Annotated in this window: 54 protein-coding genes and 1 pseudogene (1 of these 55 only partly in view); 32 read left to right on the top strand and 23 right to left on the bottom strand. The window is 64.9% G+C overall.

Annotation, left to right across the window (positions count from 1 at the left end; genetic code table 11):
• Window positions 1–901: the 3' portion of a threonine ammonia-lyase gene (locus AiwAL_RS09510; RefSeq protein WP_235704219.1), read on the top strand. It extends 308 nt beyond the left edge of the window; the window shows 901 of its 1,209 coding nt (coding positions 309–1,209); its start codon lies off the left edge, out of view; it ends in the stop codon at window positions 899–901.
• 10 nt (window positions 902–911) lie between these two features.
• Here the strand turns inward: AiwAL_RS09510 and fdhF are convergent, their stop codons facing one another.
• Window positions 912–3,686: a formate dehydrogenase subunit alpha gene (fdhF, locus tag AiwAL_RS09505; protein ID WP_262312597.1), complete on the bottom strand. Its 2,775-nt coding sequence runs from the start codon at window positions 3,684–3,686 to the stop codon at window positions 912–914.
• Window positions 3,683–5,425, bottom strand: a complete 1,743-nt coding sequence (locus AiwAL_RS09500) for an NAD(P)H-dependent oxidoreductase subunit E (protein WP_262312596.1) — start codon at window positions 5,423–5,425, stop codon at window positions 3,683–3,685. Before AiwAL_RS09500 ends, fdhF begins: the two co-directional genes overlap by 4 nt.
• Window positions 5,426–5,599: 174 nt before the next feature.
• Here AiwAL_RS09500 and mobB point away from each other — a divergent pair, with 174 nt between their 5' ends.
• The 5 genes from mobB to AiwAL_RS09475 are packed head-to-tail and all read left to right on the top strand — an operon-like array spanning window position 5,600 to window position 10,331.
• Window positions 5,600–6,154 (top strand): molybdopterin-guanine dinucleotide biosynthesis protein B, encoded by a 555-nt coding sequence (mobB, locus tag AiwAL_RS09495; protein ID WP_235704222.1) that lies wholly within the window; start codon window positions 5,600–5,602, stop codon window positions 6,152–6,154.
• The gene (gene glp, locus AiwAL_RS09490) at window positions 6,135–7,385 is read left to right on the top strand and encodes a gephyrin-like molybdotransferase Glp (RefSeq protein WP_262312595.1); all 1,251 of its coding nucleotides are present in this window, start codon (window positions 6,135–6,137) and stop codon (window positions 7,383–7,385) included. Before mobB ends, glp begins: the two co-directional genes overlap by 20 nt.
• Window positions 7,386–7,415: 30 nt before the next feature.
• Window positions 7,416–8,378 (top strand): extracellular solute-binding protein, encoded by a 963-nt coding sequence (locus AiwAL_RS09485; RefSeq protein ID WP_262312594.1) that lies wholly within the window; start codon window positions 7,416–7,418, stop codon window positions 8,376–8,378.
• Window positions 8,379–8,388: 10 nt separating this feature from the next.
• Window positions 8,389–9,192, top strand: coding sequence for an ABC transporter permease (locus tag AiwAL_RS09480; protein WP_262312593.1), 804 nt, complete (start codon window positions 8,389–8,391; stop codon window positions 9,190–9,192).
• Complete coding sequence (locus AiwAL_RS09475) at window positions 9,189–10,331, top strand: ABC transporter ATP-binding protein (RefSeq protein ID WP_262312592.1); 1,143 nt, start codon at window positions 9,189–9,191, stop codon at window positions 10,329–10,331. Before AiwAL_RS09480 ends, AiwAL_RS09475 begins: the two co-directional genes overlap by 4 nt.
• A 188-nt stretch (window positions 10,332–10,519) precedes the next feature.
• Here AiwAL_RS09475 and AiwAL_RS09470 read toward each other — a convergent pair whose 3' ends face one another.
• Both AiwAL_RS09470 and AiwAL_RS09465 read right to left on the bottom strand, forming a co-directional pair.
• A complete protein-coding gene (locus AiwAL_RS09470; protein ID WP_262312590.1) occupies window positions 10,520–11,320 on the bottom strand; it encodes an inositol monophosphatase family protein in 801 nt (266 codons plus the stop codon).
• Window positions 11,317–12,303 carry a cytochrome c family protein gene (locus tag AiwAL_RS09465; protein WP_262312589.1) on the bottom strand — a complete coding sequence of 329 codons (987 nt, stop codon included), beginning with the start codon at window positions 12,301–12,303 and terminating at the stop codon, window positions 11,317–11,319. Before AiwAL_RS09465 ends, AiwAL_RS09470 begins: the two co-directional genes overlap by 4 nt.
• Window positions 12,304–12,395: 92 nt before the next feature.
• Here AiwAL_RS09465 and AiwAL_RS09460 point away from each other — a divergent pair, with 92 nt between their 5' ends.
• The 3 genes from AiwAL_RS09460 to AiwAL_RS09450 all read left to right on the top strand — a co-directional run bounded on the left by AiwAL_RS09460 (window position 12,396) and on the right by AiwAL_RS09450 (window position 15,993).
• The gene (locus AiwAL_RS09460; protein WP_235704266.1) at window positions 12,396–13,130 is read left to right on the top strand and encodes a 3-deoxy-manno-octulosonate cytidylyltransferase; all 735 of its coding nucleotides are present in this window, start codon (window positions 12,396–12,398) and stop codon (window positions 13,128–13,130) included.
• Complete coding sequence (locus tag AiwAL_RS09455) at window positions 13,127–14,002, top strand: prephenate dehydratase (RefSeq protein ID WP_235704229.1); 876 nt, start codon at window positions 13,127–13,129, stop codon at window positions 14,000–14,002. The genes AiwAL_RS09460 and AiwAL_RS09455 overlap by 4 nt, the downstream gene beginning before the upstream one ends.
• Before the next feature lie 167 nt (window positions 14,003–14,169).
• Window positions 14,170–15,993, top strand: a complete 1,824-nt coding sequence (locus AiwAL_RS09450) for a Hint domain-containing protein (RefSeq protein WP_235704230.1) — start codon at window positions 14,170–14,172, stop codon at window positions 15,991–15,993.
• On the opposite strand, the gene AiwAL_RS09445 is transcribed toward AiwAL_RS09450, so the two are convergent.
• Both AiwAL_RS09445 and hrcA read right to left on the bottom strand, forming a co-directional pair.
• Window positions 15,950–16,402, bottom strand: a complete 453-nt coding sequence (locus AiwAL_RS09445) for a MaoC family dehydratase (RefSeq protein WP_235704231.1) — start codon at window positions 16,400–16,402, stop codon at window positions 15,950–15,952. The two genes, AiwAL_RS09450 and AiwAL_RS09445, sit on opposite strands and share 44 nt — an antisense overlap.
• A complete protein-coding gene (hrcA, locus tag AiwAL_RS09440; protein WP_235704232.1) occupies window positions 16,399–17,463 on the bottom strand; it encodes a heat-inducible transcriptional repressor HrcA in 1,065 nt (354 codons plus the stop codon). The genes AiwAL_RS09445 and hrcA overlap by 4 nt, the downstream gene beginning before the upstream one ends.
• A 63-nt stretch (window positions 17,464–17,526) precedes the next feature.
• Between hrcA and rph the strand changes: the two genes are divergently transcribed.
• A complete protein-coding gene (rph, locus tag AiwAL_RS09435) occupies window positions 17,527–18,258 on the top strand; it encodes a ribonuclease PH (RefSeq protein WP_235704233.1) in 732 nt (243 codons plus the stop codon).
• Window positions 18,248–18,841 (top strand): RdgB/HAM1 family non-canonical purine NTP pyrophosphatase, encoded by a 594-nt coding sequence (gene rdgB, locus AiwAL_RS09430; protein ID WP_235704234.1) that lies wholly within the window; start codon window positions 18,248–18,250, stop codon window positions 18,839–18,841. Before rph ends, rdgB begins: the two co-directional genes overlap by 11 nt.
• Here the strand turns inward: rdgB and AiwAL_RS09425 are convergent.
• Window positions 18,838–19,434, bottom strand: coding sequence for a glutathione S-transferase N-terminal domain-containing protein (locus AiwAL_RS09425; protein ID WP_262312588.1), 597 nt, complete (start codon window positions 19,432–19,434; stop codon window positions 18,838–18,840). The genes rdgB and AiwAL_RS09425 overlap by 4 nt on opposite strands.
• Window positions 19,435–19,682: 248 nt before the next feature.
• Window positions 19,683–20,258: a hypothetical protein gene (locus tag AiwAL_RS09420; RefSeq protein ID WP_262312587.1), complete on the bottom strand. Its 576-nt coding sequence runs from the start codon at window positions 20,256–20,258 to the stop codon at window positions 19,683–19,685.
• A gap of 283 nt (window positions 20,259–20,541) precedes the next feature.
• On the opposite strand from AiwAL_RS09420, the gene ada reads away from it, so the two are divergent.
• Window positions 20,542–21,627 carry a bifunctional DNA-binding transcriptional regulator/O6-methylguanine-DNA methyltransferase Ada gene (gene ada, locus AiwAL_RS09415; protein ID WP_235704267.1) on the top strand — a complete coding sequence of 362 codons (1,086 nt, stop codon included), beginning with the start codon at window positions 20,542–20,544 and terminating at the stop codon, window positions 21,625–21,627.
• The gene (locus AiwAL_RS09410; RefSeq protein WP_262312586.1) at window positions 21,627–22,379 is read left to right on the top strand and encodes a 2OG-Fe(II) oxygenase; all 753 of its coding nucleotides are present in this window, start codon (window positions 21,627–21,629) and stop codon (window positions 22,377–22,379) included. Before ada ends, AiwAL_RS09410 begins: the two co-directional genes overlap by 1 nt.
• A 26-nt stretch (window positions 22,380–22,405) precedes the next feature.
• On the opposite strand, the gene AiwAL_RS09405 is transcribed toward AiwAL_RS09410, so the two are convergent.
• Entirely contained in the window at window positions 22,406–23,005 is a 600-nt protein-coding gene (locus tag AiwAL_RS09405) for a sterol desaturase family protein (protein WP_235704238.1), read from the bottom strand.
• Between the two features lie 66 nt (window positions 23,006–23,071).
• On the bottom strand, window positions 23,072–24,064 hold the full coding sequence (locus tag AiwAL_RS09400) for an NAD-dependent epimerase/dehydratase family protein (RefSeq protein WP_262312585.1): 993 nt from the start codon (window positions 24,062–24,064) through the stop codon (window positions 23,072–23,074).
• A 91-nt stretch (window positions 24,065–24,155) separates the two neighbouring features.
• Between AiwAL_RS09400 and AiwAL_RS09395 the strand changes: the two genes are divergently transcribed.
• The 3 genes from AiwAL_RS09395 to AiwAL_RS09385 all read left to right on the top strand — a co-directional run bounded on the left by AiwAL_RS09395 (window position 24,156) and on the right by AiwAL_RS09385 (window position 26,490).
• The gene (locus AiwAL_RS09395; RefSeq protein ID WP_235704240.1) at window positions 24,156–25,058 is read left to right on the top strand and encodes a LysR family transcriptional regulator; all 903 of its coding nucleotides are present in this window, start codon (window positions 24,156–24,158) and stop codon (window positions 25,056–25,058) included.
• Window positions 25,059–25,258: 200 nt separating this feature from the next.
• Window positions 25,259–25,531, top strand: a complete 273-nt coding sequence (locus AiwAL_RS09390) for a hypothetical protein (protein ID WP_262312584.1) — start codon at window positions 25,259–25,261, stop codon at window positions 25,529–25,531.
• Window positions 25,532–25,704: 173 nt separating this feature from the next.
• On the top strand, window positions 25,705–26,490 hold the full coding sequence (locus AiwAL_RS09385) for a class I SAM-dependent methyltransferase (RefSeq protein ID WP_262312583.1): 786 nt from the start codon (window positions 25,705–25,707) through the stop codon (window positions 26,488–26,490).
• A gap of 12 nt (window positions 26,491–26,502) precedes the next feature.
• Here the strand turns inward: AiwAL_RS09385 and purD are convergent, their stop codons facing one another.
• Window positions 26,503–27,774, bottom strand: a complete 1,272-nt coding sequence (purD, locus tag AiwAL_RS09380; protein ID WP_235704243.1) for a phosphoribosylamine--glycine ligase — start codon at window positions 27,772–27,774, stop codon at window positions 26,503–26,505.
• A 53-nt stretch (window positions 27,775–27,827) separates the two neighbouring features.
• Here purD and xseA point away from each other — a divergent pair, with 53 nt between their 5' ends.
• A complete protein-coding gene (xseA, locus tag AiwAL_RS09375; RefSeq protein ID WP_235704244.1) occupies window positions 27,828–29,216 on the top strand; it encodes an exodeoxyribonuclease VII large subunit in 1,389 nt (462 codons plus the stop codon).
• A 1-nt stretch (window position 29,217) separates the two neighbouring features.
• Here the strand turns inward: xseA and AiwAL_RS09370 are convergent, their stop codons facing one another.
• Window positions 29,218–29,946 (bottom strand): anti-sigma factor domain-containing protein, encoded by a 729-nt coding sequence (locus AiwAL_RS09370; RefSeq protein ID WP_235704245.1) that lies wholly within the window; start codon window positions 29,944–29,946, stop codon window positions 29,218–29,220.
• Window positions 29,943–30,644, bottom strand: a complete 702-nt coding sequence (locus AiwAL_RS09365; RefSeq protein WP_235704246.1) for an RNA polymerase sigma factor — start codon at window positions 30,642–30,644, stop codon at window positions 29,943–29,945. The genes AiwAL_RS09370 and AiwAL_RS09365 overlap by 4 nt, the downstream gene beginning before the upstream one ends.
• Here AiwAL_RS09365 and AiwAL_RS09360 point away from each other — a divergent pair.
• From AiwAL_RS09360 to mobA, 15 genes are all read left to right on the top strand, one after another.
• Window positions 30,631–31,089 (top strand): Fur family transcriptional regulator, encoded by a 459-nt coding sequence (locus AiwAL_RS09360; RefSeq protein WP_262312582.1) that lies wholly within the window; start codon window positions 30,631–30,633, stop codon window positions 31,087–31,089. The genes AiwAL_RS09365 and AiwAL_RS09360 overlap by 14 nt on opposite strands.
• A complete protein-coding gene (locus AiwAL_RS09355; RefSeq protein ID WP_235704248.1) occupies window positions 31,086–31,898 on the top strand; it encodes a GNAT family N-acetyltransferase in 813 nt (270 codons plus the stop codon). Before AiwAL_RS09360 ends, AiwAL_RS09355 begins: the two co-directional genes overlap by 4 nt.
• Window positions 31,899–31,988: 90 nt before the next feature.
• Entirely contained in the window at window positions 31,989–32,495 is a 507-nt protein-coding gene (locus AiwAL_RS09350) for an SspB family protein (protein ID WP_235704249.1), read from the top strand.
• A gap of 17 nt (window positions 32,496–32,512) precedes the next feature.
• Window positions 32,513–34,159 carry a fumarate hydratase gene (locus AiwAL_RS09345; protein WP_235704250.1) on the top strand — a complete coding sequence of 549 codons (1,647 nt, stop codon included), beginning with the start codon at window positions 32,513–32,515 and terminating at the stop codon, window positions 34,157–34,159.
• 98 nt (window positions 34,160–34,257) lie between these two features.
• Window positions 34,258–34,653 (top strand): VOC family protein, encoded by a 396-nt coding sequence (locus AiwAL_RS09340; protein ID WP_235704251.1) that lies wholly within the window; start codon window positions 34,258–34,260, stop codon window positions 34,651–34,653.
• A gap of 3 nt (window positions 34,654–34,656) precedes the next feature.
• The gene (locus tag AiwAL_RS09335; RefSeq protein WP_235704252.1) at window positions 34,657–35,205 is read left to right on the top strand and encodes a VUT family protein; all 549 of its coding nucleotides are present in this window, start codon (window positions 34,657–34,659) and stop codon (window positions 35,203–35,205) included.
• A complete protein-coding gene (gene queA, locus AiwAL_RS09330; protein WP_262312581.1) occupies window positions 35,202–36,239 on the top strand; it encodes a tRNA preQ1(34) S-adenosylmethionine ribosyltransferase-isomerase QueA in 1,038 nt (345 codons plus the stop codon). Before AiwAL_RS09335 ends, queA begins: the two co-directional genes overlap by 4 nt.
• Complete coding sequence (tgt, locus tag AiwAL_RS09325; RefSeq protein WP_262312580.1) at window positions 36,236–37,354, top strand: tRNA guanosine(34) transglycosylase Tgt; 1,119 nt, start codon at window positions 36,236–36,238, stop codon at window positions 37,352–37,354. Before queA ends, tgt begins: the two co-directional genes overlap by 4 nt.
• Window positions 37,347–37,811 (top strand): preQ(1) synthase, encoded by a 465-nt coding sequence (gene queF, locus AiwAL_RS09320; protein WP_262312579.1) that lies wholly within the window; start codon window positions 37,347–37,349, stop codon window positions 37,809–37,811. The genes tgt and queF overlap by 8 nt, the downstream gene beginning before the upstream one ends.
• On the top strand, window positions 37,795–38,847 hold the full coding sequence (queG, locus tag AiwAL_RS09315; RefSeq protein WP_408851485.1) for a tRNA epoxyqueuosine(34) reductase QueG: 1,053 nt from the start codon (window positions 37,795–37,797) through the stop codon (window positions 38,845–38,847). Before queF ends, queG begins: the two co-directional genes overlap by 17 nt.
• Before the next feature lie 59 nt (window positions 38,848–38,906).
• A complete protein-coding gene (mscL, locus tag AiwAL_RS09310; protein ID WP_262312577.1) occupies window positions 38,907–39,362 on the top strand; it encodes a large conductance mechanosensitive channel protein MscL in 456 nt (151 codons plus the stop codon).
• A 218-nt stretch (window positions 39,363–39,580) separates the two neighbouring features.
• Window positions 39,581–40,765, top strand: a complete 1,185-nt coding sequence (locus AiwAL_RS09305; protein WP_262312576.1) for a molybdopterin-binding protein — start codon at window positions 39,581–39,583, stop codon at window positions 40,763–40,765.
• A gap of 2 nt (window positions 40,766–40,767) precedes the next feature.
• Window positions 40,768–42,774, top strand: a complete 2,007-nt coding sequence (locus AiwAL_RS09300; protein WP_262312575.1) for a molybdopterin biosynthesis protein — start codon at window positions 40,768–40,770, stop codon at window positions 42,772–42,774.
• Window positions 42,761–43,666: a formate dehydrogenase accessory sulfurtransferase FdhD gene (locus tag AiwAL_RS09295; RefSeq protein ID WP_262312574.1), complete on the top strand. Its 906-nt coding sequence runs from the start codon at window positions 42,761–42,763 to the stop codon at window positions 43,664–43,666. Before AiwAL_RS09300 ends, AiwAL_RS09295 begins: the two co-directional genes overlap by 14 nt.
• On the top strand, window positions 43,656–44,288 hold the full coding sequence (mobA, locus tag AiwAL_RS09290) for a molybdenum cofactor guanylyltransferase MobA (protein WP_235704261.1): 633 nt from the start codon (window positions 43,656–43,658) through the stop codon (window positions 44,286–44,288). Before AiwAL_RS09295 ends, mobA begins: the two co-directional genes overlap by 11 nt.
• Window positions 44,289–44,388: 100 nt before the next feature.
• Here mobA and AiwAL_RS09285 read toward each other — a convergent pair whose 3' ends face one another.
• The 10 genes and pseudogenes from AiwAL_RS09285 to AiwAL_RS09240 all read right to left on the bottom strand — a co-directional run.
• On the bottom strand, window positions 44,389–47,472 hold the full coding sequence (locus AiwAL_RS09285) for an efflux RND transporter permease subunit (RefSeq protein ID WP_235704262.1): 3,084 nt from the start codon (window positions 47,470–47,472) through the stop codon (window positions 44,389–44,391).
• Window positions 47,469–48,515 carry an efflux RND transporter periplasmic adaptor subunit gene (locus AiwAL_RS09280; RefSeq protein ID WP_235704263.1) on the bottom strand — a complete coding sequence of 349 codons (1,047 nt, stop codon included), beginning with the start codon at window positions 48,513–48,515 and terminating at the stop codon, window positions 47,469–47,471. The genes AiwAL_RS09285 and AiwAL_RS09280 overlap by 4 nt, the downstream gene beginning before the upstream one ends.
• The gene (locus AiwAL_RS09275; protein ID WP_262312573.1) at window positions 48,512–49,885 is read right to left on the bottom strand and encodes a TolC family protein; all 1,374 of its coding nucleotides are present in this window, start codon (window positions 49,883–49,885) and stop codon (window positions 48,512–48,514) included. The genes AiwAL_RS09280 and AiwAL_RS09275 overlap by 4 nt, the downstream gene beginning before the upstream one ends.
• Window positions 49,886–50,158: 273 nt before the next feature.
• Window positions 50,159–51,166: a YncE family protein gene (locus tag AiwAL_RS09270; RefSeq protein WP_262312572.1), complete on the bottom strand. Its 1,008-nt coding sequence runs from the start codon at window positions 51,164–51,166 to the stop codon at window positions 50,159–50,161.
• Between the two features lie 129 nt (window positions 51,167–51,295).
• The gene (locus AiwAL_RS09265) at window positions 51,296–52,795 is read right to left on the bottom strand and encodes a porin (protein ID WP_262312571.1); all 1,500 of its coding nucleotides are present in this window, start codon (window positions 52,793–52,795) and stop codon (window positions 51,296–51,298) included.
• A gap of 219 nt (window positions 52,796–53,014) precedes the next feature.
• A complete protein-coding gene (locus AiwAL_RS09260; RefSeq protein WP_262312570.1) occupies window positions 53,015–53,395 on the bottom strand; it encodes a hypothetical protein in 381 nt (126 codons plus the stop codon).
• A 132-nt stretch (window positions 53,396–53,527) separates the two neighbouring features.
• A complete protein-coding gene (locus AiwAL_RS09255) occupies window positions 53,528–54,544 on the bottom strand; it encodes a 2-dehydropantoate 2-reductase (protein WP_262312569.1) in 1,017 nt (338 codons plus the stop codon).
• Between the two features lie 352 nt (window positions 54,545–54,896).
• Entirely contained in the window at window positions 54,897–55,202 is a 306-nt protein-coding gene (locus tag AiwAL_RS09250; RefSeq protein ID WP_235706216.1) for a hypothetical protein, read from the bottom strand.
• 244 nt (window positions 55,203–55,446) lie between these two features.
• Window positions 55,447–56,127, bottom strand: a complete 681-nt coding sequence (locus AiwAL_RS09245) for a GNAT family N-acetyltransferase (protein WP_262312568.1) — start codon at window positions 56,125–56,127, stop codon at window positions 55,447–55,449.
• Window positions 56,128–56,155: 28 nt separating this feature from the next.
• A pseudogene (locus AiwAL_RS09240) lies at window positions 56,156–56,343 on the bottom strand (hypothetical protein); the annotation flags it as partial.

Genomic DNA, 56,343 nt, shown 5'->3' with positions numbered 1-56,343 from the left:
GCGCTTCACCCCAACCACCAAGGTGACGCGCACCCGCGCCTGGGATGCTGAGGTGGTACTGCACGGCGAAACCCTTGCCGAAGCGGCCGAGCACGCCCATGCGCTGGCCGCCGAGAATGGCCTGGTGTTCATCCATCCCTATGACGACCCGGCGGTGATCGCGGGACAGGGCACGCTGGCGCTCGAAGTGATGGAGGACGCCCCCGGTCTCGACACGCTGATCGTGCCGACCGGCGGCGGCGGGTTCGTCTCCGGCTGCGCGGTGGCGGCACGGGCGAAGCGGCCCGAGCTTGAGGTTCTCGGCGTCGAGGTCGAGGCCTATTCCGGCTTCGCCCAGGCGCTTGCCGGACGATCGGTGAACGTGGGCGGGGCGACGATCGCCGAGGGTATCGCGGTGCGCGATATCGGCGCGCTGCCGCTGTCGATCCTGCGGGAACTCGGCACCGAAATCCTGGTGGTGCCGGAAGCGGCGGTGGAACAGGCGATCGCGCTGCTGATCGAGGGCGGCAAGGTGGTCGCCGAGGGGGCCGGTGCGGCGGGATTGGCGGCGGTTCTGGCGTTCCCCGAGCGGTTTGCCGGCAAACGGGTCGCCCTGCCGGTCTGCGGCGGCAATATCGATGCGCGGATTCTGGCCAATACGCTGCTGCGCAACCTGCTGCGCGACGGGCGGCTGCTGCGCGTGCTGATGGAAATCCCCGACCGGCCCGGCGTTCTCGCCGATATCGCGAGCCGCATCGGCAACCAGGGCGGCAACATCATCGAGGTGGTACATCAGCGGCTGTTCGCCTCGCCTACCGTGCAGGCGGCACATCTCGAGGTGATGGTCGAGGCGCGCGATGCCGAACACGGCAACGCGATCGCCAGCGCGCTCGAAGACGTTTACGTGGTGAAGCGGATTTAGCCCATACCGGCTATTCCGCTGCCGCCGGCAGGCGATCCGCTTTGGAGATTCGCGCCGCGCAGAACTTGAACTCCGGGATTTTGCCCCAGGGATCGAGCGCCGGATTGGTGAGCAGATTCGCCGCCGCCTCGGCGTAGCAGAACGGCATGAACACCATGCCCTCGGGCACGTCGCGATCGGCGCGCACCTTCGTTTGCACCACACCGCGGCGGGTTTCCAGCAGGATCGTATCGCCGGCATCCAACCCCTGGCGCCGCAACTCGCGCGGCGACAGGAACGCCATGGCTTCCGGCTCCAGCGCGTCCAGCACGCCGGCGCGGCGCGTCATCGCGCCGGTATGCCAGTGCTCCAGCACCCGCCCGGTCGATAGCACCATCGGATAGGCGTCGTCCGGCACCTCGTCCGGCGGCTGGACATGGGCCGGCACGATCTTGCCGCGTCCGGTCTTGGTCGGGAATCCGGCGGCGAAAATGATTTCGTTGCCCGGCTTGTCCGGCGCATCCACCGGATAGGTGACGGCGCCCTCCCGCTCCAGCCGCTCCCAGGTGATGTTGTTGAAGGACGGCATAGTCCCGGCCATTTCGTCGAAAATGTCGGCCGGGCCGGCATAGTTCCAGTCGAGGCCGATGCGGCGGGCGATTTCCTGGATGATCCACCAATCCTGCCGCGCCTCGCCGGGAGGGGCGATCACCGGGCGCGCGATCTGCACGCGCCGGTCGGTGTTGGTGAAGCTGCCGGTTTTTTCCGCGAAGGCCGATGCGGGCAGCACCACATCGGCGTGGAACGCCGTCTCGGTCAGGAACAGGTCCTGCACGACCAGATGCCCGAGCTTCGCCAGCCCTTCCCGCGCGTGGCGCAGATCGGGGTCGGACATCGCGGGATTTTCGCCCTCGATATACATGCCCTTGATCGTTCCGGTATGGATCGCGTTCATGATTTCCACGACGGTGAGGCCGGCATGGGGGTCGAGCTTCATGCCCCAGCGCGCCTCGAACGCCTGACGGATCGCCGGGTCGGCAACCGGCTGATAGTCAGGGTAGACCATCGGGATCAACCCGGAATCCGATGCGCCCTGCACGTTGTTCTGGCCGCGCAGCGGGTGCAGGCCGGTGCCGGGCCGGCCGATCTGGCCGGTGATCAGCGCCAGCGCGATCAGGCAGCGGGCATTGTCGGTGCCATGAACGTGCTGGCTGATCCCCATGCCCCAGAAGACGATCGACGCGCGCGAGCGGGCATAGAGCCGCGCCACCTCGCGCAGCGTGCTCGCGGGAATGCCGCAGATCCCGGCCATTTTCTCCGGCGGGAAATCCTTGATGCGCTGTTTCAGTTCGTCGAAATTCTCGGTCCAGGCGGCGATATACTGCTCGTCGGTCAGGCCCTCGTCGATGATCGTGTACAGAATCGCGTTCAGCAGGGCGACATCGGTGCCGGGCTTGAACGCCAGGTGGTGCAGTGCGAGACGGGACATCGACTGGCGGCGCGGATCGATGACGATCAGCTTGGCGCCCTTGTCCTTGACCGCGTTCTTGATGAAGGTCGCCGCCACCGGATGGTTGACGGTCGGGTTGGCGCCGATCACCAGAATGACCTCGGCATCGAGAGCGGCCGAAAACGGAGCGGTGACCGCGCCGGAATTGAGCCCCTCCATCAGCGCCGCCACCGACGAGGCGTGGCAGAGCCGGGTGCAGTGATCGACATTGTTGGAACCGAAGCCGGTGCGCACCAGCTTCTGAAACAGATAGGCTTCCTCGTTCGAGCCCTTGGCGGAGCCGAAACCCGCCAGCGCGGCCGGGCCGTGCTGGTCGCGCAGGCGCCGCAGCCCGTCCGCCGCGCGGTCCAGCGCTTCCCCCCATGTCGCTTCGCGGAAATGGCTGAAGGGATTGGCGGGGTCCACCTGGTCTTCGGCGTTTTTCGCCACACCGTCCTTGCGGATCAGCGGCCTGGTCAGCCGATGCGAATGGTGGATGTAGTCGAACCCGAAGCGGCCCTTGACGCATAGCCGCTGGTGATTGGCCGGGCCGTCACGGCCCTCGGCATAGACCAGCTTCTCGTCCTTGACGTGGTAGCGCACCTGGCAGCCAACGCCGCAATAGGGGCACAGGCTGTCCACCATGCGGTCCGGCCAGGCCACACGGATCTGGCGCGCGTCCAGATAGGCAGCGGGCATCAGCGCGCCGGTCGGGCAGGCCTGCACGCATTCGCCGCAGGCCACACAGGTGGATTCGCCCATCGGGTCGTCAAAATCGAAGACGATCTTCGCTTCTGCGCCGCGCCCGGCCATGCCAATCACGTCGTTCACCTGGACTTCCCGGCAGGCGCGCACGCACAGATTGCACTGGATGCAGGCGTCGAGGTTCACCCGCATCGCCGGATGGCTGGAATCCGGCGCCCAGCGATCGCTGTGCGGCAGGCGGCTCACGGTGATGTCCTGGCGGTCGGCCCAGGCCCAGAATGTCGAGGTCGGGTCGTGCGAGGTCTGCCGCGCCGGCTGGTCCGCGATCAGCAGTTCCATTACCATCCGGCGCGCTTTCCGCGCCCGTTCGGTCGCGCTGCGCACGCGCATGCCGGCGGCGGGCTTGCGGGTGCAGGACGGTGCCAGCACGCGCTCGCCCTCGATTTCCACCATGCAGGCGCGGCAATTGCCGTCGGCGCGGTAGCCGGGTTCCGGCGCGTAGCAGAGATGCGGAATCTCGCTGCCCAGCCGGTTGGCGACCTGCCAGATGGTCTCCGCCGGCCATGCCTCGACGTTTTGTCCGTCAAGCTCGAACAGGATCGGGTCGCTCATTTCAGACCTCCTTCCGTCTCGAATGCTTCTGGAAAATAGCGGATCACGCAATCGACCGGGTTGGGCGCGGCCTGACCCAGGCCGCAGATGGAAGCATCACGCATCACCGCGGACAAGTCGCCGAGCAATTCACGGTCCCAGACTGGCTGCTCCATCAACATGCGCGCCTTCTGCGTGCCGGAGCGGCAGGGCGTACATTGACCGCAGCTTTCGCTTTCGAAAAACCGCATCAGGTTGCGCGCCGCTTCGCGCACATCGTCGTGGTCCGACAGGATCACCACGGCAGCAGAGCCGATCAGGCAGCCGTATTTCTCCAAGGTGCCGAAATCGAGTGGAATATCCGCCATCGTGGCCGGCAGGATGCCACCCGACGCGCCGCCCGGAAGATAGGCCGTGAAGCGATGGTCCGGCTGCATTCCGCCGCAGAATTCGTCGATCAGCTCGCGCACCGTGATGCCGGCGGGCGCGATCTTCACGCCCGGCTCCCTGACCCGCCCCGACACCGAGAAGCTGCGCAGCCCCTTCGATCCGTTGCGCCCGTGGCCGGCCCACCAGGAAGCGCCTTTTTCGATGATATCGCGCACCCAGAACAGGGTTTCCACGTTGTTGATCAGCGTCGGGCGGCCGAACAATCCCACCTGGAACGGGTATGGCGGTTTCTGCCGCGGCAGGCCGCGCTTGCCCTCGATGCTTTCCAGCATCGACGATTCCTCGCCGCAGATATAGGCGCCGGCGCCGCGCCGCAGATGGATGCGCGGGCCGCCGGCAGGCAGCTTCTCCAGCTCCCGGCGCAGGATCTCGCGACCGATCGGGTATTCGTCGCGCAGGTAGACATAGATGTCGTTCACTTCGGCAACATGGGCACCGATCAGCATGCCTTCCAGCACGCGATGCGGATCGGCGTAGAGAAAATAGCGATCCTTGAAGGTGCCGGGTTCGCCTTCGTCGGCGTTCACCGCCATCAGGCGCGGGCCGGGCTCACCGAGCACCGAGCGCCACTTGCGCCCGGTGGGGAAACCGGCACCGCCGAGACCGCGCAATCCGCCCGCCTCCAGCGCGGTCAGCACCGCCTCGGCCGGCAGCACGCCCGAGCGCACGCGCTCCAGCAGCGCATAGCCGCCACCGCCCAGATAGGCCGCGTAATCGATATAGGCCGGAATTTCCGGATGCGTGTGCCCGCTCCGCACCGCCTGCTCAACGGCGGTCACATCGGCGCGATGGACGAAATGGTGCCCGATCTCGACGGCGGGCGCCTGATCGCACAAGCCGACGCAGGGCGCGCGCACCACCCGCACATCGGCGCCGAGGCTCTGCCGCAATTCCCCCAGCAGTTTCTCCGATCCGAGCAGGGCGCAGGCGATGCTGTCGCAGACGCGGACCGTCAGCGGCGGGATCGGTGCATCGGCTTCCTTGACGACATCGAAATGCGCGTAAAAGGTCGCGACCTCATAGACTTCCGCGAAGGCGAGACGCATGATGTCGGCCAGCGCGGCCAGATGCGCCGCCGAAATTTGTCCATAGGCGTCCTGGATCAGATGGAGATGTTCGATGAGCAGGTCCCGTCGGCGCGGCCGGTCGCCCAGGAGGGTTTCCACCTCGTCGCGCGCGTGGGGATCGACGATGCGCCCTTTTGGGGTCGCCTTGGCTTGCTTCTCTCCCGCTCCCGGATGGCGGAACGACCGCAATCGGGAGAGAGAGGTTTCGTTCACCTGCGCTTCATGACCATCCGAATGTTCCATATTCGCGCTTTCCGTTTCCCACCGATCGTTCCAGGGTGAAGCGGGCGAGCCGCTTCGTGCTCGAACGGTTTTTCGCAACCCGTTTTCAGGGCAGCTATATATGATGTATGTTGTATACGTTGCTTATGGCGCGTGCAAGACATGGATGGGATTTCGAATGAAGAAGATGACCACATGCGAGTGATCGGGCTGGCCGGATGGAGCGGGTCGGGCAAGACCACGCTGCTGTGCCGGCTTCTCCCTCTGTTGATCGGGCGCGGAGTGCGGGTTTCGACGCTGAAGCACGCGCATCACGATTTCGACGTGGATCAGCCGGGAAAGGATTCCTGGGTCCATCGCGCGGCGGGCGCGACTGAAGTGCTGGTCGCTTCAGCCCGGCGCTGGGCGCTGATGCATGAGCTGCGCGGAGATCGGGAGCCCAGCCTCGCGGAACTCCTGGATCGCATGAGTCCCGTGGATCTCGTGGTGGTCGAGGGTTTCAAGCGGGAGCCGCACCCGAAAATCGAAATCCACCGGCAGGGGACCGGGAAGCCGCCGCTGCATCCGCATGATCCGAGCATCGTCGCGATCGCCTCGGATACCGCTTTCCCCGCCGCCGGCGTGCCGGTGCTTGGGCTGGACGATGTGGCGGCAATCGCCGACATCGCGCTGAGCCAGGCGCGATCGGTTGGAGCGATCCCGTGGCGCATGACGGCGGAAGATGCGTGTCATGGCCCAGCTATCGGATGATTGCTTCGCCTTCGGCGGCGCGCTTCTGCCTATCGAGGAGGCGATGCGGATCATCGCCGCCAATATCGGCCCGGTCGCATCCACGGAAACCGTAACGCTGGCCGATGCCGACGGTCGTGTGCTGGCTGGGGACATCGTGGCGCCGATCGACCTGCCACCCTACGCCAATTCGGCGGTGGATGGCTATGCCGTTCGCTCCGCCGATCTGCGGGACCGGACGGTTTTGCCGGTCGAGGGACGGGCGGCCGCGGGCGATCCGGCAGGGGTTGCGCTGCGCGCCGGGACCGCAAGGCGGATCTTCACCGGCGCCATACTGCCGGAGGGTGCCGACACGGTGTTCATGCAGGAGGATGTGCGGCTGGACGAGGCCGGCCGGGTTCATCTGCCGCCGGGACTGCGGCGCGGCGCCAACACCCGCGCCCAGGGCGAGGATGTGCGGGCCGGCGCGACCGCCCTGCCGGACGGGCGGCGCCTGCGGCCGCAGGATGTCGCCCTGGCCGCTTCGCTCGGCCTGCGCGACCTGACGGCGCGGCGGCCGATCCGGCTGGCCCTGTTCTCGACCGGCGACGAAGTCGTCGACCCTGGCACGCCTCTGGCACCAGGCAAGCTTTACGATGCCAATCGGATTTTGCTCGCGGCACTGGCCCGTCGCGCGGGAGCCGAGGTGACGGATTTCGGCATCCTGCCCGACAGCGCCGGGGTGATCACCGGGGCTTTGCGCGATGCTACGCGGACGCACGATCTGGTTATGACGTCCGGCGGGGTTTCCGCCGGTGACGAAGATCACGTACGTCGCGCGATCGAGGCGACAGGCCATCTGGTGTTCTGGCGGCTGGCGATCAAGCCGGGACGACCGGTCGCGATGGGCGTCATCGACGGCACGCCACTGGTCGGCCTGCCCGGCAATCCGGTCGCGGCGTTCGTGACCTTTGCCGCCGTGGCGCGGCCGCTGATCGCGGCGCTTTCCGGCGCCGCGCCGCCTGAGCGGATCGCCCTGCCGGTCCGCGCCGGCTTCAGCCATCGGAAAAAAAGCGGACGGCGCGAATATCTCCGGGTGCGCCTGATCCGCGCCGCCGACGGAGAACTGGAGGCACGGAAACATCCGCGCGACGGCGCCGGAATCCTATCCTCCCTGACCGAAACCGACGGGCTTGCGGAGCTTGCGGAACCTGTCACGACTGTGGTTCCCGGCGATGTCGTCGGATATCTGCCTTATGCCGGCCTGTTTTAGAATCCAGGAAATCTAACGGGAGAACGCGTCATGAAATTTCGGGCCTTGCTAACAGGTGCTGTCGGCTTGCTGCTCGCGGGCGTCGCGCCGCCCGCGCTGGCGGGACAGACGGTCCTGACGGTTTACGCGGCCGGCACGCTTGCCCCGCCGTTCCGGCAACTGGACAAGGTTTTTGAAAAACGGCATCCGGGCGTCGTGGTTCAGCCGGAATTCGGCGGCAGCGTGATGCTGGCCAAACGGATCACCGAACTGCATCACCGCGCCGACGTGTTCGCGTCCGCCGATTATCACGTGATCCCGGATTATTTTTTTCCCGAATCCGGCCGGAAGGGTTTCGCGAGCTGGTATGTCGGCTTCGTCGGCAACGCGATCACCTTCGCGTATACGCCGAAAAGCCGGTTCGCCGGCCAGATCACGCCGAGCAACTGGTATAAGGTGCTGGCGCGGCCCGGCGTTCAGATCGGCCGGTCGAACCCGAATACCGATCCGTCCGGCTATCAGACCCTGCAGATGCTGAGCCTGGCCCAGAAATTCTACCATGCGCCGGGGCTCAAGGCCAAGGTGCTCGCCAATGCCCCGCCGACCAACATGCGGGATACCGAAACCGCGCTGCTGTCCGCGCTGCAGCTCGACCAGATCGATTATCTCGCGATCTACCGGTCCGACGCGGTCCAGCTCGGGCTGAAATATCTGCCGCTGCCGGCCAGGATCGATCTCAGCGACCCGAAGGACGCCGCGATTTATAAAACCGTGACGGCGCAGACCAAGAACGGCAAGCTTCCGGGTAGCCCCATCGTCTACGCGGTGACGATTCCGGCGAATGCACAACAGAAAACGCTGGCGGCGCAATATGTCGCACTTCTGCTCGGGCCGAAGGGGCGGGCGATCATGGCAAAAAACGGTTTCAACGTGATCGACCCCGCCTATGGCATGGATATCGCGAAAATGCCGGTAAAGCTCCGCCCGCTGGTGAAACCGTGGCCGGCCTGGTGAGCCGGAGCTGATGCTGCCCCGGCCGCGCGGCGTGCTGCTGACGTCGTGGCTGCTCGGCGGCGTCCTGCTCGTCTTCATCATCGTGCCGCTGGCGCGGCTGATTGGCAGCCAGTCGGCCGGCAGCCTGATGCGGGTCGCAGCGCGGCCGGATGTCAGGCAGGCGATCCTGCTCAGCCTCGAAGCGGCGCTGCTGGCCACCTGCGTCGCGGCGGTCATCGGCGTTCCGCTGGCCTACGCGCTCGCCCGCGCCGAATTCCCCGGCAAGGGCATCGTCGGCGCGATCGTCGATATTCCGCTCGCGGTGCCGCACACGGTGGCGGGCATCGCGCTTCTGTTCGTGTTCGGCCGGCGCGGCATTTTCGGCGGATTCGCCGATCGCTGGCTCGACCTGCGATTCTGGGGCACGATCGCCGGCATCGTGGTGGCGATGCTGTTCGTCTCCGCGCCCTATGCGGTGAACGCGGCGCGCATCGGGTTCGAGGCGGTCGATCCAAGGCTGGAAAAAGTGGCGCGCACCATCGGCATGGGACCGTGGAGGGTTCTCTGGACGATCACGCTGCCGCTCGCCTGGCGCGGCATCGCGACCGGGCTGACGCTGACCTATGCCCGCGCGATCAGCGAGTTCGCCGCCGTGGTGATCCTGGTCTATTATCCGATGACCGCCCCGGTGAAGATCTACGAGCTGTTTCTGCGCTTCGGCCTGAACCGGGCGGCGGGCATGGCCACGCTGCTGCTGGCGATCACCCTGGTTCTGCTGATCCTGTTCCGCTATGTCGCCTATGGCCAGAAGAAAGCGACCGGGTACGGCCGATGACTCAAGCGACCACCGCGGTCGAAGGCGTTTCCCTGCGGCTCGGTGGGTTCTCGCTCAGGGATATCGATCTGACCGTGGCGCCCGGCCAGATCCTGGTGATTCTCGGCCCGAACGGTGCCGGCAAATCGGTGACCTTGGAAACCATCGCCGGATTTCACCGCCCAAAAGCTGGGCGGATCGTCATCGGCGGTCGCGACGTGACCGATCTGCCGCCGGAACGGCGCCGGGTCGGCCTGCTGTTCCAGAATTTCGGGCTTTTCCCGCATCTGACGGTGGCCGCGAACATCGTCCTCGGGCTTCGCGCGGGCCGGAAACCGGCGATGCGGCCGCATGACCCGGCGCTTGCCCCCCTGCTCGCCCGGTTTCACATCGATCACCTCGCGGATCGGCTGCCGGAGGATTTGAGTCCCGGCGAAAAACAGCGCACTGCCCTGGCGCGCGCGCTGGCGATGCAGCCCGATCTTTTCATGTTCGACGAACCGTTCTCGGCGCTCGATGCACAAAGCCGCGAGACGCTGCGCGAGGAACTTCGTGCATTCCTGCGCGAAACGCGGATTCCGGCGATTTTCGTGACCCACGATCAGGCGGATGCGGCGACGCTGGCCGATCGGCTTGCCATCATGAACCACGGCGCGATCGTGCAGGAAGGGCCGGCGGCGGATCTGTTCAAGGCGCCGGCCAATGTTTTCGTCGCCGATTTCGTCGGCATCGACAATCGGCTTCCCGGCCGGGTGATCGGTAGGGCGGGCGATCGCTGGCGGATTGATGTGGGCGGCCGGCTTCTTCTTGCGCGGGACGATCGCTTCGCCGGGGAGACGGACGCGAATGTCTTCGTGTGCATTCGGGGCGAGGATGTCGTGCTGCGCGGCGCCGGGATCACCGAGTGCGGCAATGCCGCGACCAATCGCCTGACCATGCGCGTGGTTGGGGTGAGTGGTCTCGGCGCGTTCCGCAAGGTCGCGCTCGATGGCGATTTTCCTCTGGTCGCTTATCTCACCAGACGCGATACTGAAAAACTTGGCCTCGCGCCCGGCGACGATACGATCGTCGAGATCGACCCCGAGGCGATTCACCTGCTGACGGATTCCGGCGGCAACACAATCCAATGGTCAAGACCTGACGCTAGTACCCGTGCGTAATGCCTGCTTCCTCGGACGCGGCAGGTCGCCGGGGCGATCTGTTCCGCCCCAGGACCCCACTCCAGTCCCATCGCGCATCCTTCCATTCTTGCGACAAGAATGCACCATCGAAGTCCTGGACTAGGTGCGTACCCAATAGGGCCACACCGCTATTGGGTACACACCCTAAACAACTAAGCTGATTGCACTCAATGCGAATCGGTGCCGAAGAGCGCGGCGACGGCAGCTTCGTGAACGGAAGGATCGCCCACCGCGAGCATCGAACCGTCGCCGTCCAAGGTCAGGCGCCTGCCCTGCCAGTCGGTCGCAATTCCGCCGGCCGCCTCGATCACCGGCGCCAGGGCGGCCCAATCCCATAGTTTCAGGTCAGCCTCGGCGATCACATCGATCTGCCCGAGGGCGAGCAGCCCGTAAGCATAGGCATCACCGCCCCAGCTTGTCCGACGGCAGGCGGAAGCAAGCTTACGGAACCGCGCATACTGCGCCGCGTCGAGCATATCGGGCGAAGTACAGGACAGTTCCGCCTCCGCTAGCGAGGCCACGCGCCGGCAACCCGCCACGCCGCCATGGGCACCGGTGAAGCTCAGCCTGCCTCCTGCCGCGAGCCAACGTTCGCCGGTAATCGGCTGATCGATCAGGCCGAGCACCGGCACGCCATGATCGAGCAAGGAAATCAAGGTCGCGAAGGTCGGGCGTCCGGTGATGAAGGCGCGGGTGCCGTCGATCGGGTCGATCACCCAGGTAAACCTCCCGGCACGCTGATCGCCCCCCTCTTGGCCGCCAAGTTCCTCGCCGATCATGCCGTGATCGGGAAAGCGCGTCCGCAATATTTCCCGAATCGCCACTTCGGCGCCTTTGTCGGCAGCCGTCACCGGGCTCGCGTCGCTTTTTGTCTCTACCCCCACCTGGGCACGAAAATACCGGCGGATCACCGCGCCGGCTGCGTCCGCCGCCGCCTGGGCCGCGGCGACTTCGGCATCGAGACTCACGGCAGCTTGGCGGGGCTGGCCGATTGCGAATTCAGATAGGCGATGACGTCCGCGCGGACCTGATTGTTCTTGATTCCCGGATAGGCCATGTGGGTGCCGGGCGCATCCTTCATCGGGGCGAACAGCCATTCGTTGAGTTTGTGCGGCGTCCAGTTGCCCTTGGCGATTTTTTTCACATCGTCCGAGAAAGAATAGCCGGGTTTGGCAAACATCGGCGCGCTCGCCACGCCATACAAATTCGGGCCGACACCGTTCGCTCCGCCCTTGGTAACGGTATGGCAGGCCGAGCATTGCTGCTGAAAGAAGCTCTGCCCCTTGGCGATGACCGCCTTGGCGTAGAGCGCCTTGATCGATGGCGCGCCGCTGCCCGAAGCCGCCGCCGGGCTTGGCTTCGCTCCGCCAGGGCCGGGCTTGGGCAACGGGACCGGGCTGGGCGACAAAGTGCGCAGATAGGCGATGGCGTCGGCCCGCACCGCGTCGTTCTTGATGCCGGGGTAGCTCATGCGGGTGCCCGGCACGTCATCGTCAGGGTCGAACAGCCACTCGTTCAGCTTCTGATAAGTCCACTTACCCTTCGCCTTCTTTTTCGCCGCCGAAGAGAAGGCATAGCCGGCCTTGGCGAACATCGGCGCGCCCACCACGCCGTACAGATTCGGTCCGACGCCGTTCGTCCCGCCCTTGGTCAGGGTGTGGCACGCCGAGCACTGCTGCTGGACGAAGCTCATGCCCTTTTTCACGTCGGCCTTGGCAATCAGCCCGTCGATCGACGGCACGCCGCCCGCCGCCGTCTTCGCGGCACCCGCGCCGGCGATGGCGATCACCGGCTTTTTCGGTGCCTCGTGATTGGTGAAGAACATGGAGATATGGGTCGCGACCCAGAACACCAGACCGGCCGAGAGAATCCCCCCCGCGATCTTGTTCAGCAGCAGCGGATCGCGGCCTTTCCTGCCGTGACCCTGGGTCTGCTCGTTCCGGGTGCTCATGCCAGCGCGTCCTCCAAAGCTTTACGGGGCGATGTATAGCGATTTAGGAAAGTGCGACAAGCGATAACCCGACCCCGCGCAAGGAGGCTGCCATACCGTCCCCTATCGTCATGATCCCGGCACGGCTGGGCTCGACCCGCCTGCCCGGCAAGCCGCTGGCGGATATCGGCGGCGTGCCGATGATCGTCCATGTGCTGAAGCGCGCCGAACACGCCGCACTGGGGCCTGTGGCGGTCGCCTGCGCGGAATCCGCGATCGCCGAGGCGGTGACGGCGGCCGGTGGCCGCGCGGTGCTGACCGATCCCGATCTCCCGAGCGGGTCGGATCGGATTCATGCGGCCCTGGCGGCGATCGACCAAGGCGGACGGCACGATGTGGTGGTCAATCTGCAGGGCGACCTGCCCGGCATCGAGCCCGAAACGCTGCGCACCCTTCTCGCCGTGCTGGATGATCCGCGCTTCGACATCGCAACCCTGGTCGCCCCGATCGCCAGCGAGGCAGAGGCCGAGGCGCCGTCGGTGGTGAAAGCGGCCTGCGGCTTCGGCAATGGCGCACCTGTCGCCCCAGTTTTGTATTTCTCGCGAAACCGCATCCCGTCAGGCGTTGGGGCATTGTGGCACCATGTCGGCGTCTATGCCTATCGCCGCGCGGCGCTGGAGCGCTTCGTGAACGCGCCGCCCTCACCGCTGGAACAGCGCGAAAAACTCGAACAGCTCCGCGCGCTGGAAGCCGGAATGCGAATCGGCGCGGCGCGGATCGCCCGTGCCCCGTTCGGCGTCGATACGCCGGAAGATCTCGAACGCGCCCGAAAGGAATTCGCACCATGACCGCCCTCACAACGGACCGCATCGCATTCCAGGGCGTGCCTGGCGCCTATTCCGACCTTGCCTGCCGCACTGCCTTTCCCGCGATGGCGACCCTGCCGTGCCAGACCTTCGAGGCTGCGATCGATGCGGTACGCAACGGCGAGGCGTCGCTCGCCATGCTGCCCACCGAAAACTCGCTCGCCGGCCGGGTACCGGACATGCACACGCTGCTGCCCGATTCCGGCCTGTCGATCGTCGCCGAGCATTTCCAGCGGATCGAACACTGCCTGTTGGCGCCGAGCGGCGCAAAACTTGCGGGAATTAAACGGGTGCATTCGCACGCAGTGGCGCTCGGCCAGGTGCGGGCGCTCATCCGCGAACTGGGCGCCGAACCGGTGGTCGAGGCCGATACGGCGGGCTCCGCCGAACTGGTCGCGCGCTGGAACGATCCGGCGAGCGCCGCGATCGCGTCATCCCTCGCAGCCGAGATTTACGGGCTGGATATTCTGCGCCCCAATGTGGAAGACGCGGCGCATAACACCACGCGCTTCTACGTCATGGCGAAAACCCCGCGCCTGCCGCCGCCCGAAGCCGAAAACCTGATAACGAGTTTCGTATTCCGCGTCCGCAACGTGCCGGCGGCGCTCTACAAGGCGCTGGGCGGATTCGCGACCAACGGCATCAACATGACGCGGCTGGAGAGCTACATGGTGGGCGGCCTTTTCGCCGCGACCCAGTTTCTCGCCGAAATCGACGGCCACCCCGAGCAGCGTGGGGTACGGCTCGCGCTGGAGGAACTCGACTTTTTCTCACGCGAATTCCGCATTCTCGGTGTCTATCCCGCGGCACAGTTCCGCCTCGCCCAACGTGTGGCAATTCAGGGATCGGATTGAACGCTGAGGTTGAGTTTCGTTAGAAATCACTGAATCCATTTCATTTGTTATCCGATTCTGTTGCTTTTGCTTCATGATACCGCTAACCTGATGTTGGTCGAGGCGAAAAAACCGCCTCCTTGGCTCGTGCCGGCGCAGGATGCGCGCGGCGGCGGAGGAGGATTCCGATGGCGGGAACACTTCAGGTCGAGACTTTCCATCCCGTCACCACACCGGCGCCGGACTGGAGCGAAGCGGCGAACTGGTCCGGCAGCGCTGTGCCGGGCGCGGGCATCATCGCTGACATAATCGGAACCAAGGCGGCGATCGACCCCGGCATCACCATCGAGGCGGACGTCAGTTTGACGTCTTCGGATCTGATCGGCAATGGCGGCGCAATCGTGCTCGGCGCGGAAGCCAGTGTTTCGATTGCCGGCACGGCCTCATTCTATGCCTATGATTCCGTGGTCAACCAGGGTGCCCTGGCGCTCGGTGCCGGTTCGGCGCTGGATGTGGTGGTCGATCTCGGCGCGATCAGCGGATTGACCGGCGCGCCGCCGCCGAGCTTCGCCAATACCGGCACGGTCAGCGTCGCATCGGGCGGAATGCTCGATATCGGCGGCACCGAATTCGAGAATCAGGCCGTGGTCGCACTTGCGGGCGGCACGCTCGATGTTTCGGGCGGCGCGATCGGCGGGTCGGGAACTATAAGCCTCGCGAACAACGCCCTCGCCGCGTTCGGCGACGAGGTAGCGGCGCAGAGTTTCATCTTCGGCGCGGAAGGCGGCACGGTTTCGCTGGCCGATCCGCTGCTGGGAATCGGCGTGACGGTTTCCGGCTTCGGCGGCGGCGATGTCCTGCTGCTGCTCGATCTCGCCGATGCACGCATTGTCCAGAATGCCGGCCGGGTGACCATTCTAAACCGCTTCGGCACGGCCGAAGGCAGTTTCGCCGATCCATCCGGCACGCGTCTCACGGTGATCGCCGATGGCCCGGGCAGCGCGATCGTCGCCGCCAGCACCTCGGCCGTGGCGACAACTCCCGATCCGCCCTGTTTCGTGCGCGGCACCGCGATCCTCACGCCGACCGGCTACCGCGCCGTCGAATCATTGAGACCGGGCGACACCGTCATCACTGCGGCGGGCTCGGTCCAGCCGATCGTCTGGGTCGGGTCGTGCACGCTCGATCTGGCAACCCATCCGAAACCCGATTCGGTGCAACCCGTGGAGATCGCGCCCGGAGCATTCGGCCCCGGCGTGCCGCGCCGGGCGCTGCGCGTCTCGCCCGATCACGCATTGTCGTTCGACGGCGTACTGATTCCGGCGAAACTGCTGGTCAACGGCGCAACCATCCGGCGCGAGCGGGACTGCATGGCGGTCACCTATCATCATATCGAACTGACGCGGCATGACATCGTGCTGGCCGAGGGTGCGGCGTGCGAATCCTATCTCGACACCGGCAATCGCGCGGGGTTCGAACCGGCGGTATCCTGGCCGGTGCGGCGCAAACGCTGGGATTGTGACGCCTGCGCCCCGCTCTGCACCACCGGGCCGATCCTGCGCACGGTGCGCACCCGGCTTCACGCACGCGCAACCGAGTTAGGGTTTTCGCTCCGCCACGATTACGCCGTCACCCTCTGGATCGACGACGCGCCGATCCAGCGCCGTGCGGGTCCGGCCGGCGAAGCGCGATTCGTCGTGCCGGCGCGGCATGGCGGCCGCGTAACGATCCGTTCCGCTCGATTTATTCCCGCCGAGTTCGATCCGACCTCCGAAGACCGGCGTCATCTTGGTATCGCAATTACCAGGCTGCACATCGGACGCAGGCGGTTCGTCCCCGAGGCATTGGCCGATTCCGGATTCCTTCCGCGCGCTTCGGGCGATTCGGCACTCTGGACCGATGGCGCCGGTGTCATCCGGCTACCGCCCGAGGCGCGTCACCTCGCGATCGGCCTTGCCGCCCTGCCGCTCATGTGGACGCGACCCGGCGCGGAACGATCAGCCGTGCCGTGAGCACCTGAACCACTTCACCGTTCTGATTGCTTGTCTCGCTGCGCACCACGATCCGCCCCCGATCGGGCCGCGAGACGGATGGCGTCACTTCCATCACCTCGCTGACCACGGTGAGCACGTCGCCCGGCCTTGTCGGGCGCGGCCACGAAATTTCGTTGCCGGCACCCACAATACCGCCCGCGAGTGGCACGCTTTCGACCAGCAGCCGCATGGTCAGCGCGGCGGTCTGCCAGCCGGATGCCGCGAGGCCGCCGAACAGCGTGTCCCGCGCCGCTTCCTCATCGAGATGGAACGGCTGCGGGTCATAGGTTGCTGCAAAATCCTTGATCGCGGCGGCATCGAGCGTCGTGCTGCCACTCTGGAACCGCTGGCCGACCGACAGATCGTCGAAATAAAGCCGGTCGCTCATCCCAGCAGCCTGCCGATAACCCGCGCGGTATAGTCCACCACCGGAATGATTTTGCCATAATTGATCCGGGTCGGTCCGATCACCCCGATCGCACCGACGATCCGGTCGTTGCGGTTGCGCGCGGGGGCGACCACCATGGATACGCCGGCCGCGCCGAACAGCCCGCTTTCCGCACCGATGAAAATCCGTACACCATCGGAACGGTCTGCGAGTTCGAGCAGCTTGAGCATGGTTTCCTGCGCTTCCAGCCGCTCGAACAGATGCTGGATCGCTCCGAGCTTCTCGACTTGGTCGATATCCGCGAGTAGCCTGCCCTGGCCGCGCACGATCAGCGAACCGCCGCGTTCCTCGCCCGACCAGGTCGCGAGCCCGGCTGCCACCACGCCTGCGGTCAGCGTATCGAGCGCTGAGCGGTCCGCCTTCATGTCGGCGGCGACGCGCAGGCGAAGCTCGGCGAGCGACAGGCCGGAAAGCTGGGCGTTGAGATAATTGCTCGCCTCCTGCAACGCCGAAGGCGGCAGGCCGGGCGGCGTTTCGATCACCCGGTTCTCGACCTGACCGTCCGCCGAAACCAGCACGACCAAAGCCCGGCCGGAATTGAGCGGGACAAATTCGATATGCTTGACCGCACCGTCCGATTTCGGCGCGAGAACGATCCCCGCCGCCGCGGACAGGCCCGAAAGCATGGTCGAAGCCTCGGCCAGTGTGTCCTGCACCGAACGGCCCGACTGGGCCAGCGCCGCCTCGATCCGCTCGCGCTCCTCGTCGGATAATTCGCCGAATTGCAGCAATCCATCGACGAACAGGCGCAAGCCCCGGTCGGTCGGCAGGCGCCCGGCCGAGGTATGCGGCGAGAACAGCAGCCCGGCATCGGTCAGATCCGCCATTACGTTGCGAATGGTCGCCGGCGACAGCCCCATGGGCAGCAGGCGCGAGAGGGTCCGGCTGCCCATCGGTTCGCCGGTTTCGACATATTGCTCGACGATTTCGCGCAGCACCGCCGCCGAGCGGGCATCGAGCCCAGGCGGCAGTTTCGGCGAACGCTGTTGTGGCTGGTCCATGACGCGAGACTCGGCTATCCCGTGCTCAAAATCAAGCATACCTCACCTTTCAGGAGCATCCCGATGACCGAACCCGGACGACCGAGCGGCCGCGCCGCGGATGCGCTGCGCCGCGTCGACATCGTGACCGGTTTCGCCCGCCATGCCGAAGGCTCGGCGCTGATCCGCATGGGCGGCACCGAGGTGCTCTGCGCGGCGAGCGTGGAAGGCCGGGTGCCGGGCTTCCTGCGCAATTCGGGTCAGGGCTGGGTGACCGCCGAATATGGCATGTTGCCGCGCGCGACCCATACGCGCGGCGATCGCGAGGCCGCGCGCGGCAAGCAATCGGGCCGCACCCAGGAAATCCAGCGGCTGATCGGGCGGTCCCTGCGCGCGGTGGTGGACCGGGCGGCATTGGGCGAAATGACCATCACGCTCGATTGCGACGTGCTGAATGCCGATGGCGGAACCCGCTGCGCCGCGATCACCGGCGCCTATGTGGCTCTGGCCCTGGCGATCAAAAAACTGCGCGCGGCCAATGTGCTGAAGGGCGACCCGCTGATCGGGCAGGTCGCGGCGGTGTCCTGCGGCATCGCGGTGGGCGTGCCGGTGCTCGACCTCGATTACGCCGAGGATTCCGGCGCCGAGGCGGACGCCAATTTCGTGCTGACGGCGTCCGGCGGCATCGTCGAAATTCAGGCGACCGCCGAGCGTGCCACCTTCGACGAAGCAGCGTTCGGCGTCTTGCTTGGCCTGGCGCGGATCGGAACGGCGGCACTGTTCGCCGCACAGCAAGCGGCGATCGATGCGGCTTGAACGCGGTCAGCGACTCGTCATCGCCACCCATAACCCCGGCAAGGTGGTGGAATTCGCCGCCCTGCTCGCGCCCTACGGGCTCGACTGCGTGGCCTCCGGCGCGCTTGGTTTTCAGGAACCCGAGGAGAACGCCGCGGATTTCGCCGGCAATGCGCGGATCAAGGCGCTCGCGGCGGCGCGCGACAGCGGCTTGTTCGCCCTGGCCGACGATTCCGGGCTGATGGTCGCGGCCATGGGCGGCGCACCGGGAGTGCGATCCGCCCGGTTCGCCGCCGATTGCGGCGGTTTCGCCGCAGCGATGACGGCGATCATCGAGCGAACGCGCGAGGAACCCCGCGCCGCTTTCGCCTGCGCCCTGTGCCTCGCCGCACCGGACGGAACCACCGCGACCTATCTCGGCTTCTGCCACGGCAGGATCGCCGATGCGCCGCGCGGCGCCGGCGGCTTCGGCTACGACCCGATTTTCATCCCCCACGGCGATGACCGCAGCTTCGCGGAACTAAGCAAAACAGAGAAAAACGCGATCAGCCATCGCGGTCGCGCGCTGCGCCAGTTTGTCGCGGCGCATCTCGGCGACGTTTAACCCGGCGGTGCGGTTTCGATGAACGGGCGCTCCCCGGCGAACGGCTCGAACCACGCCGCAAGACGCGGGGCGGATACCCGCCAATCATAATCGGGAAGCCGGAAATCGAGATAACCAAGCGCGCACGCGATCGCGATGGTGCCGATATCGAGCAGTTTTCCCGGCGGATCGCGGTCGAGCACTATGACGGTACGTGCGATGACCTCCCGCTGACGGGCAATGAAAGCATCGCGTGCGGCATCGCGCGGCTTCTGGCCCTCCATCCGGCAGATGACCGCGGCATCGAGAACCCCATCGCCCATCGCCTGATGGCGGAGTGCTACCCAGCGGGCGGCGCCGGCGGCGGGAAACAGCGGCGGCGCCTCGCCCACCGTATCGAGATACTCGCAGATCACCGGGCTGTCATAGAGCGCGAACCCGTCCTCGGTGACGAGGCACGGCACCTTCGACAGCGGATTCTCCGCGATCAGCGCTACCGGGCTTTCATGCGGATTGGTCGGGATTTTCTCGATCTGCCGGTCGATCTCGCGAGCGATGGCACAGGTCATCACCTTGCGGACATAGGGGCTGGTCGGAGAATAGAAAAGCTTCATGGGCCGATCCCTTGGTTGCGGCGCAGATGTCTGGTTCGTTCGCGGGAATACAAGGGACGCGGTTCGGCGCCAATGGCACGGCGGCGATCAGGCGTTTTGTCCAGCCAAAGCCTATTTCGGTCTAGGTGACCCGAACAGATATTTGATCAGAGCTGCGATCGCGAGCACGATCAGCAACAGAACCAGCAGGCCGGCCAGAATCATTCCGCCCATCATGCCACCGTGCATCATTGCCGGTTCTCCTTGCATCAGTCTGGCCGTTGCATCATCCCGCGCATCATCGCCGGCATGCCGTCTTTGGCGAAAGCGTCGAGTTCCTTCGCGTGCGCATAAATCACCTTGACCATCTCCGGGTCGTCGGAGGTTTCGGTCACTTCGACGCCATCCGGCAGGATCTTGTATGTGCGGCGATATTTCGCGCTGTTCCGAAACATCGTGGTGACGCTCGGACTCATCGGATAGGGAAATGGACGGTTCGAATCGAGACGATCGTACATCTCGATCACATGGGCCTGGATGATGCCGGCGGTCTTCGCATTGCCCGACACCGTGGCGTCGATGATGCCGTTCGGCAGATATTGGGTGGCGCGCTGGATCTCGGCGTGGCGCTCGAACAACTCCATGCCGAGCTTCATCGGCCCCATCATGTTGTTATGCGACATCATGTCCCGCATGGTCCCGCCGGACATGCCGCCCATCATTCCGCCGCCACCCATCATCCCTCCAGGCTGATCGGCGAACGCCTGGCGCCGGCCAAACCCGAGAGTCGCCAGAAAACCCGACAGAATGCCGCCGAGCGCGGCAGCAATGGTTCGACGTTTCATATCAGGGTGTGTACCCAATGGCGGCGTTCGTCGCTCATGATCGGCAAGATCATTTCACTCCTCTCTTCTGGCCAGCGGCCAAAATCCCTCCGGTCGCGGCCATACCGCCATTGGGTACACACCCTATATTTCTCGCATAAAAAAGCGGCTCCTGGAACGTTGCCCGCAATCACAAGATTGCCAGAACAAAATCGAATTCGAAAGCAAGAGCCGGAGTGCTGGCAGCGTGCGCAACGCCCATCATCGCCCCATATTGGAGCCTTCGGAGCCAGACATGACCAGAATGACCCTCTCTCCCGACCGAAACACGCCGATCCCGCCAATCGCCGATCCCGACGATGCGCGGTGGATCGCCGTCAAACGGCGGGATGCCAGTGCGGACGGACATTTCTACTATGCGGTCCGCACCACCGGCGTCTATTGCCGCCCGTCCTGCGCCGCCCGGTTGCCCCGCCGCGAGAATGTCAGTTTTTATGCAACACGTGCCGAGGCGGAACAGGCCGGCTTCCGGCCGTGCAAACGATGCCGCCCCGGTGACGCCGCGCAGGCCAGCCGGCACGCCGCCGCCATCGCCCGCGCGTGCCGGCTGATCGAAACCGCCGAGGAACCGCCGGCCCTCGCCGAACTGGCCGATGCCGCCGGGCTGAGCCGGTACCATTTCCATCGCATCTTCAAGCAGATCGCCGGCGTCACCCCAAAGGCTTATGCGAGCGCGCATCGGGCAAAGCGGGTGCGCTCGGAACTCGGCCAGAGCGACACCGTCACCCGCGCGATCTTTGACGCCGGGTTCAATTCCAGCGGGCGTTTTTACGAAGGATCGACCAAAATTCTTGGAATGACTCCAGGCGCCTATCGTGATGGCGGTGCCGGGGCGGAAATCCGTTTTGCCGTCGCCGAATGCTCGCTCGGCGCCGTCCTGGTCGCCGCGACCGGCAAGGGAGTCGTCGCCATCGAGTTCGGCGCCGATCCCGAGCGGCTGGTCCATGGGTTGCAGGATCGTTTCCCGAAGGCGGGCCTGACGGGCGGCGACGCTGCTTTTGAACGAATGGTGGCCGAGGTGATCGGCGCCGTCGAAGCACCGCGCCAGGGGCTCGATCTGCCGATCGATGTGCGCGGCACCGCCTTTCAGCAGCGCGTCTGGCAGGCGCTGCGGCAGATCCCGCCGGGCAGCACCGCGAGTTATGCCGAGATCGCCCGGCGCATCGGCAATCCGGCGGCGGTGCGGGCGGTGGCGCAGGCTTGCGCGGTCAACCCGGCAGCGGTGGTCATTCCCTGCCATCGCGTGGTCCGGTCGAACGGCGATCTCGGCGGCTATCGCTGGGGGATCGAGCGCAAGCGCGAATTGCTGCGCCGGGAGGGCGCAGTGTGATGCAGAGTTCCGCGAAGGTCGCGCCATCGCGCCATCAGGCTGGATCAGATATCGCCGAGCGCGTTGCGCACCTCGACTGGCCGGCGCTGGAAGCCGATCTCGATGCGTTCGGCTGTGCGACCACGGGTCCATTGCTCACAACGGCCGAATGCGCCGATCTCGCCGGCCAATACAAGACCGATCGCCTGTTCCGAAGCCGGATCGTGATGGCGCGGCACGGCTTCGGCCGCGGCGAATACAAATACTACGCCTACCCGCTCCCCGACCTTGTGACCGGGCTGCGCACCGCACTCTATCCACGGCTTGCACCGATCGCCAATCGCTGGGACGTGGCTCTGGGACGCGGCGGAGACTATCCGGCCGAGCACCGTCGCTTCCTCGATTGCTGCCACGCGGCGGCACAGACGCGGCCCACGCCGCTGCTGCTGAACTACGGCGCGGGCGACTACAACTGCCTGCATCAGGATCTTTATGGCGATCTGTTCTTTCCGCTCCAGGTGGCGTTTCTGCTGAGCGCGCCGGACGAAGACTTCACCGGCGGTGCCTTCGTGCTGACCGAGCAGCGGCCGCGCATGCAATCGCGCGCCGAAGTCGTGCCTCTCGTTCAGGGCGAGGGCGTGATCTTCGCGGTCAATCAGCGGCCGGTAACCGGTACGAAAGGCGCCTATCGGGTGACGATGCGGCACGGCGTCAGCCGCCTCCGCACCGGCCATCGGCTGACGCTCGGCATCATTTTTCACGACGCGGCATAACGCGGAACCGCCTCGCGCGGCGGGGTTTATGTGCCGTGGATATTGCGGGTGGTCGCACTTCGCGCGACGTCGTCAGGTCGGGCATAGGTGCGCATCGCCAAATCAAAGCTCGGATTGGTCACGCCGAACCACAGGCGTTCGTTCTTGAAGTGGTGCCACAAATGATATTTCTTGATCCAGCGCCCCCAGCGCGTGCGCGGCCGATATGGGATGTGCGCCACGTAATGCACCCATTCGTAGTACAGGATGGCGAGCATCGCCCCCGCGATGATCGACGCGACGACCGACAGATTCGGCCAGATCAGGGCAACCAGACCGCCGGTCACCGCGAGATTGGGGATCAGGAACCAGAGCGGCAGGAACAGCAGATCGAGCCGGTCGGGCTCGACATGATGATCGTAGTGCAGCCGGTGCTGCAGCCGCAGGATGAACGGAACCGCACGCATCGGCTTCGCGTGGAAGGCGAAGCGGTGATATCCGTATTCACTGAGGAAAAACAGCACACCACCCAGCACGATAAAGCCGGGATGCACTGGCCAAACATCCGCCAATGCAAGGCCGCCCCACACCGCCAGGGCGGCGAGCAGAGCTGTATTGCTGCCGTGCTTCAGGAAATTCGCGATCATTGCCGTGCCGTTCGAATGCGTGGATGTTTCGGTGCATCGGCAGCATAGCACCGGACCCGGCGCGAATCATATAAAATTTACTAAATTGTTCATATAGCCGGGTTCAAGGCAGCCCAAGCCCTGAAGCGAGGCTCGCACCGCGTCGTCGAGCGGGGTATGCGGCTCGGCGCCCAGAAACGCGGTCAGCTTGGTATTGTCGAGCAGAACGGTCTCGCGCCAGAGATAGCGCATCTCCAGCATCTCGCGCAGCGTGGTCACGAAGGGCGCGGCGAGATAGGCAGCCGGCCAGGGAAATTTCCGCACCGGCAGATCGGGTCGCTCCACGACACGCCGGATCGCCTCGGCCATATCGAGGCCGCGTGGCAGTCCGTGGCCGGCGAAATGGAAGGTTTCGAAAGGAGCCAGTTCGTTCGCCCGTTCAGCCAGGCGGACCATCGTCTCCGCAAGATCGGGCAGATATGCCCAGGCATGTCCCGCATCCGGCCGGCCCGGATAGGTGACGGACCGCAGCGGCGCGCCCGCTTTGACCAATCCTCGGGAAAACCAGCTATTCCCTGCATGTGGGCCGAAGAAATCGCCGGCGCGCACAATCAGGCTTCTTACCCCGGCATCGGCGGCGCGCGTCAGTTCCCGTTCCATCGCGACCCGGATGCTTCCCTTGCGCGTGAGCGGATTTTGCGGCGATGCCTCGCCGAGCAGCGGGAATGCGTCCGGCCCGTAATTGTAGATGTTGCCCGGAAACAGAATGAGCGCACCCTGCGCGGACGCGGCGGCGATGGTATTGCGCAGCATCGGCAGGGCAAGACCGCGCCAGTTGCGATATCCAGGCGGATTCACCGCATGAACGATCAGGTCACATCCCCTGGCAGCCATATGAACGTCTTTCCCGTTCATCGCGTCACCCCGCACCCAGTCGATGTCGGACCGGCCGATCCGCGCTCGTGCCGGGTCGCGATGCAGCGCGGTCACGCGCCAGCCGCACGCGCAGAGAACCCGCGCCACCGCATCGCCAACCCCACCGGTCACCCCCAACACCAAAGCCCGCCGGTCATCGTTCATATCGCTCTCCATCAATTCCGATGACTCATTCTGCCGCCACGCCATCCAATTCAAAATTGCTTAAATCTGTCTGATCGCTATACATTTTCGTATGACTGGCCCCGGCTGGCATCTCTATCGCTCCTTTCTCGCGGTGATGCGTGTGGGCAGCCTGTCCGGTGCCGCCCGCACGCTCCGCATCGCACAGCCGACCCTTGGCCGGCATGTGAACCAATTGGAGCACACGCTGGGCTCACCATTATTCACCCGCTCACCGCAGGGCCTGACGCCGACGGATCTGGCGCTGGCGCTGTTGCCCGAGGCCGAGGCGATGGAATCAGCTTCCCATGCGTTAAGCCGGGTCGCCTCCGGGGCGATGGCATCGGATGCGGGGATCGTGCGGATCACCGCGAGCGAGATCGTCGGCGCGGAAATTCTGCCGGCAATCCTGGCCGGGCTGCGCATGACGCATCCGAGGCTTGCCTTCGAACTCGTTCTGTCGAACCGCACGGAGGATCTCCTGCGCCGGGATGCGGACATCGCGGTGCGGATGGTGCGGCCCGTGCAGGAAGCCCTGGTGGCGAAGAGTGTCGGGCGAATCAAGCTCGGACTCTATGCGAGGCGCGACTATCTCGACCGCAACGGCACCCCGGCGAATTTCGAGGAGTTGGAGCGGCACGCCTTGATCGGCTTCGACCGGCAGACGCTGTCCGCACGGTCGCTCGGCGACTTGCCGTCCTGGGCGGTGCGCGAAAACTTCGCCCTGCGCACCGACAGCGATCTCGCCCAGCTTGCCGCGATCCGCGCCGGCTATGGCATAGGCGTATGCCAGGTGCCGATCGCGAAGCGCGATCCGGCACTGATTCGCGTGCTGGCCGGCGCATTCGAGGTCTGGCTCGATACCTGGATCGTCATGCATGAGAATTTGCGCGCGAGCCGCCGCGTCCGTCTGGTGTTCGACCATCTCGGCCAGGAATTGCAACGGCTGATCGTCTCGGCCCACGGCAGGCGCTGATCGCCGCCGCAGGGAGAGCCGCGGCACATCCATGCGCGCGGCGGATGAGAATCATGTCAGTCCATGGGCATTCAAGCGCGCGGCATGCATCCCAGATTGCGGTCAAGCCCAGGCGCGGCCGGATCGGCCGTCGCCGACCGGGCTCCCCAACCGGACGGATCGGACGACCCGCCGGATGCGACAAAAAAGGAAAAGACTCAATGACTACGAAGAGAACCCTGATGGCGGCCCTGACGGCCGCAACCCTGATGACGACGGGAAGCGCGATGGCCGCCCAGCCCCAACCGACCCGTATCGCGCAGATCGCGCCGCAAATGGAGAACATGGCGAGTTCCAGCGGAATTGCCGTCGTGACCGCCGCGCGCAGCGGCACCGCCGTTTCATTCGGAACCCCGGCAACCTCGGGCTCCCCGCAATGGGTGCAGGCCGGCCATGATGCCTATCCAGCCTTCGCCCCCCTGGCCCACAAATAAAAATAACCGAAGAGCGCCTTTCATCCGCTTCGGCGCAGGCGCTTGACTCCGCGCCAAGTTGTCAACATCGTTGCCGGATGGCTCCGAACGGCACGCTGCTCCGACTTAGCTGACCGGCCCCTGCGCGGGGCCGGTCCGACGCGTCGCCGCCCTTCATTTCGGAGCTTTTCCCTATGACCATCAACGATATTACGGCGCATGATCGTGCGATCGTCGACCAGTTCACCCGGCAGGCGGCAGGCTTCGCCGCCGCCCCGGAACTTCACGGCGATGATGTCACTGCGCTTATCGTCGAGGCAGCCAACCCCGGTCCGCGCGACCGCGTGATCGATCTTGCCTGCGGCCCCGGTTCGGTTGCCTGCGCTCTCGCGCGCTGCGCCACGCATGTCGTCGGCCTGGACGCCACCGCCGCGATGCTCGATCAGGCCCGTACCCGCGCCGAAAAGCAGGGATTCGCCGACATCGAATGGCTGGAAGGCAGCATTTATGATGCTCCCTATCCCGACGGGTGGTTCGATATCTGCACCTGCCGCTTCGCGTTTCACCATCTTCAGGACCCAGTCCGCGCTTTCGGGGAAATGGTTCGCCTGACCGCGCCCGGCGGACGCATCGTGCTGTGCGACGGGCTGGCATCGGACGACCGGCAGAAGGCCGAGGCATTCAACCGCATGGAGCGCCTGCGCGATCCGTCCACGGTCGCGTTTCGGACGTTCGAGACCCTGCGCACCCTTTTCATCGAAGCCGGGCTCGGCGAACCCGAGATACGGATGTTTCAGATGTCCTATCTTGCCGCCGATCTGGCTGAAAAATCCTTCCCTGAAGGCGGGGATCGCTCGGGCCTCGTGGCCCTCATCGAGGCCAGCGTCGATGGCGATCGTCTTGGCGTGGGGGCACAGAAAACCGAGGCGGGCGTGAGGATCGCTTACCGATCCGCGGTGCTGAGCGCGATCAAATCCTGAGTCCGGCGGCGTTCATATCGGCAGCGCCTTGGCGCCGATATCGCGGCGGCAGAAACCGCCGGGGAAGCCAATCGCATCCACGGCGCGGTAGGCGCTGCCGATCGCGGCGGGGAGATCGGCGCCGGTAGCGGTGACGGCGAGGACACGGCCGCCGGTGCTGACCAGAGTTGCACCTTGCCGCGCCGTACCGGCGTGGAAAAGTTCGATTCCTGGCAGATTGCCGGCGTTGGCGAGGTCGATGGGACCGCCTTTTTCGTGGGCACCGGGATAGCCCTTGGCGGCGAGGATGATCGTCGCGGCGGCGCCGCCGCACCAGACGAGTTCGGCGGAGGGGTCGAGTTTACCGGCCGCCGCGGCGGCAAGAATGGGTAGGAGATCGGTGCCGAGCAGCGGCATCAGGGCTTCGCATTCGGGATCGCCGAAGCGGACGTTGAATTCGATCAGCTTTGGCCCGGTTGCGGTGAGCATCAGCCCAGCGAACAGGAAGCCGCGGAACGGAGTGCCGCGCCGCGCCATGGCGGCAAGCGCGGGGCGGATGATTTTTGCCATGGCGGCGTCGATGATCGGTTGGGTCGCGGCGGGCGGCGGTGCGACCGCGCCCATGCCGCCGGTATTGGGGCCGGTATCGCCCTCGCCGACCCGCTTGTGGTCGGCGGCGGCGCCGCAGAACAGGGCGGTTTCGCCATCGCAAAGAGCAAACAAGGAAATTTCTGCGCCGGTCAGGCATTCCTCGATGACGATTTCCGCGCCGGATGCGCCGTGGATGCCGGCTTCGAGCATGGCGGCGACCGCCACTTCGGCTTCGGCCTGGGTTTCGGCGACGACGACGCCCTTGCCGGCGGCGAGACCATCGGCCTTCACCACGATCGGCGCCGAATGGGCGGCAAGATAGGCGCGGGCGGCGGCGGCATCGGTGAAGCTCGCCCAGGCGGCGGTGGGAATGCCGGCCTGATCGCAGATTTCCTTCGTGAAACGCTTCGAAGATTCGAGTTTGGCGGCGGCGCGCGACGGGCCGAAACAGGCAATGCCGGTTTCCGCCAGGGCATCGGCGATGCCGAAGGCGAGCGGGGTTTCGGGGCCGGGAACCACGAGGTCGATCTTGTGCTCCTGGGCGAATGCAACCAGAGCCGGAATATTGTCGGCTTGGATAGCGACGTTTTCACCAAGCGATTCGGTGCCGGGATTGCCGGGGGCGATGAACAATTTGGTGAGTACCGGACTTTGCGCGATCTTCCATGCGAGCGCGTGTTCCCGCCCGCCGCCGCCCACCACCAGAACCCGCATTTTCGCTCCTGTCCGCTTGTGCAACCGGCGCGCGCTTAGCATAGTTGCGTGCGATGAGTGAAACCATTGAAGCGCCGGCCGGCAATCTGCCGGAATTGACCGTCTCGGAAATCGCCGGAGCGGTGAAGCGCACGCTGGAGACGGCGTTCGGCCGGGTGCGGGTGCGCGGCGAGATCACCGAGATGAAGATTTATGCCTCGGGCCACACCTATCTCGCCCTGAAAGATGAAGGCGCCAAAATTCGGGCGATCATCTGGAAGGGCAATGCGGCACGGGTGGGACTCAAGCCGGAGAACGGGCTGGACGTGATCGCGACCGGGCGGATCACCTCCTATCCCGAGCGCTCGGAATACCAACTCATCATCGAGCGGCTCGACTATGCCGGCGAAGGCGCGCTGCTCGCGCGGATCGAGCGGTTGCGCAAAAAACTTGCCGAGGAAGGGCTGTTCGACGCTTCGCGCAAGCGGGCTCTGCCGATGCTGCCGCGCGTAATCGGTGTGGTCAGTTCGCCGCAGGGCGCGGTGATCCAGGACATCAAAACCACGATCGCGCGGCGGTTTCCGAGCCGCATCGTGCTCTGGCCGGTCGCAGTGCAGGGCGAGGCGGCGGCGGCGCAGATTGCAGCGGCGATCGAAGGGTTTTCTGCGCTCGCGCCGGGAGAGCCGATTCCGCGCCCGGACGTGCTGATCGTTGCCCGCGGCGGAGGGTCGCTGGAAGACTTGATGGCGTTCAACGACGAGGCGGTCGTGCGCGCGGCGGCGGCCAGCACCATTCCGCTGATTTCGGCGGTGGGACACGAGACCGACACGACCTTGATCGACTTCGCATCCGACCGGCGCGCGCCGACGCCGACGGCGGCGGCGGAGTTGGCGGTGCCCGACCGGATCGCATTGGCCGCGAATCTGGCGCAATCGGGAGCGCGGATCGCCGGAGCGCTCACGCGGATCGCCCAGGCGGCGCGGCTGCGGCTCGATCGTGCCTCGGCGGCGCTGCCCGATCTGCCCTCGCTGCTCGGTTCGGCGCGGCAGCGGCTGGATGATCGGGGCGAGCGGCTGGCTTTGGCGCTACCCAATGTAGTGGCGGCACGACGCCGCGCGCTGGAGCGCATGACCGCTCGGCTGATGCACCCGCGCGAGCTGATCGCGGCGAAACGTCACGCTCTCGCTTTGCTGACCCATCGCATGGCCGTGCCCACGGGCGCGATGCTGCGGGAGGGGCGGTTGCGTCTCGACTCTCTCGCGGCACGGCTGGAAGGGCTGTCCTACAACGCGGTTCTGGCGCGCGGTTTCGCCCTGGCGATCGGGCCGAACGGCGAGCCGATCACCTCGGCGAAGGCCGCATCGGCGGCTACACGGTTCGAAATAAGGTTCGGCGATGGCGGCGTCGCGGTACGGACCGAGTCCCGTAAATCCCCGCCGGTTCAGCCCAGCCTGGACCTGTAGATCAGGACGCCGAACCGATCGGCAGCAATGGCCCGGAAAACACGATCGGCGTGTCCGGCTGGCCGGTCGGCGCGCCACCCGGCGGCTCCACCGTTACCGCGATCAGGATTTTCGGCTTGCGCAGGTCGGGCGGCATATCGTTCGCCGGCAGCACCGTGTGGCCCGGTTTCACGAATCCGATCGGCACGGGTTTCTCGCCGCCCGCAACGGCCCAGAGCTGCCAGACCTTGCCGGCAGGCGGCAGGATATGGCCGATCGGCGCGATGCTCATCGCACCGTCGCCGCGCAGCGCCACAGTGAAGACGGGGCCGCTTTTGCTGGCAAGCACGGCGACCATATGCGGAGCCGCCGGAAGTTGCGGCCGAAGGATGGCGAGCGCGATGGCCGCTGCGACGGCGACGGCGCCGATGCCGCGCCAGATCGCCACATTATCCCAGAAGCGCTCGCGCCAGGACGGCGCCAATCGCCGGGGTGCCTGCCGGGATATCGCGGCTCGCGGCTCGGGGGGTGAAATGATCCGCTCGATCTCGCTCCACGCGGTTGCCGGCGGTTCAACCTGGGGCACCGTGAGGGCGAGCGGCAGGAGTCTCTCCTCCCAGGCGGCCACTTCAGCCGCGAGAACCGGATCGCGCGCCAGATCGGCCTCGAAGGCGCGCCGTTCCTCGCCGCGCAGGACACCGAGGACGTATTCGCCGGCACGATCGGGGGGCGGAGGGGTGAGATCGCTCATCGTTCGAGGCACTTTTTCAGGGCGTCGAGCCCGCGCGCGATCCAGCTCTTGACCGTGCCCAACGGGGTGTTGGTGCGGACCGCGATCTCACTGTGAGAATATCCTTCGACGAAGGAGAGCAGGACCGAGCGGCGCCAGTTTTCCGGCAATTCGCCGAGGCAGTCCGACAAGGCCCGTCTGTCTTCGATGCCGACCGGTATGTCGGCGGCGATGTCGGGCAGTTCACCATCGCCGGTGTGGCGGTTCTCGGTCTCCAGCCGGTCGAGCGCGCGATAGCGCAAAATCCCGATCATCCAGGCGCGCGGCGAACCGCGAGCGGCGTCGAACCGATCGGCATTGCGCCAGATTTGCAGGAAAGCCTCCTGCAATGTCTCCTCCGCGTGGGGGCGATTGCGCAGAAGCCTTAATGCGATGCCGAAAAGAGTGGGCGCCATGGCATCGTAGAGACTGCGCAACGCCGAAGGATCACGCGCGGCACAACGGCCGAGAACCAGGGCAAGTTCCCCCTCGGCAGCCGTTTTGGCCGCTTGTTCCGTCACCCAATCGCTCTCCATGCCATCGAACATCTTGTATAATGTTACCCCAGGGCAGGCAATGTGGATGCGAGCAGTTACATTTCCGTAACCCGAAAGCACTGTCTCAAAGGGGTGGACCGAGGGGCCCAGATGGTTCACAAGGCGCTGGATGGAGACCCGCATCGAGCGTCTATGCATGGCCAACGGGCTCAAAATGACCGGCCCGCGCCGGGCCATCGCCCGCGTATTGTCCGAAGCGACCGGCCATCCCGACGTCGATGAGTTGCACCGGCTGGCCCACCGGCTCGATCCGCGGATTTCGCTCGCCACCGTCTACCGCACCGTGCGTCTGTTCGAGCAGCACGGAATTCTGGAGCGGCGCAACCTGGGCAGCCGTCGCGCTCGCTACGAAATGTCCGGCGAGCACGACCATTTTCATCTGGTCGATCAGGATAGCGGCAAAGTGATCGAGTTCGACGAACCGGAAACCGAGCAACTGATGCGCCGCGTCGCCGCGCGTCACGGGTTCGAACTGGTCTCACTGAAGATCGAGCTGTTCGGCCGGAAAGCCCGCTCCGAACCCGCACGCGCCGAGCCGGAGCGTGCGGGAAAGATCCCTGCCCGATGACTCCCGAAGCGGCGATCGGCGCGCCCGCTGGCTTCGGCGAATTGCGGGCCGGCAATCTTGGCGTGCGCCTCGCGGCCAGCGCCAACGAACTCGACGCCGTCCAGGCCCTGCGCTTTCGCGTCTTCTACCAGGAGATGGGGGCGACCGCCGACGCGGAGGCCACCGCGAGCCGCCGCGACCGGGACAGATTCGACGCAATCGCCGATCATCTTCTGGTCATCGATCACGACATCGCCGGCGATGCACGCGGCGTCGTCGGCACCTATCGGCTGATCCGCCAGGAAGCAGTCGCTCGGACGGGTCGGTTCTATTCGGCCGATGAATACGACCTCTCGGCACTCGAGCGGTTTCCCGGAAGGCTGCTCGAACTCGGGCGATCCTGCGTCGATGCGGCCTATCGCTCGCGCGCCGTGATGCAATTGCTATGGCGCGGCATCGCGGCTTATGTGTTCCAGCATGATATCGAGCTGATGTTCGGCTGCGCGAGCCTGCACGGCACCGATCTTAACGCTCTTGCGCCCGATCTCACCTATCTGTTCTGTCATCATCTGGCGCCGGAAAGCATCCGGCCGCGCGCTTTGCCGGAACGCTATGTCGATATGCGGCGGCTTGATGCGGCGACGATCGACCCGAAGCAGGTGCTGGCAAGGCTGCCGCCCCTGATCAAGGGATATCTCCGGCTCGGTGGCTTCGTCGGCGACGGCGCGGTGATCGACTGGCAGTTCAACACCACCGACATCGCCGTGGTGGTGCAGACCGATCTGGTCACCGAGAAATATTACCGGCATTACGAGCGCCAGGCACGATAGCCGCCCGCTGCGCGCCGGACGCGGTTGGCCTTCGCCGCGCGCCGCGCTATGCGTGCGCGCGACATCCCTGCTTGAGGCATAATATCCGACATGGCCGAAGACGATACGCCGATCCCCGACAGCCTGCTGCCCTACGATGAATGGACGGAGGAGGCGCTGCGCCTGGTTGCGTTACGTGCCTTGCAGCACGTGGAACGGGAGGGCCTGCCGGGCGGCCATCATTTCTACATCACCTTCAGCACCGCGCATCCGGGCGTGTCGATCCCGGACCGGCTGCGCGCCCAGTATCCCGACGAAATGACCATCGTGCTCCAGCACCAGTTCCGCGACCTCAGGGTCGATGAGGCCGGCAGGCGGTTCTCGGTGAAGCTGTCCTTCGGCGGCGTACCCTCGGCGCTCGACATTCCGCTCGCCGCCGTGACCGCCTTCGCCGATCCCGAAGTGCGGTTCGGGCTGCAATTCGCGCCGCGCGAAGACGAGGCGCCACCCGCACCCGAAGAGGTGCCGGAGGAAGCCGAACCGCGAACCGAGCCGGCCGGACCGGCGGATGTGGTCAGCCTCGATGCGTTCCGCCGCCGGCCGCCCGCCAAGGACTGATTGCAAGGAAATCCGTCATGAACGTCATCGCCAAAAAAACACCGGACTTCGTCTTCAGCACGATGTTTCCGCTCGGCCACGATGAGACTCCGTGGCGCAAGCTCGATCTTGGCGGCGTTTCGACGATCGGGGTGGACGGCAAAACGATCGTGAAGATCGCGCCCGAGACGCTTTCGGCACTCGCCTTCGAAGCGTTCCGCGATGTCTCGCATCTGCTGCGGCCGGGGCACCTCGCCCAATTACGGGCGATTCTCGACGACTCCGAGGCGTCGGAGAATGATCGCTACGTCGCGATGGAATTTTTGAAGAACGCGAATATCGCGGCCGGCGGCGTGCTGCCGATGTGCCAGGACACCGGCACCGCCATCGTGTTCGGCAAGAAGGGCCAGCGCGTCTGGGTCGAGGGCGACGAGGAGGAAGCCTTTTCGCGCGGGGTGTATCGCACCTATACCGAGACCAATCTGCGCTATTCGCAGATGGCGCCGCTGTCGATGTACGACGAGGTGAATACCGGCACCAACCTGCCGGTGCAGTGCGACATCCTGGCCGCGCCCGGCGAGGCGCATGCCGAGGAATTCGAGCTGATGTTCGTCGCCAAGGGCGGCGGTTCAGCGAATAAAAGCTTTCTGTATCAGGAGACGCGCGCGATCCTGAATCCCGGGAAGCTGATCGAGTTCATCGAAACCAAGGTGAAGACACTTGGTACCTCGGCCTGCCCGCCTTATCACCTCGCGATCGTAATCGGCGGTACCTCGGCCGAGACGACGATGAAAACCGTCAAGCTCGCCTCGACGCGCTGGCTCGATGGATTGCCGGCGGAAGGCTCGGCACTCGGCCATGCGTTCCGCGATCGCGTACTGGAGCAACAAATTCTGGACATGACTCGACGGATCGGCATCGGCGCACAGTTCGGTGGAAAGTATTTCTGCCATGACGTCAGAGTGGTGCGGCTGCCGCGCCACGGCGCGTCCCTGCCCGTCGGAATTGGCGTGTCGTGCTCGGCGGACCGGCAGATCCGAGCAAAAATCACCAAGGAGGGCGTGTTCCTCGAGCGGCTCGAAACCGATCCGGCAAAATACCTGCCGGAGGTGACCGACATGCATCTCGGCGGCGAGGTGGTGCGCATCGATCTCAAGCGGCCGATGGCGGAGATTCTCGCGGAATTATCCAGGCACCCGGTCAAGACGCGGGTAGCACTGACCGGAACCATCGTGGTGGCGCGCGACATCGCCCACGCCAAGCTGAAGGAACGGCTCGATCGCGGCGAAGACTTGCCGGATTACATCAAGGATCATCCGGTCTATTACGCGGGCCCGGCCAAGACGCCGGAAGGCATGGCGACTGGCAGTTTCGGCCCGACGACGGCGGGGCGGATGGATAGCTACGTCGCCGAGTTCCAGGCGGCGGGCGGATCGCTGGTGATGCTCGCCAAGGGCAACCGTTCGCGCGCGGTGCGCGAGGCGTGCAAGGCGCATGGCGGATTCTATCTCGGCTCGATCGGCGGCCCGGCGGCGGTGCTCGCGCGCGACAACATCAGGCATGTCGAGTTACTAGAATATCCCGAGCTTGGCATGGAAGCGATCTGGAAAATCGAGGTCGAAGATTTTCCGGCTTTCATCGTGATCGACGATAAGGGCAACGACTTCTTCGCGGATCTGGCATGATGACGACGTATTCGGTACCCATTCTCTCGGCTTGGCGCGCAGCGCCTGCGGCGCTGCCGCGCGGCAACGACTTCTTCGCGAATCTTGGTTAGCGGATCATGAAATTCACCATCGACCGTATCGACCATGTCGTGCTGACCTGCGGCGACCTCGGAGTCACCGCCGAATGGTATGAGCGCGTGCTGGGCATGGAGCGCGAGGAATTCGGACCGGACCGGCGCCTCGCCCTTCGGTTCGGCGCGCAGAAAATCAATCTGCACCAATCCGGCACGGAATCCAGTCCGCACGCGGCGAAGCCGCAGCCCAGTGCGCTCGATATCTGTTTCGTCACTGCTCTCGGCACCGATGATGTCGTCGCCCATCTCAAGGAACAGAACGTCGCGATCATCGAGGGGCCGGCGATGAAAACCGGCGCGCTGGGTGCGATGCGCTCGGTGTATTGCCGCGATCCCGACGGCAATCTCATCGAGATCGCCAGCTATCTGGAGGATTGATCGATGGACGACGCCGCTGGGCGGCGATTGGGTCTGGTCGCCTTCGCGCTGTTTTTGATCACGATTCCGCTGTCGAACTGGATGATCGGCAATATCGGTACCGTGTGCGTCGCGCATGGTCCGTGCCTGATTCCGGTGGCGCCGGGAATCATGGCGCCGTCCGGCGTTCTCACCGCCGGGCTTGCACTGGTGCTGCGCGATATCGTGCAGCGCTGTCTCGGCGCGCGCTGGGGTCTGCTCGCGGTCGCGCTGGGGGCTGCGATCTCGGCACTCGTCGCGCCGGCTTCACTGGTGCTGGCCTCGGCGGCGGCGTTCACGACCTCGGAATTCGCCGATTTCGCGATCTACACGCCGCTGCAACGGCGCGGGCTGACGCGGGCGGTTCTGGCGTCGTCCGGGGCCGGCATCGTCATCGATTCTCTGGTGTTTCTCTGGCTGGCCTTCGGGTCGCTCGCGCTGTTTCCGGGCCAGGTGATCGGCAAGCTCTGGTCGATCGGCATCGCCCTGCCGCTGATCCAGTTGACCCGCAGGCTGGTGCCGAGCCCGGCATGAATCTCGCCGATTTCGACTACGATCTGCCGCCCGAACGGATCGCGGCGGAACCGGCGCGGCCGCGCGACGCAGCAAGATTGCTGCATGTCGCACGTGACGGGCTGCATGATCGGCAGATTTGCGATCTGCCGTCGCTGCTGCGCTCCGGCGACTGTCTCGTGGTCAACGATACGCGGGTGATCCCCGCGCAATTACAGGGACGGCGCGGCGATGCGCGGATCGGCATCACGCTTGATCGCCCCCTGGCCGATGGGTCCTGGCGGGTTCTGCTGCGCAATGCCCGGCGCGCGCGTGTGGGCGAGACTATCGCGATCGACGGTGCAGACGGATTTTCCGCCATGGTGATCGCGCGCTCCGGCGATGGTTCGGCGGTACTGCGCTTCGATCGTGACGGCGAGGCATTCCGGGCGGCACTCGAACAGGCGGGCGCGCTCGCACTGCCGCCTTATATTCCGCGCGCTCACGGAGCGACGGCGCGGGATTCGACGGATTATCAGACCATGTTCGCGGCGCGGGAGGGCGCGGTCGCCGCACCCACCGCCGGGCTTCACTTCACGAGCGCGCTGCAGGATGCGCTGACCGAACGTGGGATCGGGCTTACCCGCGTCACCCTGCATGTCGGCGCGGGAACCTTCCTGCCGGTGCGCGGCGAGACCGTCACCGATCACCGGATGCACGCCGAGCGCGGCGAAATCTCCGAGGCGGCGGCACGGACGATCAACCGCGCGCGGGAGAATGGCGGCCGAATCGTCGCGGTCGGCACCACCAGCCTGCGCGTGCTGGAGACGGCGAGCGACGCGGCGGGCGTGATCCATCCCTGGGCCGGCGAGACCGAATTGTTCATCCTGCCGGGCTACAGGTTCCGCGCGGTCGATGTGCTGCTGACCAATTTTCATCTGCCGCGCTCGACCCTGCTGATGCTGGTCGCGGCCTTCGCCGGCCTGGAGCGCATCCGCACCGCCTACGCCCATGCGATCGGCGCGGGCTATCGTTTCTATTCCTACGGCGATGCCTGCTTGCTGGAGAAACCATGACCAGCTTCGGATTCTCGCTGCTCGCCACGAATGGCGCCGCGCGGCGCGGGCGCATCGCGAGCGCGCATGGCACGGCGGAGACGCCCGCCTTCATGGCGGTGGGCACCGCCGGAACGGTGAAGGCGATGACGGCGGATGCCGTGCGCGCGACCGGCACCGAAATCGTGCTCGGCAACACCTATCACCTCATGCTGCGCCCCGGCGCCGAGCGGGTCGCATCGCTGGGCGGGCTGCACCGGATGGCGGACTGGCCAGGCATCATTCTGACGGATTCGGGCGGGTTTCAGGTAATGTCGCTTGCGAAACTGCGCAAACTCGACGAAATAGGGGTGATTTTCCGTTCGCATATCGACGGTTCGGCGCATCATCTGACGCCGGAACGCTCGATCGCGATTCAGCACGCTCTGGATGCGACGATCACCATGGCGTTCGACGAATGCACCAAATTTCCCGCGACGTATGACGAAGTGGCAGCGTCGATGCGCCTGTCGATGCGCTGGGCCGCGCGGTCGCGCGATGCTTTCGCGAGGCGCGATGGCTATGGCCAGTTCGGCATCGTGCAGGGCGGCATCTTCCCCGATCTGCGCGCCGAATCCGCCGCCGCCCTCACCGATATCGGCTTCGAGGGCTACGCGATCGGCGGCCTCGCCGTCGGCGAAGGCCAGACCAGGATGTTCGAGATGCTTGACGTCATCAACCCGCTGCTGCCCGACCATCGGCCGCGCTATCTGATGGGGGTCGGCACGCCGGACGATCTGCTCGGCGGCATCGCGCGCGGAATCGATATGTTCGACTGCGTGATGCCGACGCGGGCCGGCCGCACGGCGCGCGCCTTCACCGCGCGCGGCATTTTCAACCTGCGCAACGCGCGGTTCGCCGACGATGCACGGCCGCTCGATCCGGGATGCCCCTGTCTTGGCTGCGCGCGCCACAGCCGCGCCTATCTGCATCATCTGTTCCGTGCCGAGGAAATGCTTGGTCCGATGCTGCTGACGGCGCATAATCTGACCTACTATCAGCGCCTGATGGCGGGCGCGCGGTGCGCGATCGAGACGCAAACCTTCGAAGAGTATGCGGTGGCGACGCGCGAAGGATGGGCAAGAGGCGATGACTGACGAACTCTATGCCGGGCTGCATCAGCTTGGCCGCGCAAGCCGCGCACCGGACAGCCCGGAACAGGCCGAACTCGAACGGGTGCCGGCTCCCGCCCAGGGCCGGCATTACGTGGTGCGGTTCACCTGCCCGGAATTCACCTCGCTCTGCCCGATCACCGGGCAGCCGGATTTCGCCCATATCGTGATCGACTACATCCCCGACTCCTGGATCGTGGAGAGCAAGTCGCTCAAGCTGTTCATGGCCTCGTTTCGCAACCACGGCGCATTCCACGAAGGCTGCACCATGATGGTCGCCGAACGGCTGGTCGATCTACTTGCCCCGCTCTGGCTCAGGATCGGTGCCTACTGGTATCCGCGCGGCGGTATTCCGATCGACGTGTTCTGGCAGACCGGCGCCCCGCCGGACGGCGTATTTCTGCCGGATCAGGGGGTCGCCCCCTATCGCGGCCGTGGATAAGGTCTCACACCGCAAGGCGATAACGGATCGCGCGGCGGCGCTGGGGTTCGACGCGATCGGGTTCACCCGCGCCGCGCTGACCAAGATTGAGCGGGATGGTTTACGTGGCTATCTTGCGGCCGGTCATCACGGCACGATGCGCTGGATGGCCGATCGCGCCGCCGAGCGCGGCGACCCCGCCGCGATGTGGCCCGATGCCGTCACGGTCATTTCGCTCGGCCTGTCCTATGCGCCCGAAGGCGATCCGCTGGCGACGCTCGCGAGGACCGATCGGGGCAATATTTCGGTTTATGCGCGCCATCGGGACTATCACGACGTCATCAAGGGCAAGCTCAAGCATCTGGCCCAGTTCATCGCGTCACGCGCGGGCGCGGAGGTCAAGGTGTTCGTCGATACCGCGCCGGTGATGGAAAAGCCGCTCGCCCGGCGGGCCGGGCTGGGCTGGCAGGGCAAGCACACCAATCTGGTGTCGCGCCGGCATGGCTCGTGGCTGCTGCTCGGCGAGATCATGACCACGCTCGACCTGCCGGCGGATGCGCCGCACGCGGATCGCTGCGGCACCTGCACCGCGTGCCAGGCCGCCTGCCCCACCGATGCGTTTCCCGCCCCCTACAAACTCGATGCGCGGCGCTGCATTTCCTACCTCACGATCGAGCATGATGGACCGATTCCAGTGGAATTTCGCACCGCAATGGGAAACCGGATTTACGGGTGCGACGATTGCCTCGCGGTATGCCCGTGGAACAAATTCGCACAGGCAGGGCGGGAACAGAAGCTGGCGGCACGGAATGATCTGGTGGCGCCGAGGCTAGCCGTTCTCGCCACGCTCGATGAGGCCGGATTTCGCGCGCTGTTCGCCGGAGGCCCAGTCAAGCGCATCGGACGAAATCGGTTCGCGCGCAATGTCGCCGTCGCGATCGGCAATTCTGACGATCCCGGCCTGCTCGATGCGGCGCGCGGGCTCGCGGCGGATTCCGATCCGGTGGTCGCCGAAGCGGGGGGCTGGGCGCTCAACCAACTGAAAAATCTTGAATAATATGCCGGAATCTCACAAAAAGATGATCTGGGCTGCTCGATAAACAAAAGGGGCTTTGCATGTCGCAATTATTCCGGCCACAGAAACCTGCCTGGATCGATGAGTTCAAGACGTTTCTGCTCCGGGGCAATGTTATCGATCTGGCCGTCGCCGTGGTAATCGGCGCCGCGTTCACCGGAATCGTCACCAGCCTGGTCGCAAATATCATCAATCCGCTGATCGGACTGGTCACCGGCGGGGTCGATTTCTCCAATCACTTCATTACCCTCAAGGGCGCGGTTCAGCCGACCATCGCCGCCGCGAAAAAGGCCGGCGCGGTCACGCTGAATTACGGGTTGTTCGTCAATGCGGTGATTAATTTCGTGATCGTCGCCTTCGCGATTTTCTGGATGATCAGGACGGTGCAGAAGCTCTATCGCCAACCGCCGCCGCCGGAAGCAGCACCCGCGCCGACCCCGACCGAGCAGTTGCTCACCGAAATCCGCGACCTGCTGAAGTCGCGACCGCAGGCGTAACCGACATTTAGGGCAACACCCGTGAGCCAATGTGAACGGATACTCTACTGTGGTGGTTCTGAAGTTCCTACGCATATGCGGCGGCGCTTTTCAGGAACTTCAGAACCAAAAACCACTCTAGATTCATATACTTGCTAGTGTCCTTTCGATTCGGAAGTTCGTATGGTGCCAGGTTTGGCGATAACGAACTTCCGAATCGGGACACCAGGACCACGGACATGCCGGCCGGAACCACTCATCGACCCTGGCGGGACATTCGCCTCATCGGCTTTGCCGACCGGGCGCCGCTCGCGCAGGCCTGGCGCTGGCTGGACGCGGCGGGGAGCGTGCTCGGTCATGAGACGGTCCCGGCGGAGGACGCGACCGGGCGGGTTCTGGCCGAGACTGTGGCGGCCCCGAAGGACCTGCCGCCAGCCGATCTGGCGGCGGCGGATGGCTATGCGGTCCGCGCCGCCGATACCGAGGACGCAAGCGCGTATAATCCGCTGCCTTTTGCCTTGTCCGATGCCGCGAGCGCGGCGCGCGCCCATCTGATTTCCGCCGGCACCGCACTGCCGTCCGGCTGCGACGCCATCCTGGATTTCGGCGCCGTCTCTCGGATCGATGCGGATCGGGCGGAGATGCTGGAGCCGGTAGCGCGAGGCGAGGGAGTCGCGGCGCGCGGCAGCCTGATCCGGGCCGGAACGGTCGCGCTGGCGGCCGGGCGGCGGCTGCGGCCGCATGATCTCGCGCTGCTCGCAGCACTCGGAATCGCGCGGGTCGCGGTCCTGCGGCGGCCGCTGGTCGGGCTGGCGATCGCCGGGTCGAAAACCGGCGGCGTGGATCAACTCGGCCCGATGCTGCGCGCCCTGACCACGCGGGATGGCGGGGTTCCGGCCGGATCAGGCCGGATGACCTTCAAAGCCGCCGTCGCGGAGGCGGGTGCGGCGGATGTCATCCTGATCGCCGGTCGCTCGGGAACGGGCGAAGATGACATCGCGGGCCTCGCCTTGGCGGAAGCGGGCGGTACGCGGGCGCTCCACGGCATCGCGCTGCGGCCCGGCGGCTCAAGTGGGCTCGGGCAATTGGGCGCCGTGCCGGTAATCCTGCTGCCGGGCGATCCGATGGCTTGTCTCGCGGCATACGACATGCTGGCCGGCCGGCTGATCCGCCGGATCGCCGGGCTTTCGACAGATCTCCCCTATCGGATCGGCGCCCTGCCCCTGAGCCGCAAGATCGTCTCTTCCACCGGCTTCACCGATATCGTGCCGGTTGCCGTATCCGGTGACGAGGCTGCACCGATCGGTTCGGTTGAGACGGGCCATCTCGCGGCGTCTTGCCGCGCCGCCGGTTTCGTCATGGTGCCGGAAACCCTGGAAGGGTATGCGGCGGGCGACATCGTCCGCGTGCACCTATATGATTAGCTATGGCTGAGAGTTCGGACATGGTGCAGCGTCTGGCCGCCCTGTCCCGCGCGGCGCGCCAGGAACAGTTTCTGGACGTGATCGCGCGCGACGAGGCAGAAGCGCGGCTGCGCCGCCATCTCCATCCGGTTCCGGCAGGCGTGGAAACCGTCGGGCTCGGCGCCGCGCGCGGACGCGTGCTGGCCGAGGACGTGCTGGCTCCGGTGGACGTTCCCGGATTCGATCGTGCCAGCGTCGATGGTTTCGCGGTGCGCGCCGCCGATATTGCCGGCGCCACGCCGGAAGCGCCGGCGGCGCTGCGGCTGAACACCGAGATTCTGACCCCAGGCATCCTGCCGGAACAGGACGTCGCCAAGGGCGTCGCCAGCGTGATCGCGACCGGCGGAATGCTGCCGCGCGGCGCCGACGCCGTGGTGATGGTCGAAGATACGGAGGTCCGAACCGGCCCGGACGATGCGCCGGTGGTGGAAATCCGCCGCCCCGCCTTTGCCGGCCGGTCCGTGGCGGCGGCTGGTTCCGACATCGCGCGCGGCGAGACCGTGCTCCGGCAGGGCAGCCTGCTCACCTCCCGCGAGATCGGGATGCTGGCCGCCGTTGGGCTGGGCGACGTGCCGGTCTGGCGCCGGCCGCGCGTTGCGATCCTGTCCACCGGCGATGAGATCGTCACACCCGGCGCGCCGATCCGCGCGGGCCAGGTGTATGACAGCAATGCCGCCGTGCTCGCCGCCGCGACCGAGGAACTGGGAGGCGAGCCGGTGCGGTTCGGCATCGTGGCGGACGACGAGGCGGCGCTGTCGGCCGCGCTCGACCGGGCGCTGGCGGCGTGCGACCTCGTGGTGTTGTCCGGCGGCACCTCGAAAGGCGCTGGCGATCTGGCGCACCGGGCAGTGGCGCGGCTGACCGATCCCGGCATCATCGTCCACGGCGTGGCGCTGAAGCCGGGCAAGCCGCTCTGCCTCGCGGTGAGCGGCGGCAGGCTGGTGGCGATCCTGCCGGGTTTCCCGACCTCCGCGATATTCACCTTCCATGCGTTCGTCGCCCCGGTCATCGCCGGGCTGGCCGGTCGCCGCGCGATCCGGCAGGGCCGAGTTGCCGCCACGCTGCCGTTGCGGATCACCTCGGAGCGCGGACGCACCGAATATGTCATGGTCTCGCTGATGCAGACGCCGGATGGCGGCCTCACGGCCTATCCCACGGCGAAGGGCTCCGGCGCGGTCACCAGCTTTGCCCAGGCCGACGGGTTTTTCGCGATTCCGGCCGCGACCGAGGCGGTCGCCGCCGGCACGGCGGTCGAGGTCACCCTGATCGATCAGGACGTGGAGCCGGCGGATTTGATTGTCATCGGCAGCCACTGCGTCGGTCTCGATCTGCTGATCGGATATCTGGAACGCGAGGGAATCCGGGTGAAGGCGCTCAATGTCGGCTCTTCCGGCGGCCTCGGCGCGGCACGGCGGGGCGAGTGCGATATCGCCGGCATCCATCTGATGGACCCGCAAACCGGGCGTTATAACGTTCCGTTCCTGACCGAGGCGCTGACCCTAGTGCCGGGCTATCGGCGTCTGCAGGGCGTGGTGTTCCGCCGGGACGACGCGCGCTTCGCGCCGTGCCCGACCGCCGAAGCCGCCGTGGCGGCAGCGCTCGCCGATGCATCGTGCCTGATGGTCAACCGCAATGCCGGCAGCGGCACCCGCATCCTGATCGACCGGCTGCTGGAGGGAAACCATCCGCCCGGCTACGGTTATCAGGCGAAATCCCATAACGGCGCCGCCGTCGCCGTCGTGCAGCGCCGCGCGGATTGGGGCGTCGCGATCGAGACCGTTGCCCGGCAATACGGGCTGGGGTTTCTACCGCTGCAGGATGAACAATACGATTTCGTCGTTCCGCTTGCCCGGCGGGAACGCCCGGCGGTACGCCGGTTCATCGCACTTCTGCAGGACCCGGCGACCCGCCGGCAATTGGAGACGATGGGATTCACCATTTCCGCCGAGGCAGCCGATGCGGCACAATGACGCGTTCAGGGCCGGGACGCTCGCCTCGCTGGGTGTGCTGCCCAATCCCGACGATCCGCGGCTGACGATGGCGGTCACCGGCGTCGATCAGACCGGTGCTGCCGTGCAATCCAAGGTGCCGATGGAACGGAAGCTGACGATTTTCCTGAACACCCAGAAGATCGTGACCGCGATGACGATCGGCGACTACCCCGAGGAGCTTGCCGTCGGCTATTTGCTCAACCAGGGCATGCTGCGGCCGTCCGACACGATCACCGGGATCGGCTATGACGAGGAACTGGCGGTGATCGCGGTGCGGACCGAGCGGGAAACCGATTACGAGGAGAAACTGAGCAAAAGGACCCAGACCTCCGGCTGCGGCCAGGGCGCGTCGTTCGGCGACGTGCTGGACGTGATCGCGGGCGTAACCTTGCCTGAAGCCGAATTGCGGACCTCGTGGCTCTATCATCTGACCAACCGGATCAACACGATTCCGTCGCTTTATCTCGAAGCGGGCGCGATCCACGGCGCGGTGCTGTGCCGGCGCGACGAACCGCTCGTCTATATGGAGGATGTCGGAAGGCATAACGCGGTGGACAAGATCGCCGGCTATATGCATCGCCACCGGATCGACGGCGCCGACAAGATATTCTTCACGACCGGCCGGCTGACTTCGGAAATGGTGATCAAGACGGTGCGCATGGGGATTCCGATCCTGATTTCGCGATCGGGCTTCACCGCCTGGGGCGTGGAGCTGGCGCGTCAGGCCGGACTGACCCTGATCGGCCGGGCGCGCGGCAAGCGGTTTCTCGCTTTGTCCGGCGCCGAGCGGATCGTGTTCGACCAGGATCTCGCCTATGTCGCGGAAGAGAGCGTGAAGCTTCGCCGCAAGGGTGCCGCCGATGACGAATGACAAAACCGCGATCGTGGGAGCGATCCTGGCCGGCGGCCTGGCGCGGCGGATGGGAGGTGTGCACAAGGCGCTGCAAAACGTGGGGGGCGAGATCGTGCTTTCCCGCCTGATCGCCCGACTGCGGCCGCAGGTGGCAGCGCTGGTGCTGAACGTGAACGCCGATCCCGCGCCGTTCGCGGGTTTCGGCATGCCCATCGTGGCGGACGATCTGCCCGGCCATCCGGGGCCGCTCGCCGGCGTTCTGGCCGCGCTCGATTGGGCGGCGCGCGGGCTGCGCGGCGCGCGCTGGGTGGTCACCGTCCCCGGCGATGCGCCCTTCATTCCTAGCGATCTCGTCGCGCGCCTGTATGACGGGGTGCAGCGTCAGGGAGCGGAGCTGGCGTGCGCCGCTTCCGCCGGGCGGACCCATCCGGTGATCGGGCTGTGGCCGGTCGCTCTGCGCTTCGATCTGCGCCGCGCTTTGGTGGACGAGGATATCCGCAGGATCGACCGCTTCACCGGCCGCTACGCGATCGCCGCGATCGAATGGTCCGCCGATCCGGTCGATCCGTTTTTCAACGTCAACACCCCGGACGATCTCGCCGAAGCCGACCGGCTGGCCGCCGGCGGGCATTTATCGTAAGGAAAAGAAAAGGAGCGTGACGGGCGCAAGACCGTCACGCTCAGGATCCGCCGGCCGCCAACCCGAACGCGCGGCCATGCGGGGGGGGGAGGAGTTGTCGCTACACTGCGTTCGGGGTCACTGTGTCACCATGTTTGCGGATGGTGAAATTGATCACAACGGGCATCGCGAGCAGCACCATCGGCAACTGCACGATGATTCCCGCGATGATCGCGACCGCCAGGGGCTGCTGCATCTGATCGCCGGCGCCGCTGATCGCCGCCCCGAGCGGCAGCAGGGCGAGAATCATTGCGAGCACGCTCATCAGGATCGGCCTGAGCCGGTTAAGTGCGGCGTCATACAGCGCCTGGCGCGGCGGCATGATCCTGGACAGCTCCTGATATTCCGAGACGTAGAAGATCGCCATTTCGGTACCGATACCCAGGATCATCACCATGCCCATCAGCGCGGTGATGTTCAGCTCGATTCCGGTCAGCCATAGCCCGACGAACACCGCGCTGGTGGAGATCACCGACGTGCAGATGATGATGATCGGCAGCAGTATCCGCTCGTAGAGGAACAGCAGCAGCACGATTTCAGCGATCAGGGCGGCGATGAAGACCGCGACCATGCCGCGGAAGGCGATCTGCTGCTGCTTGTAAAGGCCGCCCATCGTGTAGGTGACGCCCGGCGGCAGAAGGCCAGGCTTGGCAAGCACTTTCTGGATCGCGGCAGCCGTGCTGCCAAGATCGCGCCCCGAGATCTCGGCCGTCACCTCGACGATTTGCGCCAGGTTCTTCCGCGTGATTTCCGGCTGGCCGGCGACGAAGTCGACCTTCGCGACCATGTTCAGGGGAAACACATACCCGTTCGGTGCCCGAATCGGCAGGTTTTGCAACTGGCGCCGGCGCATCGCCGCTTCCTGCGGCGGGTCGATCCACAGCCGCACGCCGACATCTCCCAGAGTGCCGATAAATTTGGTCGCCACGATACCATGGAGATAGGCATTGACCTGAGTTTGGACTTCCTGCGTCGTCATTCCCTCCATCGTCGCCGCGGCTTTGTCGACGTGGATTTCCAGCGCGTCGCCCGCCGGCACCACGCCGTTATTGACCGAGGAGGGATCGACACCGCGCACCTTGGAAATCGCATCAGCGACGTTCTGCGCGACATTGTCGAGAATTGCCGGATTCTTGGCGCTCACATCGACCACGACCGGCTCGGGCCGGCCGACCATATCGCCGATATTGTCAGTCAGTAACTGGTCCGAACCGAAATCGATTCCCGGAACATCCCTGGTTACTTTGTTATCGATCTGGTCCATGACTTTCCAGATGTTCGGCCGTTTGTCGGGGTTGATCAGGCGAACATAGATATCTCCCTGGTTCGGCTCGTTCAAATCGCCGCCGAGCCCCGCGCCGGTGCGTCGGGAATATGCCGCGACATAAGGATTCGAGCGGATGATATCCTCGACCTGGTGCAATTCGCGATTGCTTTCATTGAGCGACGTACCGGGATTGGTCTGGTAGTTGAACACGAAGCCGCCTTCATCCATCTTCGGCAGAAAGCCGGAGCCGGTATGTTGCATCCCGATATAGCCAACCCCCAGCAGGATCACCACGCCGATCCCGACATAGATGGGCCGGCGCAGCACCGCATCGAGTGCGCGTCCATGGGTTCTTTTGAACCAGTCCGGCTTGTCATGGCTCGGGTCGTGCCATTTCTGAAAATCGATCACCGTTCTGGCGAGAATCGGCACGACGAACGCGGTCAGCAGATAGGAAATGATCAGCGCCAGGGCCATGGTCAGCGAAAGGTAGCGGAAGAACGCCCCGGTGACGCCGGACAGAAAAGCAAGCGGTATGAAAATGACGATGGTGGCGAGGCTTGAACCGGTCAGCGGCCGGAGGAATTCTTTGGTCGCGAGCAGAACGGCACTTTGCGGGTTGGTGAGGCCGGGCGTGCCGGCGCGCCGGGCGATCTGCTCGATCATCACGATCACGTCGTCGATCAGCAGCCCGATCGACGCGGCCAATCCGCCCAGCGTCATCATATTGAACGACATGCCGAGCACATAGAGCAACAGCGATGTGATCAGCACCGCCATCGGCACGACCACCATTGCAACCGATGTGGCCCGCCAGTTGCGCAGAAAGAACAGAACCACGAGGCCGGCCAGGAACAGACCGATGACGATCCCTTCTTCCACCGCAGCCACCGAGGACCGGACGAGTTGGGTCTGATCATACCATTTGACCAGGTGGATCGATTTCGGCTGCGCCGCCATGAACTGCTTTAATTTCTTCTTCACCTTGTTCTGAAGCGCCACCATGTCCGCGGACGATTGCTGATAGACATTGATCTCCACCGAAGGCAGCCCTTGATCTCTGACCAGGTACCAACGTGGTACTACGCCCTTGCTGATCGTTGCGATATCGGCGAGCCGGATAATCCCATGCTGTGCGGTTCGCAGGGTTATGTCGCGAATCGATTTGGCGCCAGTCAGGCCATTTTTCGCGAACATCAGATAGAGCAGGTCATTGTCCTGCAGATGGCCAACCCCCTCAAGAACGTTCGATTGCTTGACCGCGTTCTCTACATCCGCAAGCGTCAATCCAAACGCCCTGAGCTTGGCCGGATTGAGCACGGCCTCGATCTCGCGTTGCCTCCCGCCCAAAGTTCCCACACGCGCGACGCCTGGAATTCCCATCAACATCGGCGCTATCTGGAATTTGGCCATCCGCAGCAGATCGACCTGCGACACCGTCTTCGACGTCAGCGAATAGGACGAAAACGGCATGATCACGTTCGGCAGCATCTGGATCACGTTGTAGGTCGTGCCGGGCGGCAATTCTGGAAGAATCTGGGAAAGCGCCGCCTGCACGCCGAGATAGGCGAAATGCATGTTGGTGCCCCAGGGAAAATCGACGAACAATTCGGTCGATCCGCGCGACGTGGTGGACTCTACGTCCAGCGCGTGGGGAACCCGGCGCACCATCCGCTCGATCGGCGCCGTGACGTCATACAATTGCTGTTGCGCCGGGCGAGTGCCGGAATCCACCTCGATGCGAATCCGCGGAAAACTGATCACCGGATACACGCCGTACGGCATTTTCGATATTGAAAATACCCCGGCCAGGGCGAGTGCTGCCGCAATCAGTATGAGGGACCGGCGATGATGCTCCACCCAGCTGACGAAATTCATTGGCTGGCCTTCCCTTTCGGATCGGCGAGCCGGATTTTCATGCCGTTATCCAGTTGGTAGTTGCCCGCGAGAACGACGGGGGCGCCGGGCTCGAGCGCGCCGTTGATCACGTCCTTGTCGTCGTCCGACACCAGAACGTGAACCACCACCTTCTTCGCCGTCATGCCGTGCGCCTGAACGATGTAGGTATTGCCGGTATCGTTCACCAGAATCGCCCGGTGCGGTACGACATAGCCGTTGATATGCCCGACCGTGATGTTTGCCTGAAACATCTCGCCGAGCAGCGTCTTGCCGGCCGGCACGCTGATATCGACCGGCACCAGCCCATTGATCGATTCGACGAGCGAACCATGGAACAGGACGGTTCCGGCCAGCGACGCGCCGCCGCCGATCGGCGTCAGCTTCACCGGATCTTTTACATGGATCTCCCGTGCCTCGTTCGGAACCACGCCCGCCTTGAGCACCAGCCCGTTCGGCTGCGCGAGCTGGACCAGCCCTGCCCCCTCGGAGACGATCGCACCCGGCGTCGTGTCGATCACCGTGACGATCGCCGGGAACGGCGCGCGCAGCGTATGCGGCCCTTGGGCACCCTGCGCCTGCAGCGCGTCGAGCGCCGCCTCTGCATCCGCCTGGCTCTTTTCCGCCTGGAACAATTGCTGATCGGTGGCGAGATGGCTGCCCACCATCGAGCGGGTGCGGCTCACCAGATCGGTGGCGACGCGCAGTGCCGATTTCGCCTGCGCATAGGCTGAAACGCTCGCCGGGCTCGGCACCAGCCGGACCAGCGGCGCACCCTTGGCGACCAGCGCGCCGCGCCGGACATAGACATTGGTGACCGCCGCCTGCAGCGGCGCCATCAGCGTCTGCCGCGCGGACGACGCGGGGCCGACACTGCCATAGACGGTGAGAACGCGCGGCAGGCTGCCATGGGTCAGCGGCGTCAGCTTCACGAGAACACTGGGGCCGTTCGTGGTTCCTGCCGCCGCGAGTGCCGGCGCGGCGATCATGCCCGCGAAAATCGCAAAGGCGGCGAGAGTCTTCATGAATGGGTCACCCCGGTATGGTTGACGAGTCTTGTCCGCGGAAGGCCGACCCCGAGTTCGATGCCGAGCGCGAGCTGGTCGGTGTCGAGCCGGGTCTGGTAGGCGATCACGTCGAGTTCGCGCTTCAGCGCCGTCGTCTGGTAATCGACCAGCGCACGCTGATCGAGATTGCCCTGGGCGTAAGCATTCTCCGCGTTGCGCGACAAACGCCGCGCGGTCGCGGCGGCATCGCGCGCCTGGACCAGATCGGCCGCGAGAACCGCGATCCGCGTGCTGAGCCCATGGACCATGCCGTCGGCATGATCGAGCGCCGCCTGATATTGCGCGTGGAGCACCTCGCGCGTCGCCTTTGCCGACGCGATGCCGCCCTGATTGCGGTTGAAGATCGGCAGCTCCATGGTCAGGGTCGGACCGACCGACAGAACGTTCGACGTATCCGTGCCGCCGGATGGGCCCAGCGCCAGCGGCGGGAACTGGGCGAGAATCGCCGCGCGCAACTGTTCTTCCGAGGTTCTGTAACCAAGCCGCAGCGCCACCAGGTCCGGCCGCCGCTCGGGCAGCGTGGTCAGCAGCTTCGTCAGATCGGCCGGCGGCGGCGTGAGTTCGGGGCGGCTGATCGCGAACCGGACGGAGGGTTCAAGGCCGAGCAGCGCATCGAGCTGCTGCCAGACCTTCAATCGGGTCAGGCGCGCGGATGCGAGAGCGGTTTCGGCCCCCGCGTTCGCCGCGATCAGCGGCGCCTCGGCGGTCAGATCGAGATTGCCGAGCGCGGTCGCCTGACTCACCTGCGCGAGTTCGGTGGACAGCAGGGACAGTTCGCGCTTGAGGTAGCGGATTTCCGCATTGTCGCCATGGATATCGAGCGCCAGCAGTCGCGCCTGCTGGGCGACCTGCCATTCCTGCCACAGCAGCGACGCGTTGACCGAACCGAGCGAGGCGCGTGCCGCCGCGACGCGCGCCCGATAGGTGATGAGCGACGTGATGTCCTGCGAGAGCGACGCGGCGTAGGACGGTGTCGAGCCCGGCCCGCTGATCAGCGCCGCGAAGCCAAGGCCGAGCGACGGATTGGGCAGGATCGAGGCGCTGAGCAAAGCCGCCTTGGCGAGGCCGAGCTGGCCGCGTTGCTCGGCAAGATCGGGGTCGTTGAGGATCGCGAGCAGGCCGATCTGATCGATCGAGAAGGATTGCGTCGGGGCGAGCGTGACCGGCGGGTCCTTTGCCGTCATCGCCGGAATGGTCCGGTGGAGTGAAGCGACACTCGAAACCAGGTTCGGCCGGTTCGCCAGGGGCTTGGCCCGATAGGTCGCGCAGCCGGCGAGCGCGAGGGCGGCCAGCAGCATCCCGCCCCGATGGCAAAAACGCCTCCTCATGGTCAGCACCGCGCCGGAAGGGCCGGATGGAACGCGCTGTGAGATTTTTCGCCGCGGCGCGCGGCAGCATGTGCCAGCGGCTCAGCCGATATCATCGCGGCCGATACCGATGCCGCGAACCGAGTTGCACCCCATGATCCAGCCCAAGTCGCCATCGTTCAAATGACCCCGTTCAGAAACCGCCACATACCGCCGCCAAAATAGTCTTTCGTGCCCCGTCATCGGCCGGCGCCATGCGTATTCACGCCGCCGGCCGATAACATCCGAGATAGCCTATTTTTCGGGTTTGTAGACGTAGAGCGCGCCCGCCTTGCCGGCATAGGCGTAGACATTATGCGTTACCGGATCGACCGTGCCGGTGTGAGTCAGGCCGACCCCGGTCGAGACGAACGTCACCGGCGTCATCGTATTCGCGTCGTAGACATTGAAGCCCTTGCCCGCGCCTTCAAAGGCATAAACCAGGCCAAGCTTGGGGTCCCACTCCACTTGGTCGATGCCGGACTTGGCAGGCAGATGCTTGAGCACCTTGAGCGTGTCCGCGTTGAGCACGAACATACCAGCGCTCGTCGTGCCGACCCAGACGGCATTTGTTTTAGGATCGTAGATCTGTCCTTTGGTGCCGTCGAGCTTGGTGACCTTTATGTGCAGATTGATCTTGTGCATGATCTTGCCGGTCGTCGCATTCAGCGATTCTTCCCAGGAATCGTCGGGCATATACAGAATGTTCTTGGACGCAACCAACCTACCGACATCCGGGCCGCCTCCCTTGGTCGGGACGAGCGGGAACTTGGTCTCGAATTTCGGGTCCTTGCCGGTGCTGTAGACATCGACCCAGTTGTTATCGTCCATCGCCACGTAGAGTTTATGCGTGGCGGGATCGAGCCACATTCCGTCCGGCGAGGTTCCGACGGTGGTGACCCGGTTGACGATTTTCCAGTCTTTCTTCGAAATCACCACGATCTGATTGGTCTTTCCGGGACCTTGAGCGGCAGTCCAGTATACGTAGTGGGCATCCGAGGCGTGGCTGTTCGGCGCCGGAATTGATTTCCAATGGTGGACTACTTTGTTCGTGTGGCTATCGACGGCCACGCCGCCATTGGGCAGCGATACATAGATCATCCCATCCGTGGGATCATACCTGACGAAATCGCCATGTCCTTTTGCATTGGGCAAGGGGATCTTATCGACGAGCTTGAAGTGCCAGGCGCTGGCGAAAGCCGTGCCTGCCATCAGCCCGCTCAGCAGGGCGACACCCGCCAGGATTTTTCTTGGATAACGCATGTTTCACTCCCGTTTGTTGCAACGCGTATCTACACTTTTCTGTTGGCCTCGCCGCATCGCGGAGCCGTCAGGCACGTCACCCGCGGCAACCGGCCCGGTATTTGGGGCCGGGCCGGTCAGCTCGGATCATTATTTCCCCATCAGCACGCCAACTTCCACCAGGCCGACAAATTGGTTAGCGCTATTGCCACGCTTGCCGTAACCCGTGCCGGGGGCGAACCCGGCAAGATGGGTCAGATCCACCGTCGGGCGGATAAAGATGTTCTTGTTCTGCCATGTCGGCGAAATCTGCAGGCCGGTCATGGTCGTGCCGGGGCTGAACGTGCCGGGGCCAGGAGCCGAATCGAACTGCAGCCAGTTGCCGAACAGATTTTGATTCGGATCGTTCTTGTCGCCGTTCTGATAAACGATCTGGGGCTGAGCGGTGACCGACCATTTCGGCGTGAACTGGTACGTCACGTCCACCATCGCGGCGGTTTCGAAATAGGTGGTGAGCGGCCGGGGATTACCACTTGCCGCCGTTACCGAACTCTTGGGCAGCCACTGGTACTGAACCTCGGGGATGAAAGTCCAGGGACCGGCGATCCATTGCACGCCGGCACCGAGCAGAGAGCTGTTGGACTCGGAGAAGCCCAGCCCGACACCGGCGTGAGGCACGCCGGGATTGCCGGTATGACCGAGATTGGTGTGACCGAACAGGATGAAGTTATCCGTCCCCGATTTGTTCAGGTTGTAGGTCAGCAGGAAGGACAGAACGTTGGTGCGGGCGGTATGGTAGGAATCCGAGTATTGCAGATTGAAGGTCACCGGCCCGTAGAACAGGTTGAGCTGAGGCCCATAGCCCGGTGTCGCTTGCATATTGTTGAGGTTGGAAACGAAGAAGGTCGGATTCATCCAGTCGAACCCGATCTCGGTTCCTTCCAGCGACGCCATTTCACCGGCCGAAACGCTCCAGTATTTTGACGGCTGGGCGGTAAACCACCATTTGAATGTCGGTCCCGGCGGAAACGGGTTCGCGCCCGAGCCGAATCGCGCCAGGCTGTTGAAGGCGCCGAAGTCGCTGGTGATTCCTGTCGTCGGAGTCTGCCACGCCCCGCCCCAGTAGGTGAAATGCAGCCAGCCGGTTCCTTTGTGAATCTGGATGGCGGCGAGACCTATACTGTATTGGGCGTTCGGGCCAAGGCTGCCTTCATTGCTGAACAGCCGCGGCGTCGCGTTCGTGTTGGTCGATGCGAACGCATCAATGCCGCCGGAGAAGGTCCATTGCCCGCTCAGAGGACCCATACCCGTAACGTTGATCGTCTCCGCCGGTACGTTGTTGCCTTCACCGCCGCCGCCGAGCGCGTAGCTCGATTGCGATGCGGCGAGCAGGGCGGTGGTCAGTCCCGCTCCGACAAGAAACTTCGTCGTCTTTTTCATGTCACGCTCCCTTTTTCCCAGACTTTTATGATGTCGCGGCTCATGGCGCTGCTCCTTTTGTGCAGTCTGTTCAGCGACGGCCTGACGGTGCGTTAGCTGCGTTGCGCGAAGCGCGCCGCACTTGCCCCGTCCGCGGATCGCGCATGAGAGCGGAAGCAATTTCGAATGAATTAGCAATCGGCCTATTGCCGCATTCGCGACCTGGCTCATTCCAAGACTTCCCTCTCACGCGACAGGCTGATCCGCCTGTTCAGTTTGGATGCCGGTTATCGACCCGTTCCGGGCTTCTGGCATCTTTCTATTTTGTATACCATATTGTATTATTCTGTCTAGCGATATTTTGCATGAATCCCTATGATTTTATTGCGGGATCACAAAAAAGGGCGACCCGCCGGCGACGGGCCGCCCTTCAATGTCCGTTGAACCGGTTCAGCAACCGCCGGGATGGCGCAGTCCCAATTGAGGTACCGAGTGCAGTTTCGCCGTTTCGCAGGCTTGCTTCTCGGCTGGCGACAAATGATGCAGCACGCGGATCTGCACTCCCATTATCCCCGCGCTCTTCATCTGCGCTCCCGCCGGATGAATGCTCTGGTTCTGTGCTCCCACCAGATGAACGCTCTGGGGATTGCCCGGCTGACAATTATCCGCATGACGCATCCCTGCCTGGATCATCGAATGCGCCTCCGCCTGGCGACATGCCTGAACGCTGATCGAATCCGCCGGTGCCGGCGCTACCCTGACGGAGCAAGATGCCAGCAGGAGCGCGGCCACGACTCCGGCCATAGTCGTTTTTTTCGCGATCAGGTTCATCCTCTTCAGAGCTCCAGTGGGTTTTATGATAATTCGGGCCCTTGAATCGGCGTTGTCCAAAGAAGGCAGGAACGCGACCTCGGGGCACCGAGTATTTATAATGGACTCTCTGGTCGACCATACACCCTCTGTTTATGCAGGGCAGAGAACGGCCGAGTCGGGAACTTTCTGCTTCTGATACAATCCCGCCACCTCGCCGCGCTGCCTGATCAGGGCAAGAACCGTATCGATCGTCGGCGTCGGCACGCCGACGAGCGCGCCGAGTTCCTGCACCACCGTGACAAGTGCGTCGATTTCCATCGGCCGGCCGCGTTCGAGATCCTGCAGCATCGAGGTTTTGTGACCGACGACCGCGCCCGCCCCGTCGATCCGGCGTTCGACATCGACCCGGAAATGCACCCCGAGCCGGTCGCCGATCGATTTGGCTTCGAGCATCATCGCCTTGGCCAGAGCGCGGGTATCGGGATCGTGAGCGATCTTGTCGAGCGTCGCGCCGGTCAGCGCGCTGATCGGGTTGAAGCACAGATTTCCCCATAGCTTCAGCCAGATTTCGTCGCGAATTTTGTCGCGAATCGGCGCTTTCAGCCCCGCCGCCTCCATCGCCGTCGCGAGCCGGACGATTCTCTCGGTCCGCTCGCCGGACGGTTCGCCGAGCGGAAATTTGTCGCCATAGACGTGCTTGATCACGCCGGGCCCGACAACCTCGGTCGCCGGGTTGACCACGCAGCCGATCGCACGCTCCGGCCGCAGGATTTCCCATTGCCGCCCGCCCGGATCGACGCTTTCCAGCGTGGCGCCTTCCCGCTCGCCGCCATGGCGGTGGAAATACCAGTATGGAATGCCGTTCACCGCCGTCACCACGCTGGTATCGTTACCCAGCAACGGAACCATCCGGTCGACCACCGCCGGGATCGAATGCGCCTTGAGGCAGATGATGACGTAGTCCTGCGGGCCGAGTTCCGCCGGATCGCCGGTGCAGTGCGGCCGCGCGTGATGCTCGGCATTTTCCATCAACAGGCGGACCCCGTCGCGGCGCATCGTCTCCAGATGCGCGCCCCGCGCGACCATGCTGACTTCACATCCGGCGCGCTCCAGCATGACGCCGAGAAACCCGCCGATTGCCCCGGCCCCGAAAATGCAGACTTTCATGTGCGTTCTCCCTTCGATTCATGTCGCGCCATTTGCCCGGTCCCGACATTCGAATTCGGGATCGACTAAACGGTTTTTGACAGTCTGGTATACGATATACCAAATGTCAAGAATTTTATTCTGAAATTATTTTATTTGTCGCATTAATATAATATGCACCATTCCGGTCGGCGAATGATCACCGCGAATGCAGGAAAATCGTGGGACTTCGTGTGAGGGGCGCGCGGCGAACAACCAGCGTCTCCGCCGGCTGGACTCTTCCGGCCGCGCCGTCGCCTTCAGCCGGGATCGATGAGAAAAAATCCCGGCCTGACTGAAGGCCGGTTTTTCAAATCAGCTGCCACTGGTTCCGTTATGCCGCCGGGAGGCCGAATGCCGCGTAGCTTTGGCCAATGACGGCAGGTGGCGTTTGCGGAAAGACCGGGACTCCACGCTCCCCGAAAACAGGAGTTTGACCGATTACCGGCGGCGGCATTTGGGCAATGATGGGCACTCCTTGTTCCGCGAATACCGGCTTGTTCTGACCGATCACCGAAGGCGGCGTTTGCGCGATGATCGTTGTTGCCAGCAAGCTGGAAGCACCCTGCTGCGCGGATGCGACACCGCGTAACCCGCCGATACCTGCCGCGATCACGGCAAAAAACATCATCCTTTTCATGGCTCGATCCTCTTTTGGTTATCCGAAACCTGCTGCCCAGGTCGATCTCCCTTCGATCAGGCCGCTTTCATGTCCCGCGGCTTCGTGCCCACGGTCGGTTCAGCAAGTTGTCATAATATAGTATACCAAATGTAAAATGTCAAAATTATTAGAAGCTTGTGCTTGGCCCATTCGGAAAAGTCGCGCATAAGTGAAACTGCCTTTGCCGCCTTGGTGAAGCGGTCAGGCGGCTGGCCCTATCGGGTCAGCCGCGCGCGGCTAGTTCCGCAAGGGAGCGTCGCTGGGTGCCAACCTCGTCGAAATTCGCCGGGTCGATCCAGGCTTCGAGCATCGCGCGGTTGCGCGGCCATTCGGCGTCGGTCTGGCTGAACATCGCCGAATCCCGGCTGCGGCCCTTCAGGATCAGATGATTGCGCAGAATGCCCTCGAAAGTGAAACCCAGACGCTCCGCCGCGCGTCGCGACGGGGCGTTCAGCGCATCGCATTTCCAGACCAGCCTTCGATAGCCGAGATCGGTGGCGAGCCGGAGCAGCAGGAACATCGATTCGGTACCGACCGGGCTGCGCTGCAGAGCCGGCGAAAACCAGATGTTGCCAAGCTCGATCGCGGCGTTGGCGGGTTGAATGTCGCGCAGGGTGAGCCAGCCCATCACCCGGCCGTTCCGCTTCGAGCGGACCGCCCAGGCCATGGGGTCGTGCTGGCTCGCCAGCGTCGCGATATGGCGCCGCATCGCCGATTCGGAGCCGAACGGACCGCAATTCATGTAGGTCCAGCTTGCCTCGGCCCCCTGCGCGGCGGCCCAGAGGTCTTCGACATGGGCAACGGCAAGAGGTTCGAGGCTGGTATGATGGCCCTCGATCGGCACGCGCGGCGGCAATGGCCGCGGCGTGTCGTCGACTTCGGGGCCGCGCGGAGAAGTGCTCATGGATGGACGCTCCGATACCATTCTGCCGTCAGCCGGTCGCGAATTTGCGGCTCGGTTCGTCGCCGGCCAGAACCCGGACCATGGTTGATCCGAGGGATGCTGGGCTGTCGGCGACATGGATTCCGGCGGATTTCATCGCCTCGATTTTCGCCTGGGCGGTGTCGCGCCCGCCGGAAATCACCGCCCCGGCATGGCCCATCCGCCGTCCCGGCGGCG

This window comes from Acidiphilium sp. AL, from assembly GCF_025499445.1.
GTDB classification, from domain to species: Bacteria; Pseudomonadota; Alphaproteobacteria; order Acetobacterales; family Acetobacteraceae; genus Acidiphilium; species Acidiphilium iwatense.
The sequence above is the reverse complement of the archived record's forward strand: the minus strand, read 5'-3'. Positions and strand labels throughout refer to the sequence as shown.

Coding starts and splice junctions, on each gene's coding strand:
- fdhF (WP_262312597.1), bottom strand. CDS start 3,686: ATGAGCGACCCGATCCTGTTCGAGCTTGACGGACAAAACGTCGAGGCA.
- AiwAL_RS09500 (WP_262312596.1), bottom strand. CDS start 5,425: ATGGAACATTCGGATGGTCATGAAGCGCAGGTGAACGAAACCTCTCTC.
- mobB (WP_235704222.1), top strand. CDS start 5,600: ATGCGAGTGATCGGGCTGGCCGGATGGAGCGGGTCGGGCAAGACCACG.
- glp (WP_262312595.1), top strand. CDS start 6,135: ATGGCCCAGCTATCGGATGATTGCTTCGCCTTCGGCGGCGCGCTTCTG.
- AiwAL_RS09485 (WP_262312594.1), top strand. CDS start 7,416: ATGAAATTTCGGGCCTTGCTAACAGGTGCTGTCGGCTTGCTGCTCGCG.
- AiwAL_RS09480 (WP_262312593.1), top strand. CDS start 8,389: ATGCTGCCCCGGCCGCGCGGCGTGCTGCTGACGTCGTGGCTGCTCGGC.
- AiwAL_RS09475 (WP_262312592.1), top strand. CDS start 9,189: ATGACTCAAGCGACCACCGCGGTCGAAGGCGTTTCCCTGCGGCTCGGT.
- AiwAL_RS09465 (WP_262312589.1), bottom strand. CDS start 12,303: ATGAGCACCCGGAACGAGCAGACCCAGGGTCACGGCAGGAAAGGCCGC.
- AiwAL_RS09455 (WP_235704229.1), top strand. CDS start 13,127: ATGACCGCCCTCACAACGGACCGCATCGCATTCCAGGGCGTGCCTGGC.
- AiwAL_RS09450 (WP_235704230.1), top strand. CDS start 14,170: ATGGCGGGAACACTTCAGGTCGAGACTTTCCATCCCGTCACCACACCG.
- AiwAL_RS09445 (WP_235704231.1), bottom strand. CDS start 16,402: ATGAGCGACCGGCTTTATTTCGACGATCTGTCGGTCGGCCAGCGGTTC.
- hrcA (WP_235704232.1), bottom strand. CDS start 17,463: ATGGACCAGCCACAACAGCGTTCGCCGAAACTGCCGCCTGGGCTCGAT.
- rph (WP_235704233.1), top strand. CDS start 17,527: ATGACCGAACCCGGACGACCGAGCGGCCGCGCCGCGGATGCGCTGCGC.
- rdgB (WP_235704234.1), top strand. CDS start 18,248: ATGCGGCTTGAACGCGGTCAGCGACTCGTCATCGCCACCCATAACCCC.
- AiwAL_RS09425 (WP_262312588.1), bottom strand. CDS start 19,434: ATGAAGCTTTTCTATTCTCCGACCAGCCCCTATGTCCGCAAGGTGATG.
- AiwAL_RS09420 (WP_262312587.1), bottom strand. CDS start 20,258: ATGAAACGTCGAACCATTGCTGCCGCGCTCGGCGGCATTCTGTCGGGT.
- ada (WP_235704267.1), top strand. CDS start 20,542: ATGACCCTCTCTCCCGACCGAAACACGCCGATCCCGCCAATCGCCGAT.
- AiwAL_RS09410 (WP_262312586.1), top strand. CDS start 21,627: ATGCAGAGTTCCGCGAAGGTCGCGCCATCGCGCCATCAGGCTGGATCA.
- AiwAL_RS09405 (WP_235704238.1), bottom strand. CDS start 23,005: ATGATCGCGAATTTCCTGAAGCACGGCAGCAATACAGCTCTGCTCGCC.
- AiwAL_RS09400 (WP_262312585.1), bottom strand. CDS start 24,064: ATGAACGATGACCGGCGGGCTTTGGTGTTGGGGGTGACCGGTGGGGTT.
- AiwAL_RS09395 (WP_235704240.1), top strand. CDS start 24,156: ATGACTGGCCCCGGCTGGCATCTCTATCGCTCCTTTCTCGCGGTGATG.
- AiwAL_RS09390 (WP_262312584.1), top strand. CDS start 25,259: ATGACTACGAAGAGAACCCTGATGGCGGCCCTGACGGCCGCAACCCTG.
- AiwAL_RS09385 (WP_262312583.1), top strand. CDS start 25,705: ATGACCATCAACGATATTACGGCGCATGATCGTGCGATCGTCGACCAG.
- purD (WP_235704243.1), bottom strand. CDS start 27,774: ATGCGGGTTCTGGTGGTGGGCGGCGGCGGGCGGGAACACGCGCTCGCA.
- xseA (WP_235704244.1), top strand. CDS start 27,828: ATGAGTGAAACCATTGAAGCGCCGGCCGGCAATCTGCCGGAATTGACC.
- AiwAL_RS09370 (WP_235704245.1), bottom strand. CDS start 29,946: ATGAGCGATCTCACCCCTCCGCCCCCCGATCGTGCCGGCGAATACGTC.
- AiwAL_RS09360 (WP_262312582.1), top strand. CDS start 30,631: ATGGAGACCCGCATCGAGCGTCTATGCATGGCCAACGGGCTCAAAATG.
- AiwAL_RS09365 (WP_235704246.1), bottom strand. CDS start 30,644: ATGCGGGTCTCCATCCAGCGCCTTGTGAACCATCTGGGCCCCTCGGTC.
- AiwAL_RS09355 (WP_235704248.1), top strand. CDS start 31,086: ATGACTCCCGAAGCGGCGATCGGCGCGCCCGCTGGCTTCGGCGAATTG.
- AiwAL_RS09350 (WP_235704249.1), top strand. CDS start 31,989: ATGGCCGAAGACGATACGCCGATCCCCGACAGCCTGCTGCCCTACGAT.
- AiwAL_RS09345 (WP_235704250.1), top strand. CDS start 32,513: ATGAACGTCATCGCCAAAAAAACACCGGACTTCGTCTTCAGCACGATG.
- AiwAL_RS09340 (WP_235704251.1), top strand. CDS start 34,258: ATGAAATTCACCATCGACCGTATCGACCATGTCGTGCTGACCTGCGGC.
- AiwAL_RS09335 (WP_235704252.1), top strand. CDS start 34,657: ATGGACGACGCCGCTGGGCGGCGATTGGGTCTGGTCGCCTTCGCGCTG.
- queA (WP_262312581.1), top strand. CDS start 35,202: ATGAATCTCGCCGATTTCGACTACGATCTGCCGCCCGAACGGATCGCG.
- tgt (WP_262312580.1), top strand. CDS start 36,236: ATGACCAGCTTCGGATTCTCGCTGCTCGCCACGAATGGCGCCGCGCGG.
- queF (WP_262312579.1), top strand. CDS start 37,347: ATGACTGACGAACTCTATGCCGGGCTGCATCAGCTTGGCCGCGCAAGC.
- mscL (WP_262312577.1), top strand. CDS start 38,907: ATGTCGCAATTATTCCGGCCACAGAAACCTGCCTGGATCGATGAGTTC.
- AiwAL_RS09305 (WP_262312576.1), top strand. CDS start 39,581: ATGCCGGCCGGAACCACTCATCGACCCTGGCGGGACATTCGCCTCATC.
- AiwAL_RS09300 (WP_262312575.1), top strand. CDS start 40,768: ATGGCTGAGAGTTCGGACATGGTGCAGCGTCTGGCCGCCCTGTCCCGC.
- AiwAL_RS09295 (WP_262312574.1), top strand. CDS start 42,761: ATGCGGCACAATGACGCGTTCAGGGCCGGGACGCTCGCCTCGCTGGGT.
- mobA (WP_235704261.1), top strand. CDS start 43,656: ATGACGAATGACAAAACCGCGATCGTGGGAGCGATCCTGGCCGGCGGC.
- AiwAL_RS09285 (WP_235704262.1), bottom strand. CDS start 47,472: ATGAATTTCGTCAGCTGGGTGGAGCATCATCGCCGGTCCCTCATACTG.
- AiwAL_RS09280 (WP_235704263.1), bottom strand. CDS start 48,515: ATGAAGACTCTCGCCGCCTTTGCGATTTTCGCGGGCATGATCGCCGCG.
- AiwAL_RS09275 (WP_262312573.1), bottom strand. CDS start 49,885: ATGAGGAGGCGTTTTTGCCATCGGGGCGGGATGCTGCTGGCCGCCCTC.
- AiwAL_RS09270 (WP_262312572.1), bottom strand. CDS start 51,166: ATGCGTTATCCAAGAAAAATCCTGGCGGGTGTCGCCCTGCTGAGCGGG.
- AiwAL_RS09265 (WP_262312571.1), bottom strand. CDS start 52,795: ATGAGCCAGGTCGCGAATGCGGCAATAGGCCGATTGCTAATTCATTCG.
- AiwAL_RS09260 (WP_262312570.1), bottom strand. CDS start 53,395: ATGAACCTGATCGCGAAAAAAACGACTATGGCCGGAGTCGTGGCCGCG.
- AiwAL_RS09255 (WP_262312569.1), bottom strand. CDS start 54,544: ATGAAAGTCTGCATTTTCGGGGCCGGGGCAATCGGCGGGTTTCTCGGC.
- AiwAL_RS09250 (WP_235706216.1), bottom strand. CDS start 55,202: ATGAAAAGGATGATGTTTTTTGCCGTGATCGCGGCAGGTATCGGCGGG.
- AiwAL_RS09245 (WP_262312568.1), bottom strand. CDS start 56,127: ATGAGCACTTCTCCGCGCGGCCCCGAAGTCGACGACACGCCGCGGCCA.